We start from the raw sequence: 57,671 nt of genomic DNA on the forward strand, positions 1-57,671 counted from the left end.
TTCATCACCAGAAATCTGAATATCGATATATACAATATCACCAAGCTCGCGCTGCGCAAAATCGGTTACACCTATATACGCTTCAGCTCCCGAAATCTTTATCCATTCGTGATCATGTGTGTATTTTAATTCTTCAGGAAAAATCATGTGTTTATAGTTTTACGTTTTTATAAGGATATTTAATTAATAGAATGATTCATGAATCTCACCTAAACGAAAAGCCTCTTCAGAATAAGCTTCCAAAGGCGGGCAGGAACAAATCAACGTTCTGTCACCGTGAGTATCGTTTACCCTTCCAACAGAAGGCCAGAACTTGTGCTCGGCCACATATGCCAAAGGAAAAGCAGCAGTTTGACGGGAGTAAGGCTTATCCCAGTTATCGCTTGTAATTATAGCCGCGGTATGAGGCGCGTTTTTTAAAGTATTGCTTATCTTATCTATAGTGCCATCTTCAACCGATTGAATTTCTCTTCGAATAGCAATCATCGCATCACAAAAGCGGTCCAGTTCGTGTTTCGGCTCCGATTCTGTGGGCTCTACCATCAGGGTTCCGGCAACAGGGAAGGAAACGGTTGGAGCATGAAAACCATAATCTATTAATCGTTTGGCAATATCGGTTACCTCAATACCGAAGTTTTTAAAGGCACGGCAATCCAGAATCATTTCATGTGCACAGCGGCCTTCATTACCTGCATACAAAATGGGATAATGTTTCTCCAGTCGTGATTTAATATAATTCGCATTTAATATGGCATATTTTGTAGCGTCGGTTAATCCTTCCGCACCCATCATAGCAATGTAAGCGTGAGAAATAATGAGGATAGACGCCGAACCCCATGGTGCCGCGGAAACCGCATGAATAGACTTTTCATTCCCCATATCAACAACAGGGTGTCCGGGCAGAAAAGGAACCAAATGCATAGCTACACCTATCGGCCCCATACCGGGGCCGCCACCGCCATGAGGTATACAGAATGTTTTATGGAGGTTCAGGTGGCATACGTCAGCTCCTATAGCAGCCGGACTGGTCAATCCAACCTGAGCGTTCATGTTAGCGCCGTCCATGTATACCTGGCCTCCATTGTCATGGATTATCTTACAAATTTCTATAATAGATTCTTCAAAGACCCCATGGGTGGATGGATAAGTTACCATCAGGCAGGATAAATGAGCTTTATGCTCTTCTGCCCGAGCTTTCAAATCCGCAACATCAATATTGCCGTTTGAATCGTATTTCACAACGATGACTTTCATTCCGGCCATGGCAGCTGAAGCCGGATTAGTGCCATGTGCAGACGCCGGAATTAAGGCGATATTGCGATGCCCCTGCCCCCTGCTTTGATGATAGGCACGAATAACCATTAAACCTGCATATTCGCCCTGTGCACCCGAATTTGGTTGCAAGCTCATAGCAGCAAAACCTGTTATTTCGCTAAGCCAGGTATTCAATTCGTCAAATAGCTGCATATAGCCGGCCGTTTGATCTGATGGAGCGAAAGGATGCATTTTACTGAACTCAGGCCAGGAAACCGGGATCATTTCTGTGGTAGCATTCAGCTTCATAGTACAGGAACCCAGCGGAATCATAGAATGACACAGGGATAGATCTTTACTTTCCAGCGATTTGATATACCGCAGCATCTCATGCTCGGAATGATGGGTGTTAAATACCGGATGGGTGAGGAACTCAGAACTGCGCAGCAACTCAGGCGAGATACGGGCTTGAAGCGAAGCTTCTAAAGCATCGATGTTTACATCTTTAATTGTTTTAGCCTTTACTTTCGCGAATACTTTAATGATGTTGAGTACATCATCAGGGCTTGTAGTTTCATCGAGGGCGATGCTAATTTCAGTTCCGGAATAATGAAAGTTTAATCCATTGCTAATAGCCTCCTCATGGATGGAACTGATCAGGCCTTTTAAATCAAGGCGAATTGTATCAAAAAACGATTCATTTTCCTGCCTATAGCCAAGTATTTCAAGCGCATCGGAAAGCAGTACAGCTAATCCATGTATCCTTCCGGCAATACTTTTCAGGCCCTCCTTTCCATGGTAAGCAGCATACATACCCGCCATAATTGCCAGCAGAGCCTGGGCGGTGCAGATGTTAGAAGTTGCTTTATCGCGCCGGATATGTTGTTCACGGGTTTGAAGGGCCATGCGAAGTGCATAATTGCCGGAAGAGTCTACACTTACACCGATTATCCTTCCCGGAATATTGCGCTTGTACTCGTCTTTAGTGGCAAAATAGGCCGCATGCGGGCCTCCGAAACCCATAGGCACCCCAAAACGCTGGGTGCTTCCTACTACAATGTCTGCCCCCCATTCTCCGGGAGGAGTAAGCAGCGTGAGGCTGAGTATGTCAGCAACTACAGTAAGCTTAATGCCCTTCTCGTGAACCTTAGCAGCAAATTCTGAATAGCTATATACCGTTCCGCTTGCTGCCGGATATTGAATAATGGCCCCAAACATTGTATCCGTTAATTCCACAGTTTGGTGATTGCCGATCTGCAATTCTATCCCATAAGGACCAGAACGTGTTTTTAAAATATCGATGGTTTGAGGAAAGAGATCTTCAGATACAAAAAAGGTTTTAGCCACTGGATTTTTGCGCAGACTGTATTGCATAAACATGGCTTCGGCGGAAGCGGTTCCTTCATCGAGTAAAGATGCATTAGCAATTTCCATTCCTGTTAGGTCAATAACCATAGTTTGGAAGTTGAGCAAAGCCTGCAGACGCCCTTGTGAAATTTCGGCCTGGTAGGGTGTGTACTGAGTATACCAGCCCGGGTTTTCGAAGATGTTCCTCAGAATTACCGAGGGAACAATAGTATCGTAATACCCTTGCCCTATATAAGACTTGAAAACTTTGTTTTTGGAGGCTGTGATTTTTAAGCCCTTCAAATAGTCTGACTCGCTTTTTGCTCCTGGGAGATTAAGTGCCTGCTTTAAACGGATGCCCTCAGGAACAGTTTGATCTATAAGTTCGTCAAGTGAAGTGGCATTAACCTCACTTAACATTGCCAGGGTTCCTTCCTGAGATCGTGCAATGTGACGGTTTGAAAATTTCTCTTTAAAACTAATATCCATTATTTCTAAATAATCTCTATGGGTTTGTTAATGTACTATCTATTCATTTTAGCCGACCGATGCATTACGACTGCTCATTTCACGAGCTCTGCATCGATAATAAAAATTTCGGATCTGGAATCTCCGGTTTCATTTAAAACCAGATTTCCTCTGATCCTGATTGGTTTATCAGAATAAGGAACTCCCCTGGGACTATGCACTTCAACCATCGAAGGAATGTCACCTTGTCCGCAATAGGCACATTGATCATAGGGCACCACGGCAAGCATAAATTCCTTATTTTCGAAGCCCGCTTTAATAGGTATAATATATCCGGGAAGCTCTAAAATCCTATTGTTCATTATTTTAAGTTGCATCGGAAAGCTGGGAACCATTTTATAATGGGCATTTTTCTTATACTTCTTTTCAGCAATAAGCTTCCATACATTAGTCATTAATGGAACATGAGCAGGTGCCTGAGCCTTCACGATTAAGGAACTGCCTATTAGAAACACGAGTATGAAAGTCTTTTTTAACATATGTTAATTTTTAGAAAGAGTTCTTGAAATATCTGACCGAAAAGCCTGAATTGCAGGAATTAAAGACGCAATGATTCCGGTTGAAAATCCAATCATAATTAAATAGGTTTCCTCCGGCCGGAAATTAAATCCACTCAGCTGTGCCTGTATGGAATCCTGGTTCTGGCCAATAAGTTCTAATACACCATGGCCTAAAACCAACCCGGCCAGCGAACCAAAAAGGGTTAGAATGATTCCTTCGAGCATGATAATGCTGAATATTTCAGCTTTCGATGCGCCCAGCGATCTCATTACGGCTAAATCATACTTACGCTCTTTTAATGAATTATATAAGCTTACAAAAACACTTATCATCGCTATAAGCATGATGAGAATCGCGAACCACTTCAGCGCATCAAGCCCCACACCCAGCAAAGAAAATAATCTCGCACTTTCGCGGGCTGGTGAAGCGGCCTGCATGTTTGTACTTTCGTTAACCATCCTTGGAAATAAAACCACCGACATGGGTGAACGGTATTGAATAAGCAGAGCTGTTATTTGTGAATCGTCATGATTAGCTGCCGTGGATTCATTTCCTTCAAGTCCATGCATTTTCAAAATGCTTCCGATACTGGTTAGAATCAAATTATCAGTAACATTATTCTGCCTGCTTAGTATCCCGGTAACGGTATAAGAATGATCATTATGAACATCTCCCTTGTCAGTAAGTCCGTGAGCCCCATAAACTTTATCTCCAACTTTTAAGTTTTGCGTCTCAGCTAATACAGAACCGATAGTTATTTCGAATGGACCTTGCCAAAATTCACCATTTGCAAGTTTAAGATTATACAAATTGACAAAGCTTGTATCTGTACCAACAATGCGAAAACCGTTATAACTATCGCCAAGCGCAAGAGGAACAGCTCTTTTAACCATTGGATTTTGTGTCAGTTTATTCGCTTCGTTTAATGAGATATTTCCGGTGGGAAAATCAATATGATAGATGCTGCTGAGAATCAATTGTAAAGGGCTTCCCTTTGCTCCTACCACCAGATCAATATCTTTTGAATTGCTGCTTAATTTTTCGCCAATTTGATCAGAGGCAAGCAGGATAAGACACAAAATGCCTGTTCCAAATGCTATTAACATAATATTTAACAGCGAGGTTAAAGGATTTAAGACGAGGCTTTTCCAACTGATTTGCAGCAAATTCATACAAGGTATTGCTTAGAAAGTAAATCTTTTACTCTTTTATCATGAGTGGCTACAACCAGGGCAGAACCATTTTGTACAGACTGGCTCATTAATAATTCCATTACTGCAAACGCGTTCTTATCATCCAGACTGGAGGTTGGCTCGTCGGCGACCATTAAAGCCGGCTTATTTAACACCGCACGGGCAATAGATACTCTCTGCAGCTGACCATCACTTAACTGACTGGGATAACTATCTTTCTTTTCAGCGATGTTGAGGGAAGCCAGTACCTCCTGAATTCGTTTTTCATTTCGGGAAAGCTTTGCAAAAGATTGCGCTATCAATAAGTTTTCAGTTATTGTAAGGCTCTTTACCAGGTGAGGCCGCTGAAAAACTATTCCCATATTTTTTCCCCTGAACAGATCCCGCTCCTTTACAGACATGGTATACAAGCTGGTATTGTTTATCATTACATTACCAGAATGAGGTTTTAATATTCCGGCGATAACATGCAGCAAAGTGGTTTTTCCACTGCCCGATTCGCCTAACAACAACCATTGATCACCTTTATTAATTTTCCAGTCTTTAAAACCTAAAGATTGCTGCTCTTTATACTGATGTGATATGCTATGAATGGAAATCATAAAAAGTCAAATAAAGGATAGGAGATTAATAATGGTTTGCCTTTTAACTCAGCAAACCATTATTGTACTTTTTCAATTCGCGCTATTCACCAAGGCTGCTTGTTGGTGAACTATCTGTACGAAGAGTAGGGTATTTGATTCCCAACTGCTCCAGATAAGTTTTATACTTAGCAGGGTTGTAATAGAACTTTTTCATTTCTGGTCTGAACTCCTCCATGATTTTTTTATTGAGTGCTATGGCAGGTTTATCAGTTTTTGAAACCAATGGAATGTATTTGGTATCCTTAGTTTGAACCTCTGTAAAATAAGCTTTGGCACCTTTGAGAATTTCCGGATTGGTAAACATGTCCAGAAGAGTCATAGCTTGTGCTTTTGCTCCTGCGGTTACTCCTTTATGAGCAATTGGGGTGGCCATTGCTATAGCATTTGCCCAATGATGACCAGGCAGGCCGGGAATGTTGGCCGGAAAGCGTAATGTTATAGTGGGCACGTTCCATGATACATCAGCTATATCATCTGAACCACCGCCGCCAGATGATAAAGTAGTAGTAGGTACACTTAAAACACTTATTGCTTTGCTTAACCCTGTTTCTGCAGAACCCATTTCCTTTTGTATTCCTTTGGCAAGTTTCTGATCATCTTCGCTCCAGGCCGGTAGTCCCACTTCTTTGATATTCTCGGTCATTACTTCGGCCAATGTCTTATTGAAATGGCCGGGCCAGGCACTTCCCAGTACTTCGTAAGTCATTTTTGTATCGGTCATTTTCGCAGCGGCTTCGGCTATTTTAATACCATCCTTGTACATCTGCATAATTTTCGGATAAGACCGTTCTCTGAAATAATACCAAACTGAGGCTTTAGAAGGCACTACGTTCGGCTGATCACCGCCATCGACAATTACATAATGAGATCGTTGGGTAGTTTCCATATGTTCACGGTGATAATTCCAACCAGTGTTCATCATTTCAACGGCATCCAATGCGGATCTGCCTTTCCATGGCCCACCAGCGGCATGGGATGCTTCACCTTCAAAATCAAATTTCACCGAAATCATTCCATTTCCTCCACCATCGCCGTAGCTGGTACCCAAATTATTCCCTACATGGGTAAAGATGCAGGCGTCAACATCTTTGAAATAACCATCACGGACATAATAAGCTTTAGTTCCCAGTTGCTCTTCAGCAACACCGGGCCAGAGAATTAAGGTGCCGGATATTTTTTCACGCTCCATTATTTTTTTCAAAGCAAGCGCAGCTGTTATATTAAGAGGAACGCCGGCATTATGACCTTCTCCATGGCCGGGCGCACCATCAATAATCGGGGAGTGATAAGCGACACCTGGCTTCTGCGAAGCTTTGGGAATACAGTCTATATCACTGCCCACTGCGATATAGGGTCTTCCCGACCCCCATTTCGCTGTCCACGCGGTTGGAATACCAGCTATGCCCATTTCTATCGCAAAGCCATTATTCTTTAATATTCCGGTCAGGTATTTTGATGTCTCAACCTCCTGAAAACCAAGCTCTCCAAAACTGAAGACCATATCTACCATTTCCTGAGTAGATTTCTGTTGTTTATCAATAGTTGTCATTAATTCAGTTTTCAGAGCATCCAACTTCGCAGCTGATATTGTTTGAGCAGAAACCGAAACAGGACTTAGTGCCGCCAGGCCTAATGCGCATGTTGTTCCAAATGAGCATAAAAACCCTTTGAAAATTGAACCCATTTTTGTTTTCATTAGAACTATTTTTTTGTGATGAATGGACTTGATTATTGTCTAGCTTTTCCTTCCCAACGGCAAGTTGACCGCTTCTTATTCTCCGACCTGTGTAGAAGAAGTTCTGATAGTTGGATACTTTATTCCGAGCTGCTCCAGGTAAGTTTTATATTTAGCAGGGTTATAATAAAACTGCTTCATCTGAGGTCTGAACTCATCCATAATCTTTTTATTAAGATGAACAGCGGGCTTATCAGTGGCTGAAAGAAGCGATTTATACTTAATATCCTTTGTTTGAACCTCGTTGAAATAAGTCCAGGCTTCTTTAATGATTTCCGGTTTAACGAATAAGTCAAGTAATGTCATCGCTTGCGACTTAGCTCCGGCAGTTACTCCTTTATGTGCAATCGGAGTTGCCATGGCAACAGCATTGGCCCAATGATGTCCTGGAGTACCGGGAATATTGGCGGGATAGCTCAATGTTATAGTCGGCAGATTCCAGGAAACATCCGCAATATCATCCGAACCACCGCCACCTGCCGCCTGGGCAATAGGAACCGGAACCCTCAGCGAACTTGCTATTGTAGTGCTTAAGCCTCTTTCTTCAGAACCCATTTCTTTTTGCAATGCTTTCGCCAATGTTTGATCATCGTCTGACCATTTAGGGATACCTACTTGTTTAATATTTTCGAACATGGTTTCTGCAAGGGTTTTGTTCATATTACGCGGCCATGCGCTACCAAGTACTTTATAGCTCATTTTTGTATCAGTCATTGATGCTGCAGCTTCAGCCATTTTAATTCCATCCTGATACATTTTCATAATTTTTGGATAAGACCCTTCGCGGAAATAATACCAGACTGAGGCTTTTGAGGGCACAACATTAGGCTGATCGCCACCATCTGTAATTACATAATGAGAACGCTGGTCGGTTTCCATATGCTCACGATGCATATTCCATGAATGATTCATTAATTCTACAGCATCAAGGGCAGATCTTCCCTTCCATGGGGCTCCCGCCGCATGTGCGGCTTCACCTTCAAATGAAAATTCTACAGATACTAATCCGTTTCCGCCGCCTCCGTAACTGGTTCCTAAACCCGAACCTACATGTGTGAAGATACAGGCGTCAACATTTTTAAAATATCCATCGCGAATGAAAAAAGCCTTTGCACCAAGTTGTTCTTCGGCAACGCCGGGCCAAAGCATTATAGTTCCGGCTATTTTCTCGCGTTCCATGATTTTCTTCAAGGCGAGTACCGCTGTAATATTTAATGGCTCACCTGAATTATGTCCTTCTCCATGCCCGGGAGCTCCTTCTATAATTGGATCATGATAGGCAACGCCTGGCTTTTGAGACGCTTTTGGAATACAATCGATATCGCTTCCGATGGCAATAAAGGGCTTGCCAGAACCCCAGGTAGCAGTCCAGGCAGTTGGCATTCCGGCAATGCCCATTTCAATTTTAAATCCGTTTTTCTTTAAAATATCTGTAAGGTATTTAGATGTTTCATACTCCTGAAAGCCCAACTCGCCGAAACTAAAAACCATATCCACCATCTCCTGAGTCATTTTTTGCTGCTTATCAATTTCTGTGACCAATTCAGCTTTCAAAGCGTCAAGTTTTGCTGCAGAAATAGCCTGGGCAGAAACATTTACCGGACTTAACAGAAACAAGCTTAAGAGGCAGACTAGTCCCAATAAGGTGAATATCTGTTTAAAGTGTAACCTATGTTTTGTTGTCATTTTCTTGATTTTAATGGTGATTTTTAATAGTATAAGGCACTATTTCCCCTACCCAAAAACTTTTGGCGTTTGGTGGAATTTTCCGGGGATTAACCGGGTTTATGAACGCAGGGTATTTAAATGAGGCTAATAAACTTCATTATCGTTAAGAAAGTCCATTGCCGGCATACCAATAGGAGCTCCCGGCGGCATATCAAGCGCAGCCGGAGCTTCGAACTTATTAGGTTCGGCCCTGAAAGCTTCGATTTGTGAGAGAGCGAACATCATATTTGCTTTCTGAGCTGGCTTCGCACCTGCCATACTTGATGCCATCCATAGCTTCAATTCATCTATTTTCAGAAGCGCCTGTCCTCTTACAATTTCGGATGCACTCGAGTTTGCAGCCAGTTGCAAAAGATATTTTACGACCTGATTATTAACGGTTGTTTGCAATTCGCCTTTGTAACCGGCAGGCATCGGAGCTTTCCAGGTTCTTTCAAAAAGTTTGTCAACAATTGGCATGAATCCGGGCTGTCCGCTGTCTCTGGAACTATATTCAATCAATCTTGCTGCGCGTTCAGAGTTTAACAAATAAGATATGGTAGTGCTCGCCGCTGTTTCCGCTGCTGCAATCGGGTCAAACGTCGGACCGGTATATCCAGTAAAGGTCTCTACAGATGCAGGAAACCCAGATGGCCGTGGAGGAATTTTTGAAATTAAAGCATCCGGTAAAGCAAGTGCTTCAGGGCTTATTGTACTCATTAAAGATTCAAAAGCCTTCCATTGCTGTGCCGGGGCTACCATTCTAGTTGGCACTTGTCCGTCATTTTTAACAGCATGGGTAAAATACAGGCCTCCCACAGACTTGGCGACAGCTTCAACCTGGTAACGATGCAACAGATAAATCGGCACCAACACTTCTTCCATAGTTGCCATTGGCATACCCTGTGGGATAGATTTTTCAGAAAACTCGTCAAGTACTTTTCTGCGTACTTTCATAATATTCGTCATCTGTTCGATAGGATCTTTACCATCTTCCCATTGATTTGATGAAGGATGCGCATTTCCACCAATATCCGGAATGTATTCAAAACCAAGTTTTAAGGTTTCGTTCATAATTTTATCCAGTTCAGCATCTTCATTCGCTCCCTTTTTAAATTCAGTATAGGCCCACATAACAGAGCGCTTATCCCAGGAACCTATTCCATCAGCGTAAGAATCAGAGATATCTACAGTACCATCCGCTTTCAGGGAAAACTTAGGGTATGGATAATCCATTACGGATGCACGGTCTTTATGGCTCGCGGCAAAATTGTGGCTAAAGCCCAGGGTATGGCCAATTTCGTGTGCCGACAATTGTCTTACACGTTTCAAAGCCATTTCTTCCATTGCCTTTGTAACAGGCTTCCCATCAATATATGGTTGAAGGAGCCCCACAGCAATCAGGTAATCCTGCCTGTGTCTGTCCGATCCTAACGTTACCACACCTTTAATGATTTCGCCCGTGCGGGGATCGATATAAGAGGCCCCCGAGGAAAAGGCGCGTGCCGGGCTGCCGGAGCGTGTAATCCAGTTTACTACATTATACCGGATATCCATTGGATCGGCACCTTCCGGAAGTTCTTTTACCTGGAATGCATTTTTAAAGCCTGCTGCTTCAAAGGCCTGGTTCCACCATGCACCTCCATCAATTAATGCCTTTTTAACCGGTTCCGGAACGCCGCGGGAGATGTAATAAACAATTGGTTTTACAGCTTCGCTGAGTTCGGCGCCAGGATTCTTTTTCTCTAATCGATGGCGTCTGATCGTTCTTTTAACCATAGACTCAGTGATAGGAGCAGAAAAGTCCATATAATTAAATTGACCGGATGCTGTTCTGGGATCGAACTTGCGCATCTTAAAACCATCTTCAGGCAATTCAACGAACGACTGGTGCAGATTAATGGTGATAGCGGAGGGATCAGGAGCAATCCCTACCCCGCCAAAGCCACGACGACCACCTCCGCCGCCACCTCCTATAAAGGTCACCATTGCTTCGAATTCAGTATTTTTCGGAAAATTCTTTGTGTTTGGCATATAGACCACAGAGCGGGTTTCGTCCAAACGGTAGGCCGGACCCGCAGGCACACCGGCTCCTCTTTGACCCGACACCTGGCTCACACCAAGCCTTGACCCAACACCCTGAGTATCACGTATAATAAATGATGTAATATCTACCAATACTTTACCGCCTTCTATTGCTACCGGCACGAAACCAAAAATAACTGAGTTGGCAAAATTGCTTTCTACAGCTTTTATCTCGTCAATATTTGAAGTTATAGCACGAAAGGTAGTAACTGGTTCAACTAACAAAACCTTTGTTCCTTCTTTTACAAATTTCGCAAGTGCTGATGAAGCCTGACCACGTTCTGGGCCCCCATTTCCTACGCCAGTGGATAAGGAACTGAAATACAGGAACTCTTTACCCAGTTTATCAATTTCCAGGAATACCTTTCCTGACTTTTCATCATAATAAAAGTCGAAATATCCTTCAAACTTTTTAAATCCCTGGGTATAGGAGGAAATTGAGGCCGCCTGACGAGACTCAGATCTGCTCTGAGAGCCTTGCCCGGCAGGGATAGTTTGCGCATAAGACAACTTGCTTAAAGCAAGTAATCCTATTAATATTTTAGAATATAATTTCATCATCGAATGGTTATATTATTTAAATACATTTAGTTGAGGCTGTATCAAAAGTCCCATATACTGAATCTATTTTCAGCTTATCGGGACAATTCTTACAATCCTTTATTGGTTGAACGTTCCGAATTTGGAATCGGGAAGACATACTCAGGCTGTGAAAGTGAGATTGCCGGTGCGTTTAATCCACCACTACCCTTCGCAGGAAAGGTTAATAAACTACGCATTATATCTCTCGCTCTGAAGCCCTCGCCTATCAGTTCTATTCTTCTTTCAATCCAGATCGTACTTACTAAAGCCTCCGGTGTCGCCACCGCCTCGGCCGGGAATATGTAAGTAGCATCCGACCGGGTTCTGACAGCTGTTAATAAAGCGATAGCTTTAGGCAGGCTACCTGTTTTGGCCGCTGCTTCAGCATAATTCAACAAAACCTCTGCATATCTGATAATCGGAACATAATCCAAATTGGGACTTACTTTTTTATACTTCGTAATAAAAGGACCGGTGGTATTTCCAATTTTAGCAGTGGTAAAATTCACCTTCCTGGCATCTGTAGCTCTCCATGAAGGATCTCCATAAATACCTGAAGGATTCAGATTATATTCAAAAGTTGAGGTATACACCGTAGCCAGACCACTTTGACCGCCAACATTATTTAATTGTGTCATTGGCATAGAGAAAACAGATTCAACCGTGGTGTAATTTTCTGAAAAAATGGTCGCGATATTCGGCTGCAACTGATGGGCAACTCCTGTTAAGGCTTTGAATGGAGAAGCATCAGAAACAATCTTCCCGGCTTCAGCGATCACCTTAGCATAATTACCCATTGAAAGATACACGCGCGTTTTTAAAGCAATAGCCGTATTTCTATGGGCTCTTGTTGTATTTAAAAGCGGGGTGGAATACGTTAAAGGCAAGGCTAATTCGGCCTCATCCAGATCTTTAAGAATCTGGGTGTATACTTCAGCCACCGTACTAAGTCCCAAATCATTATTGGCCGTTGTACTTTCTCCTTTTAACCGGAGCGGCACAGCAGGTGACGCCCCATTGTCTTTTAAATACGGCTGACCATACATTGTAGTTAAATAATGGTAACAAAGGGCCCTTACAAACTTTGCTTCGCCAATATATTGAGCTGCTAAAACAGAGTTAACAGCATTTGGGTGAGCTGCCAACCCATCGATTAGCAGATTTGCCGCATTAATTGCTGTATAGGCCGCGCCCCAGGTACTAACTGCATCTGCAGAACCCGAATTAACAGTATGGAGCCAGGCATCATAGCCAGTAAACACATTCTGGGTGCGGTTTAGAAAATCCTCCCCTCTTATGTCATTAAGCATCAGATTTCTGCCGCCTAAAAAACTGCCATTTTTTACGCCCGCGTACATTCCGTTTATCTGACCCAATACCCTTTCTGGATTGGCAAAAAGGAAATCTGCACCAAGAGATGTCTCCGGGACCGGATTTAATAGTTCCTCTTCATTACATGCAGTTAACACTAAGCTTAGAGCTAAAGCAATACATGCAATTCTGAACATATATGGTTTTGTGTATATTCTATTCGTTCTTTTCATCTTTTTGTATCTAAATGCTAAAATCCTATGTTTACTCCGAAGGTCATTGTTCTTGCTTGAGGAACGGAGTTTTTGTCTACACCAGGAGTAATGTTGCTGTTTCCATTTACAGATATCTCAGGATCTAAACCCGAATATTTAGTCATTAAAAAAGCATTTAAAACTTGAGTGTAAACCCTTACAGAAGATATTCCGGACTTTCCGAATAATTTAGCAGGCACTTTGTATCCCAGAGACACAGTTTGAAGCCTGATAAAATCTCCCTTTTCAACGTTTTCTGAGATGGGGAACGATGATCCGTTTGAAAGTAAATCACCATATACTAGCCGTGGAATGTCGGTAACCTGACCAGGTGTGGTCCATCTTTCGAATACCTCTGTGGTATTATTCCAGAAACGCTGATCACGAAATGTTCCTTTCGAACCATTCATAATGTAATTGCCGCCCGCGAATGTAAAATTCAGCCCCATATCGAAGTTCCCATATTTGAAATTATTATTAAACCCTCCGTAAAATTTAGGAAGCGCGTTTCCAGCCAGATAATAATCATCCACTCCAATAGGTGCGGCGGCGGTACCGTCTAAATAAGTCCAGCGACTGGCGCCCGGAGCAACTACCTGACTATATTGAATCTGCTCACCGGCTTTGTTGATGAATATACGCTGACCGTTAGCAGGGTTTACACCATTGGTTCTGGCACCGTACAGGCTTCCTACCGACTCACCCACACGGGTAATATTAGAAGCTTCTGCAGCTGTAGCAGTTGTCCCGATTATTTCATCTCTGGCTCCTCCAAATAATTCTGTAACCTTATTTTTATTAAAGGTGATATTGTAGTTAGTGCTATAAGTAAACTTGCCTTTATTTACGACTCTTGCATTAATTGCTACTTCAAATCCTTTATTATACATCGCCCCTACATTTTGAAGTATGGCGTTGCCCGGAATACCTTTTGAAGGAGTTTGAGGAACGTTGAGAATTAAACCGTTTACATTATTATTATAATATGTTAGTTCTAATTGGAAGCGGTCGTTTAAAAACCCTAAATCTACGCCCAGGTTTGTCTGATCGCTGGTCTCCCACCCTAAGTCGGGATTTCCACCCTGATCAAATGTCCATGTTGCGGCATCCGCATATAAACCGGAGGCGTAAAGAGCCTGCGAACCGTAGGATTCTACCAGATTTCCATTTCCAACCCTGCCCCAGCTACCGCGGAATTTTACACTGTTCATTATTTTCGCCAGGGATAAACCATCATAAAATTTTTCTTCAGAAAGAGCCCAACCTGCAGAAGCACCACCGAAATTTCCATATTTTCTTCCTGCACCTAAAGCAGAGTTTCCATCACGTCTGAAATTAATTGTAAGAAAATACTTCTTACTGTAGTCATAAGTCAGACGGGAAAAGTATGATGCAAAGGCTCTCTCACTTAAAGAATTTGCTGTCGGCGCATTTGCACCCCAGCTACCCTGGATCTCATTAAAAAACTGATCCGCGATCTGGGTACGGGTAATTCCCCATCCTGAATTGTTAAATTTTTGAACGTCATAACCTAGTAACCCGGAAAAGCTATGCTTTGCCAGAGTTTTTTGGTAAGTCAGGGTATTCGTCCAGTTCCAGTTGTCTGTTAACCTGGCACTGTTTGAAGCGCTTCCATTTGGAAAACCAGATCCACTCATAGGGTGGTTAAAACTCACATTTTCAATTTTGAGGCGGTCAATACCATAATTCATCTTATAATCAAGCCCTTTCAAAAGCTTTATACCAGCCCCGAAATTACCAATGAGCCTGTCATTGCCTGAGGTATAATAATTTAAGTCCAACATTGGCAGCGGGTTATAAAAGTTACTCTGAACTTTATTATTACTCATTCCCATGGTACTGCCATTTACATTGTATGACCCATCAGCATTCATTCCCGGTACATTTGGAGCCGTTAACCAGGCTAAACGGGCAGAACCACTTAAACCAAAAGCATTACCAGTCAGAGAACCTGTATTTGGCGATGCGTTTAAAGTGTTATTATACGTCACATTCGCCGTTAAATTTAACCAGGAGGAAAGTTTATGATCTAAGTTGAACCGAGCCCCTTTACGGGTAAATTCATTAGTTTTCAGGATACCATTCTGATCACTGTAATTTGCTGAAAAATAATACTTTGTGGTTTCAGAACCTCCGGAAACGCTTAAACTATGGTTCTGAGAAACTCCTTCCTGATATATATAATCATACCAATTCGTGTTTACCATTGAACCATCTTCATTATAGCTGGGGAAGAATAAAGCTGATGCTACTGAAGGATTATTGGCATTTCCGCCCAATATTTTAGCGTTTAATACGGCTTCATTCTTAATGTCCATAAATTGTTGGGCATTCAACATTTTCGGCAGACGAACCGCATTTGACTGACCTGCCCAGGCTTCATAGGAAACTTTTGGTTTTCCTGCTTTTCCTGCTTTAGTAGTAATCAATAACACTCCTGCTGCAGCCCTCGATCCGTAAATTGAGGTAGATGCCGCATCTTTCAGTACATCAATAGACAAAATATCTGCTGGATTTATATCTCCTAAAGGATTATTTGCTACTGTAGTATTACCAGACTGACTTCCAGTGTTAATTGGAATTCCATCTACTACAATCAGTGGATACGAACTTAAAGAGATTGAGTTTATGCCGCGGACACGAATAACCGGGGCATTATTTAGTGCTCCGTTGGGCTGACCGATACTAACTCCTGCTGCTCTGCCAGCTAATCCCTGTTCAAAACTCTGTACAGGCACATCTTTAAGTGCCTCGCCGGAAACCCGCGCTGCCGATCCGGTAAACTCCTCTTTGGTTTGAGTGCCATATCCCACAACCACAACTTCACTCAAGGCCTTTACGTCGGGCATCAGCACCACCCGCAAGCTGGTGTTTTTGCCTACAGGCATCTCTTTGGGCTTAAACCCCAGATATGAAAAAACCAGTACTGCATTTTCATCTGCGATCAGCTTAAAATCACCGTTCATATCTGTTAATGCCATTTTTGAGGTACCTTTAATTGTAACAGACACACCGGGCAGAGTTTCTCCGGTATCATCAACAACCTTTCCCACAATTGAAACAGGAGGAAGTGCAGTACCAAGTTCTGCAGTTTTGAAAAAGGTCGACTCCTTTCCTTTAACCACTATGGTCTTCTCGATTATTTTATACTTTAATGGCTGATTTTTAAAGCATGCTTCAAGCGCTTGCTCGATAGAAGCATCTTTTAACTGGATCGTTATTTTCTCAGCCCTTTTTATATCCAGTTTATCATATAAAAAAGTAAATTCTGTTTGTTTTTCAATGGATTGAAAAACATTTTCGACGAAAGCATCCTTTGCATTAAGTGTAATGTGAGACGATGTTGTCGCATGAACCTGGCTAAGTAATGTCAGCAATAAAGCAATTGTAGCTTGCATGACCAGGAAAATTTTGGATTTGAAAAGGCACGAATTGCTCAGACCTTTATGGGAAGTAATAAAATACATACATTTGTAATGTTTGGGTTAATACCTATTTGCCTTTCTGTAATCTGAATGGGTTAGCCTATATTTATCCGCAGAAGTGCTCGAACACTTTTGCGGTTTTTTTTGCCAACCATCTCTTTTAAAATTTCTGCTGTCGTTTATTCTGCATGTCTTTAAGGGTTAATTGTGAGTGATTATTTATTTATGCTGTTATTTGATAATAGTAATTCTTCTTCCATCAATCTTGAATTTAATACCCGAGAAATCAAGTATTTCCAGAAACTTTGAGAGTGCTATATTATTAGGCACCTTTCCATTAAACTGCTTTAAAGGCATTTTTCCTTCATAGGCAACTTCCAGATCATACCACCTGCCTGCCTGGCGCATTACAGTTGCTATATCAGCATCTTTAAAATAGAACATGCCATTTTTCCAGGAGGTTTCTGCCTCCAAATCCGCAGAGTTTATAATACTGATGGATTTTGCGGTTTGCGACTGTTGCCCTGGTTTTAACAATACACTTTCAGCGCCTTTGTACACTTTTACACTCCCCTCAAGCAGGGTTGTTTTAACATAACTTTCATCAGCATAGGCATTTACATTAAAATGAGTACCTAATACTTCAACTATTTGATTAGCTGACACTACCCGGAAAGGAACTTTTCGGTTTTTGGCGACTTCAAAATAAACTTCCCCGCTTATTTCTACTTTACGTTCCTTTCCGCTAAAAATAGTTGGAAAACGAATAGACGAATTAGAGTTTAACCATACCGAAGTCCCGTCGGAAAGTGTTACCCGATACCGGCCTGCCTTTGGTGTTGAAATTACATTATACTCGATCTTAGCATTTTGAGAAGCCGGAGACTGACGTACATTATATATCACCTCGCCATCTTTTCCCTGACTGATAGCTATGTTCCCTTTATTAATAAGTAATTTACTATTCGCTTTATTGAGAACAATTTGAGATCCGTCTCCCATTGTAAGCATGGCTTTATTTTCTCCGGGTTGGATATCAGTGGTGTCTTGATGACTTATCTGATTAAATCCCTGTTCATCATGTATGAAAAAATAAAGACTGAATGACAATATGATCAGCAGCAATGCAGCAATCTTAAGTAACATTCCGTAAGGCTTATCTTTCTTACTAAAGCCTATTGAATGAATCTTATTAAGCACTTGCTGAGACTTATTATAGTCTATAGTATTATCTGAATGATCGCCGGCATAATACTGTTCTAAACTTATAGCCTTTAATTCAGAAAGATCAGAGTCGTTAAGATAGTCTGACAACCATCTTCGATCATCTTCTAATAATGACTTAGCATTAAACACCCTGATTAATCTTTCTTTTTCAGTTTCCACCTTGATTGTTTTAATATAAAAACGAAAACAACAATAAAATAGGGGGTATAATCAGAATATTTTTAATGATATTTTAATATTTTTAATATTATCCTAAAAAATTAGCCATAATCTTACTAAATATTTAAAATACAGTAAAATTACATAGCAAAAAGAGGTAAAATTTATAAAAATCACGCATATCTTGAAAATATTACACCTTAAACCGAACAACATTGCCAATTTTCCATACTTTTACCGTAAAAATAACAGATAGCCAAAAGAAACATCTTAAAAACAGATATAAAGATGAGCGCAGACAGAGATTTAGTTTTAAGGATTCAGGAGAACGATACGCATGCGTTTGATACGATATATTGGAAATACCACAAGGGGCTATACAAAAATGCGTTGAAGCTCACAAAAGATGAACAGGCTGCTTCCGATATCCTCCAGGAAGTCTTTACCATATTATGGGAAAAAAGACACAGTATCAAACAGGAGCAAAGTTTGAGCGGCTGGCTATTTGTGATTAGTTTTAATCAATCTGTTAACTTCCAGCGACAAAAACTTCGTGCGCTTACTCTATGTAATACTACTGAATCTGTCAATAATTCGGAAGAAGAAGAAGATTCTGAGCTCTTCGAGTGTAAATATTTGTTAATGCAGAAAGCTGTTGAAACACTGTCTCCTCAAAAACAAAAGGTATTTACCTTATGTAAAATTCAGGGTAAAAGTTATGAGGAAACGGCTGACATTTTAAATATCTCTAAACATACCGTTAAAGAGTATTTAAGCTACTCCATGATCTCCATAAAAGAGTTTGTAAAAAAACATTCTGGTGAATGGCGGACCACGAGTTTAATTGTATTGTTTTCATTTTTAGAGGTAGGTGCGGGTGTATCTATTGATGACTCAACTATATTCTTTTTAGCGTTGTTCTAATAGATGTTTAAACATTCATTATTTAGATCTGAGAAGGAGATTGAAAATAATAAAGCTATTTCTTCTTAAGCCAAAAGAATTGGTCTGCAACAAATGCTTTTTCTTTTGTTTTATAAGGATGAGCAGGGAAAATAAAAAAAATGCTGTCGAATTTTATGATTTAATGTTTAATCAAAGCCGGCCAGAAGAAGCTGTTAACCAATAAGTTGGCGATACTTATATTCAGCACAATCCGCATGTTGAAGATGGAAAGCAAGGTTTTATTGACTATTTCAATAGAATGGCAGAAGAATACCCCGGAAAGCAGGTGGAATTTAAAAAAGTAATTGCTGAAGCAAATCTGGTTGTGCTGCATTGTTTACAACACTGGCCCGGCGAACAGGATTATGCAGGAATTGATATTTTCCGCTTTAATAATAACGGAAAAATTATTGAGCACTGGGATGTACTGCAAATTGTTCCCGAAGTTTCGAAAAACGGTAATGGCATGTTTTAATTTGGATGTGCCAGCCTGGCTTAATAACCCGAAACCCTGATAACAGCCTTAAGCCGGTCAGCCTTCCCTTTTTGAATCGCTATTAAACTTACTTTGTACCTGTCGTTATTCACATTAAATAACAATTCTTTAGAACCTATAGCATTACAAGCACCTGTGCATAATTTCAAGTCCGTGATATCGGTATTTTCAGATTTCACTTTTATGATTACCGAAGCGTAACCTTCCCAGACACAAGTTACTCCTTCCGGACATCGCGAATCATTTATCTCCGTTGCTTCGAAATTTAATTTATGTTTAGCATCAAGATGCACCAGTTCATTTTGATAAAGGTCTATATCTTTATTAAGATTACTTAAATTCTCTGTTTTACACGCTTCAACAAACAAAAATAAAATGCTGGCGATCAGAAATGATTTCATACACATTCGTTTAAAGCAATACGTATATAACGGATAATTTAATACATTGTTAATCAATACCAGGTTTATGGTCCACTAATTACTTAATATACTTAAATAATTTTAGGTCAGCATTGGCGGTATCGTTAAATTTAACACCTATGGAAAACCTTCTTAAACAAATACGGGAAGAGCTAATCAATCTTGGAGATGAATCGGTCCGGAAATCTTCACAGAAGTTTTTTAAAGAACCTATAAAAGCTTACGGAGTAAAAGTCCCGGCAATAAAATCGCTCACAAAAAGCATTCTTAAAGACCTTCAAAAAGAAAGCAAGGAAAATATTTTCAAGTTTTGTGAAGTTTTATGGGCTTCGGGTTATTTTGAAGAATCTATTATTGCCTGCGATTTGGCATATTCTCAACGTAAAAAATTTGAAAAAACTGACTTTAAAATCTTTGAAAAGTGGATTTCCTGCTGTGTGGATAACTGGGCATCCTGCGATACCTTTTGCAATAATACAGTGGGCAGCTTTTTGTTAATGTACCCGGAATATGTAAGTGATCTCAAAAAATGGGGAACAGATGAGAACCGCTGGATGAGAAGAGCTGCTTCTGTTTCATTTATAGTTCCGGCCCGAAAAGGGAAATACGTAAATGAGATTATGGAAATCGCCGAATTGCAGTTGAGCGATAAAGATGACCTTGTACAAAAGGGATATGGCTGGGCTCTGAAAGTAGCGAGTAAAACTCATGAAAATACGGTTTTTAATTTTGTAATGCAGAATAAACTCCAAATGCCCCGTACAGCTTTCAGGTATGCCATTGAGAATATGTCTGCAGAATTGAAAGCAAGAGCCATGGCTAAATAAATACCCGGCATTTTAAATCTGCATTTTAAACCAGATAAATATGAGGGCTTAATCAGGCTTCTTGAAAAAAGCTTTTTCTGCTGAACTGTGGAAATCTACTTTTTCTTCGCTCTCACCTTAAGCTCACTAATTGGCATCGTAATCATTCTTCCGATAGGTTTTTTATCACGGTAGGTAATCACCTTCAGGTAAACCGCATCTTTTGGAACAACAAGGGGTGCCGAGTACTTCGGATAATATTGATCCGGAAAAGAATTATCAAAGGTGTAATGAATATCAAGTCCGGGTATTTCTGTATTTAACTGTACAACTAAGGTATTCTCAGAACCGGCAGAAGGGAGAAAACCCGGATCATACATACTCGGAGCGTATTTTATCTCCGCGACATCCATACGTTTAAAGTGATCTTCAACTTTGCCGTAAAAATTTGTCCAGTTTTTTCTGTTTACCGGAGACCATACCGATTCGGCTATGGCCAAACCGCGCGGCCATAACATATACTCTGCATGGCGCATAGTATAAATCTGTTCTGTCCACAAATTTGCCTGCCCGCCCTTTATCAATTTACTATCAGCAATCCCTTCGCCCGGATCAAATTGATAGGCTTTATTCAAACGCAAAGAAGCATAATTTTTAGGTTCAATAGCAACATCTCCCTGCATGTAATCCAGGTAAGCATAGGTCGAAGGGCTCATCACCACTTCGTGGCCCAGCTTTGCTGCCTTTATGCCCCCTTCCACTCCACGCCAGCTCATCACGGCTGTGGATTGAGATGGGGCACCCTCTAAAATCTCATCCCATCCGATAAATTTCTTTCCTTTAGCCTGCACAATAGCTTCCACCCTACGCGTAAAATATCCCTGCACTTCTTCCATCGTTTTAAGACCTTCTTTCAGCATCAGCTCTTTAATAGCAGGATTCTTTTGCCAGAAATTATGCGGTGCCTCATCTCCTCCCATATGAATATATTCAAAGGGGAACAATGCGGCCACTTCTGTAATCACACTATCCAGGAACTCATAAACTCTTTCGTTAGCAGGGCAAAGAGTATTGTCTATCAGTGCAGTCGGAGGAGCGCCCCTCGACCAGTCCATAATAGGTTCGCCCGCCCGGACATTGTATTTTTCTACACCGGGGGTACACGACAATTCGGGGTAAGAAACCACAGTAGCAAGACTATGCCCTGGTACATCTATTTCCGGCAAAATATTCACAAAACGGTCGGAAGCGTACCTGATAATTTCCCTGATATCGTCCTGGGTATAAAATCCGCCATAATCTTTGGGTTCTGTCGCCGTGGGAGGAGAAAAAGTCCCGAACTGTCCGGTTTTGTTTACCCTCCATGCTCCTACCTCAGTAAGTTTCGGAAAACTCTTTATCTGGATTCTCCAGCCTTCATCGTCAGTTAAATGGAGATGCAGCAAATTGTACTTGTACTTCACCATATTATCGATATACTTCTTTACCTCCTCCTTGGTAAAAAAATGCCTGGATACGTCGAACAGCAATCCGCGCCAAACAAATCTTGGGTAATCTGCAATATTTACACAGGGAATGCTCCAGATGCTACTCGCATTAAGCTTCTCACTTTCGATTTCCTTTGGAAGCAATTGCAATAAGGTTTGTACACCATAAAACAAGCCCGCCGGCTGGTTGGCTTTTATCAAAACAGTTTTCGGACTTACCATTAAGCGATATCCTTCTTTTCCCAAAGCCGGATCCTCTTCCCTGTTTAATTCGAACCTGATAGCTGCATTTTCGTCTTTACTGCTAATATTTACCCTTTTTCCCGTTGCTGTACTTATTTTCTTCGTGAGCAGAGTGACTGCATTCATTACCCCTGGAGATGAGGCAGATTTGATCGTTATTGCTTCCGGCAGAATAAAAAAACCTTCATTCCTTGTCAGTTCGACCGGTTCCGGAATAATAGAAATTTTGCTTTCAGATACTTGTGCAAAAACAGTAAAATTTAACAAACAGAAAAGAAAAAATATGATAAATCGTGTAGAAGTCATTTGCGTTTATATCGGACTAAAATATGCATTTTGATAATCTGATAACTATTTATGTTGATTTTTATTACTTTTTGACAGGCCGTTTCCCTGCGGGCCGGGCTTTACGCTTATACAGCACAAGGCCTTAGGCGCATGGCCGGTATCCGCTGCAATCCCTAACGGAGAAATCCGAAGCAGGTACTGACTCTGTATTATGTTTGATATAGCTCAATCAAAACTGTTTAATTTCTTTAAAAACGAAACTCACTGAAGCTTGTTCTAAACCTGAATTGAAATTCTATTAAACTCCTCAATAAATTAACGTCTTGTAAACAATAAGAAAATGAACATTTTAATTGTACTGACTTCGCATAGCGAACTAGGAAATACAGGTAAGAAAACTGGATTTTGGATCGAAGAGTTTGCAGCTCCATATTATACATTAAAGGATGCCGGGGCAGAAATTACCCTGGCTTCACCAAAAGGGGGTCAACCTCCTATTGACCCAAAAAGCGCAGAACCCGAAAGCCAGACAGACGCGACCAGAAGGTTTGATGCTGATGAGTCATTAAAACAACTGCTCGCAAATACAAAACAACTCAGCGAAATAAACTCCGATGATTTTGACGCAGTATTTTTTCCTGGTGGACATGGTCCATTATGGGATTTAAGCAATGATCCCATCTCCATTAAACTTATTCAGGAATTTTTGGCTGCCGGGAAACCTGTAGCTGCCGTTTGCCATGCTCCGGCCGTTTTACTGAATGTGAAAAGCAGAGATGGAGAAGCTCTTGTTAATGGAAAAAATGTAACAGGCTTTACCAATACTGAGGAAGAAGCAGTACAATTAAGCAGAATTGTTCCATTCCTGTTAGAAGATGAATTAAAAAACAAAGGGGGAAACTATTCTAAAAAAGAAGATTGGGCCTCTTATGTAGTAACAGATGGATTATTAATTACAGGTCAGAATCCGGCATCATCTGAGAAGGCAGCCAAAGAGCTTTTAAGTTTACTTGAAAAATAATCATCGCTTACTTGGAGATTCCTATCGGGTGATCCCTGGTTTACAAAAGTAAAATCAAACCTTTGCTGGAAGTAAAAAAAAACCGTGCTCTGCATGTTCCCCCTGCAAATTTGGATAAAAGGCCTGGAGTTTCGTTGCATTCGCTTTTATGAAGTTTATTATAACCGGTTTGCTCCGGGCCAAAAGAATGCACTAAAATGTACAAGTATATTGCTTGTATCCTTTCTTAAAAGTTGCATTACCCAATAGTACCAGTACCTTGAAACAGGTGGGTCTGGCGATGATCAACAGCCTCATTAAAGGTGGCGATAAACAAGTTTTGGACGTAAAGGATATTAATGAATTGGGAACTAATTAAACGCCTTGATTTTCTGGCATAATTATACACTGAACCCCTTACATTCAACCTTAGATTCGTAATATGCTAGTCTGTACTATTTGTACCAATTGTATTATTAGATCTGATCCTCAGTATGTGGGTCTTTCCCTCTCGTGTAATTTGAAACGCAGCATTCCTACCATACTGAGTTAATGGCCCGCTTTCCCAAATAACGTTTTTACTTTTTTCATCATATCGATAAGTTCCTTTACCTATAGATGTTTTGCCGGCGTTAAAACTGGTATATTTTCGATTGTTCAGATCAAAATAGCCTAAAATAAGCGGAGCATTTTTTACGATCCCATAAGAAAGAATGGTATATCTTCCGTTCCGGGGCCCAGCTGTATAGTTTAACTCTTTAGCGGCTTTTATTACACGAATGTTCGATGCGGACAGATATTGATGAGACGCATAATCATCATAATCAACTTTGAAATATCCGGCATAAGTACCTGTACCAATCTCGATAATTGTGGCCTTATACCAGCCTACGTTATAGGCCTCCACTCTCTGTCCTACTTGATAATCGGCACTCTGAGAATAACAATCAAGCATCAACAATAGACTTATAAGAACAATACCATATTTTTTATACATACTAAATTTGTTTATAATTCTTGTGGTGACTTTTAATTAAAAGATTAGTTAAAGATCCTGGCTTTTTACAAGGTCGTGTATTTAAAATCGATTAAGACACAAAAGCGATCTTTTTACAGACTATTTTTTGGCGGGAAACAAATGCTGCCTAAACTAATGGTTGAAAGCCGGTTCTTTAACATTCAGACATTGTATCTAACTACCAATTCAAGGACCTGGTGATATTTCGAGGCATTATTATTTTATGAAATTGCTTACTATTGCCACTTTTTGATAATAGAATGAAGTTTCGTTTTGGCGAACTTTGGTTAAAATTTTGAATCAAATTTAAAGTAAAACTATGTTTGCCGATTTTTAACAACTGATAACATCCTCGCTGTGCACGTGCCGGGAGGATATATAATTTATGGAAAAAATTAAACAACCATTAACTCTCATAGGAATTAGTATTGCTTTCGTAGGTGCTATTTTATTTTCCACAAAGGCTATTATGGTCAAGCTTGCCTTTGCTCAAATTAAAGTCGATGCACTTTCATTACTTACGCTACGCATGATATTTTCACTACCATTTTATCTGATCGCAGCATTTATGATTAGCAATAAAGAGAGCAATGTAAAGATGTCGGGAAAGCAATGGTTATCTATAATTTTTTTAGGAATTTTCGGGTATTATTTAAGCAGTCTATTTGACTTCATCGGACTGCAATATATTTCTGCCGGACTTGAAAGACTCATACTATTTCTGTATCCCACTTTCGTTGTATTAATCAATGCCATTATTTATAAGCAAAAGATCAATCGCAAGCAGCAAATAGCTTTATTACTAACTTATTCAGGTATTGGCTTGGCGTACTTAGGTGAATTAAATGTCGACACTTCTAATCCCGATTTTTTCCTGGGCAGTTTTCTGATTTTTATCTGTGCGATAACTTACTCCATTTATATAGTAGGCAGCGGCAGATTAATTCCTCAAATTGGTCCGGCCAAGTTTACAGCTTATGCGATGCTTTCAGCAACTGCAGGCATATTCCTCCACTTCATCTTTCGTGGTGAATTTAACATGCTTTTGCACAGTAAAGACTTATGGTGGTATGGTTTGTTGCTGGCTATTGTAGCCACGGTTATTCCAACATTTATGTTATCCTCAGCACTGAAGAAGATAGGTTCAAACAATGTAGCAATCATCTCAAGTATTGGTCCTGTATCCACTATTGTCCAGGCGCATTACTTTTTAGGAGAAGAAATTTTTACAGAACAAATTTTTGGAACTGTATTGGTAGTAGCCGGGGTGTTGTTATTGAGTATAAAGCCGAGAAAAACAGTAACTGAGTCTCCTGAATCTTTTGAATAACTTTTCAGCAGAGATCTAATGTTAGGACTTCGGTAAAATGGTAGCAACTGGTTTTTCAGGCGAAGGGCTGTTATTTTCATCCAACAAAGAGCCAGAAATCAAGGTCTTTAATAAGTTGGAAGTCTTAGAAGTCATGATTTTAAAACTTTCTAAACTTAAAATTATTTTTCATCTATATCTCCCAGTAGATGTAACAGATAAATTTAGGTAAAGATGCAATAAAATTCAATGTAAACTATTTTCCAATAGTATACATTATTGGTAATTATTTTGTATTATTCTTTTTTTCAATAAAAAACACATGAGACTCCCTATAGAGCGAAAACCTATCAAAGTATATCCTGATCCAAAACGTGTAATTGCGAGATTCTTTTATAATGGAGATGAACGTGGCAAAGAAGTGATTACCAGGGTGATGACCTTGAGTGATGAACAGGTATTCAGCATTATATCGCCCCTTTTACAGGAATATTCAAAACGGCACCGAAATATCACAAAACTTCTGGAAAAGCATTGCAGTAAGCTTAAATTTTTATTTGATACGATGGGAATCGATCATGATAGTATTCAACCCTATCGAAAATTGCTTATCGGTTCCTACTTTACCCATGAGTATTCCATTGAATCGGCGGCATTCTTCAATCCATCGATTATTGAAGACCCCAATCAAACAGAACTTGAAGAGGGCGAAAGACGCTTAATCATTAGTTTCAGAGCAGTTGGCGAAGGGCACATTTCATCAATCGTATTCAGACGAGCATTAATAGACAAGCATAATAATATTAATGTTATTCCGGTTGGAAATTACATCGATGAAGCAGAGATTATACGGAATGCAAGCTACAATAAAAAGCTTTTCCTGGAAAAGGCTTTAGTATCAAGGGTTGGTATTAACGTATTAAAAGAGCTGGAGACCAAACTTGATGAAAACTTTGATTATGTCACTTTAAGAAACACGATTCTCGAATCACAAAAAATTGAACCCGACCCTGTTAGAGATGTGGAGCTCGAAAAAGTTTTATGGCTGTCTGATTCATTCTATGAAATCATTTTTTCTATGGATACAGACATCTCAGACAGGGTAATATTTCCAATTTCAGAATTTGAACGAAAAGGCATTGAAGACCCACGTTTTGTTAAATTTATTGAAGATGATGGCCAAATAACTTATTATGCCACCTATACCGCTTTTGACGGCGCTATAATAATGCCTAAGCTGTTAAAAACCAAAGATTTTTATGATTTCAAAATAGGACCATTATTTGGTGCGGGCGCACAAAATAAAAACCTGGCATTATTCCCTCGTAAAATAAACGGCAAATATGCCATGCTATCGCGTATTGATGGTTGGAATAATTATATTATGTATTCAGAAAAGATCAATGTCTGGGAAAATCCTGTTAAACTTCAGCAACCAAAATACAGCTGGGAATTTGTGCAAATCGGTAATTGCGGTTCGCCTATTGAAACCGAGGAAGGATGGTTGGTAATCACTCATGCAGTTGGCCCTATGCGCAAATATTGTTTGAGTGCCTGCTTGTTAAAGCTCGATGATCCATCGGTGGAAATTGGCAGGTTAGAAGAACCCTTATTAATGCCAAATCCTGATGAACGTGAAGGATACGTTCCTAATGTGGTTTATTCTTGCGGGTCTATCATCAATAATGGAAAACTAATTATTCCTTACGGATTATCAGACTATTCATCCTCTTTTGCCACAGTAGATTTGAAAGCTTTACTGGATAGATTAAAAGCCACTCATAGCTAACAAATGGTTTTATAGCAACGAATATAATCGGCCGCCATCTTTTCCTGAGAGAAACGGGAAGCCGCCCATTCATTACAAGAGTACCGGTTTAATTTTGATGTAGAAGGCACAAAGTCAACTGCTTCATCAACATTATTTACAAGGAAGCCGGTTTTTTCATGCCCGATAAGTTCGGGCATTGATCCTTTATTGAAGGCGATTACTGGCGTGCCGCAAAGCATTGCTTCAGCCACACTCATCCCGAAAGGTTCATTAAAATGAATAGGATGAAGTAACGCCATCGCATTTCCTAGTAGCTTGTTACGCATTTCAGGGCCAGCATGACCCAGGAATTGAATTTCATCCCCCAGAAAGGGTTTTACTTTCTCATCAAAATAAGCCTGATCCTGGATAATTCCGGCAATAAGTAATTTCTTTTTAGAGCGGCGGGCAATCTCAATAGCTTCTGCTGTTCCCTTATCAGGATGTATCCTTCCCAAAAACAACAGATAATTCCCCGGCTCCGGGTTGAAAATGAAATCTGAGATCCGTAAACCATTATACACTGTTGCCAGGTAGTCTAAGTCAGGGCTCCGGTCAGAATTACTTATCGATACATAATGCGATGAGCCATTATATTTTTTATAAACAGAAATTATTTTCTGAGACGAAAAACCATGTATGGTAGTTAAAACCGGTGTGTTGATTAATCGTGAATAACTAAGCGGCAGAAAATCAAAATGATTATGAATTAAATCAAACTCCCCCGCCTTTTCCATCAGGTTACTGATATGCAGACATTCAACACTCTTGGCATCCACCTTCAGATCTTCTGCATAACCTTTAGCTATAACAGCATCCAATTTTCCGTCAGTAAGAGAATCCTGGGTAGCAAATAAAGTAACATCCATTCCTGCGGCAACAAGTCCTTCAGCGACATTAGAAGCCACTTGTTCCCATGGACCATAATGCCTGGGTGGTGTTCTCCATGCAACAGGGGCTAAAATGGCAATTTTCATTTTGAATATGTTAGGTACAGGCCATGAAGCTCTCCTGTGCCGCAGTTTTTATCCATGACTTTACTTTCCGAGCCCGGCACATCATGGCATCATTTAAAAAATATCTTTTTCTGTTTTTCTATATTCTCGTTATCCTGATATTCATGTTTAAAGGCATCAAGCACCGTTAAATGAGAAATAAGATAGGCCAGAGTACTTTCTGCTCCCTGGTTACGGTTAATTCCCGACGGCTGTAAGCCATCGCAGCACCCTTTAACTTCAGCATCATATAAAGGTATCCGAAGAGAATTTTCTCCAAGAAACCATAAATAGCTCGAAAACACTTTCTTTAGATACTTCGTTTCGCCGGTTACCTTATATACCTGGAAATACATTAATACCATAGCCATTACTTCGATAGCCTGCTGATCATGCAGAGGCATTTGTCCGTCTCTGAGGTACCATCCATTATTTCCTACGGGGTTAAGATAATCCGTGCCTACAGTAAGTTTCTCAATAAATTGCAATGACTCCAATGCTACCTGTTTTACCTGATCATTTCTTGTTACTTCGGCAGAATGAAATAAAGCCAATGGGAATATAGCATTGTCATAAGTGAGATGATTTTCAAACCAATGCCAATCATGCCCTTTTGTGGTGTTATATGCACCAAGCAATTTATGGGTAAGCGATTTAAGTTCCTGCAATATTTTTTCATCGTAAGGATGGGTTCTTAAATAATAGCTTATACCGGTAATAGTATTGCATATTCCTCGCAGATGTGTCAGTTTTTTGAAATGAGGAACAGATTTAAGAAATAATTCATGCCCTAATTCTCCGAATGAATTATTAGGGGCGGTATGTATCAGATAACCCAGGGCCCAGATGGTACGACCAAAGGAATCATCAGAACCTTCTTCATCGAGATATTGCCTGCTAAAGCTTAAAAAATTACGAAAATTTCCGTCTTCAAGCTGCATATCGTGAATAAAACTTAGGTAAACCGGAAGTAGATCAAGCGCTTCTCTACTCCTGGTAGTTTGATAAGCCATTAATGCCATAATCAGAGCACGGGCATTATCATCCAGACAATAACCCTCTTTTCGGTTGGGAACGCCATATTTGGCATGCTGGAAAATACCGGTATCGTCTGTTAACCGCCTTATATATGCCAGGTCAAATTCCGGCATCAACCCCGGGTCAATAATCTGGCTTAAAATTTTCTCACTGTAGTCAGGGTGATTTACTGCATTTTCAATCTGCTCAATATATTCAAGACCTATCTTAGGCCAGCGAAGTTTGAGTCCATATTGGTAAGCATTCTTTTTTAATGTGTTTAATTTTTCCGGACTTTCAAGAAGCTGGTTAACAATATCTGCAAGCCCAAACTCATCTTTAAAATTAAATAAACGCCCCCGATTATTATCCAGAAGTTCCTGAGCATGCCAATAAGGGGTAGATACTACAGCCGCCCCGGCACCAACTGCATACGAAAGTGTGCCGCTGGTAATTTGAGCTACATTAAAATAAGGGGTAATATAAATATCAGCAGCTGTCAGATAATTGATCAGCTCTTCCTCTGTTACAAATTTATTAATAAACGTAATATGCTGATCAACCTTTAATTCAACGGCCAGCTGCTGCAACGAGTCCCGGTATTCTTCCCCGGAATTTTTCACTATTCCGGGATGTGTATTTCCTAAGATAACGTACATCACCTCCGGATGCTGTTTTACAATTTTAGGCAATGCATGAATCACTGTTTCCAGTCCCTTATTCCTGCTGAGTAATCCAAAAGTGAGTAACAGACGCTTATTTTTCAATTCAGCAAGCTCACGAACGGGATTAACAGCCGGAGCTTCCAGGTCTGGCACACCATGCTCGATAAGCTGAATTTTTCCTTCTGGTACCTGATAAATCTCCTCCAGGAATTTAACGGCACGTTTACTCATCACAACCACTTTTGCAGAGCGCTTCGCAATTTCGCGGATAATAACTTTCTGCAGGAATGTGGGCGACTTTAATATGGTGTGCATAATAGAAATCAGAGGCTTATCCAGCTTGTTGAGAAAGGGAAGAAGATATATTCCATTTTCTCCCCCATAGATACCAAATTCATGTTGAAGAATACAGGCATCGGCATCGCTTGAATTTATAAAAGCAGCAGCAACGGCATAATCATCCTGATAATTTTGCCTGATAACACATTTAACTTCTTCAGGGTAATCATACTCCTGCAAATTTTCGGAATTATTTAGCGCAACAACAAAGCCAGTTTCGGATGGGTTTTCAGTTAAAAAATTAGAGTTAATTGCTCTTCTGAGATTATGATTAAAAGTCGCCAATCCACATTCCCGTGGCGGATAGGTTGAAATATATGCTATTTTCATGTCTTGTAAATTTCACCTGCTTTAATATTAACTATTTAGCAAGTGTTTAATTTTTTATAATCAGGGTTTTGGTTCGTTACCCGGGAGATTACGTTTGCTGATTTCAGCTTCTTTTTGATGTATGGATAGTTTTTCTATATTCGAGTCATCCGGAGAAGTTTCCGGATTTTTCGGAATCTCCATGGTATTCTTCTGGTTTCCTGACAAAGGATTTATTGCTTCGCCTATGGCTTTTAAAAAATCCGGTTCAATCGTTTCGTTGTGCCTGGCTTCCCACTCCCCCTCCACAAGGGTAATAAAGACAGAATTACCAGCTGGTAATATCACAGACCATCCCGGTTCTTTATCATTTTCCGCGGGGTTTGCCTCAAGTTCTAAAATTTCCCTCGATTGAGGATCTTTCACGTTAATTTTCATAGCTGGTATTGTTTAAGCAATAGTCATGAATGCAACGAATACAGGTTCCATCCAGGTAGAACATTATAATCTTATATATTGTTATGCATTTCTTAAAAAACCTGCGCAACTAAATCTCCGGATAGCACCTATATCTCCTCCCTTAATAGTAATAGTGGTATTGTTGTATGGAAAGCTAATTTTTTAGTTAAGCTGCGATGAAACAGACTTTCAAAAAAATGGTAGGTTTGAGGTACTGTAATTACAAGTTGTATGTCATGCCCGAGCGCGAACTGCATAATTCCATCTGCGATATCATCGTGTTCAATATAATGGTATTCCGGTTTTTCATCATCCCATTGTCTATGCAACAAGGTTTGTTGAGAAACGGTATCCGGATTAAAATGATCCCGTCCATCCTGGTCTCTATATAAAATCATAAGATCAGCATTCAAAGCATGAATAAATGTTTTTATAGCATGTACGGGGGTTGTACTTGAAATCCTTCTAAGATCGCAGGCAAACACTACGCGCTTTATTTCCTCAAATTTTGCTCCCTTGGGCACTATTAGTAATGGGGCCGAACATTCTCTTGCGACCTTGATTGCATTGCTGCCTACCAGTATTTGTTCGAGATTGCTTTTACCGGTTATACCCATCACCACCAGTCCGGCATTCTGCTGCTCAGAAATTAATTGTTCAGCATCAACAAGTGGACGCTCATCTGTCCGTATTTCTATAATTGTTTGCTTATTTACCAGCGGTTGTAGTTTGTGTTTTAAATCCTCAAGATCTTTAACAGACTTTGCACGAATATCTATAGGCTCAGCCGGCATGGATGCGGGAAGCCACTTATCCCCGGAGATAATCTGGTAAGAATGATATAATATCATATCAGATGTACCTAACTGATGAGTTAAAGCCGCGGCATACCGCGCCGCATTAAATGCAGCATCAGAGAAATCCGTTAGTATAACAACAGTTTTCATACTATACACCCTATCTAAATATGCATCAATAGTTTGTCCGAGTTGTTGAAATTCCGCATCTGAAACATTAAGAGTTCCTTTATTCTCAATTGTCCAACTGTCATTATCTGAACGTTTCAGGACAACAGGGTTAGGGTCACCCGTAACCATCTCAACTTTGAATTTTCTGTTGTTCTCAGATGGTGTTATTATCACTCCACAATCCAGGTTCCCAGTTCGGAATTTCGCAGTAAACAGTTTCATAAAATCCCTCCTAATTATTAATAATTATCTATTATATTTTCACCTGGATTTTTCTAATACCTTATTCATTTGATCTACAAACCCTTAACTATATAATTGCGGGAAATAGGAATAGTTTTCGATTTGTTTGGATAAAAAGCCATTTAAATTTCAGTATTTGCCAGATGTGTTGCTTTCTGAAAAAAACACGCGATCTAAATGCGAATATTTCACAATCACCTACTGATCAAATACATAAGGCAAGATAAAACCAATATACATTCAGTCACTGACCTTTCATTTGACCCTTTCCGCACATTTATTTTAAATCAAACAGTTTGTTAACCCTTAACGATAACAGATTTTTGGTAATTGGTTTTCGCAGGTATTCAACTGCACCTTGTTCCAGACCTTTAATTTCATCTTCCTCGCTGATATGGCTTGTAAGAAAAACAACCGGAATTTTTATATTCTTAGTCTTTAAATATTCCAACAACTGGTATCCTGTTATATTAGGCATTGAAATATCCGTTAAAATCAAGTCAAAGTGCTGTTTACTTAATTCCATTAAAGCATCCATTCCGTCAACGGCAAGTACTACATTGTATCCTTCATCCGTCAGTATTTTGGCAGTTATCAGACGGGATAATTCATTATCTTCCGCTAATAAAATATTACGACTTTGCTTAGCAATCCGCTTCGTTTCACTTTCGCTTCTTTCAAAAAGCATATTTTCAAATAGTTCATCCATAGAAACACTGGCAAATCCCGAACTATAATCAGACATTGCATAGGGTATAATCAATGCATTATTATAAATTATTGCACCGCATGAATAAACGACATTGGGTACATAACCTTCACGCTCATCTTCATTTGCCATTAGCAACGGAATTGGAAGTTGCCCTATTACCTTAGTTGGATCATCCTGATGAAGTAAAATTGCTCCCATACAATACCGGCGCATGGCTCCCACGCCATGGGTTATTACTAACCATCCTTTGTCAGTTTCAACCGGTGATCCGGAATTACCCAATTGTATAAACTCCCATGGAAAACGGGGTTCTTGGAGTAATACAGGTTCATTGTCCCAGTTATTAATCTGGTCGGAAAACATAATATAATTATTCTCCCCGTCATTGCGTGAAAGCATAGAATATAAACCATTAACCTTTTTAGGAAAAAGAGCCATGCCTTTATTCTGGGCGTGTTTACCATAAATCGGCATTATATTAAATGTATAGAAATCCGTCGTCTCAATTAGTTGAGGCAAAATAACAAAACCATTATAGGCAGTGTAAGTAGCATAGTACCTGACAGTGCCGTCATCTTCGGTAAAACGCACGAATCTGGCATCCTCGATTCCATTACTCTCCGAATCACTTATTGGAAATATAACCCGCTCAGCTATAGCTGTATCCAAAGAAAATGTTATTTGATATTGTGCGTTAGCAATCCATTTAATAGATTGTAATACCTTCTCATCGGTGATTTTTATTTCGTTGTTTTTTTGATACTCTGCAATGCTGTTTCTCAGTTCGTTAAAAACAAAGGTGTCGCCCAGTTGAGAAAAAATTTTATCAACAATATCATAATCTTCCAGCTGCATATCGTGAAGCTTATGCAGGAAATTAGATTTTTCATAAACATGGACCTGAATAGTTTCAGCTTCATCCACCAGTCTGCCGGCCGGATTAAACTCAATATTATTATCAGCACCCAGCACTCCTCCGCGAAAAACGACGGATGACACATGCCCCTCGCCGGTTGCTCTGAAACTCACGATGATCCGCTTTTGATTTTTCTGAAGATGTGATTGATCCGGATCTTCTACCACAGAAGGATTAAAAAAAGCTGCCGATTCAATAGAGTATTCATGTGTAAAATACGCCCCAACCAAAAGCTTCCTCTCTTTTTGTATTTTTTCCGGATCATAACCCAATTCTGTCAACAGGTTTGTAACCCGATCAAAATGCTTGAAGAAAATGCGGGTTATATTTCGATGTCTGTTAGAAAAATCGCGAAGGGTTTGGTTGAGAACCTGAAGAGCATCACTTTCAGACAGCCCCATAACACGGGAAATAATCTTTTTTGCCCTTACTGGTCCACCGGGCATAAAAAAACGAACTATAACACGTTTTGGATCAGGATCAAAATGAACAGGCATTCGTTTAACATTCAAGGCCATAATCACAATCTCTAAAGTAAAACAGTATTTCTTCTGACAGGCTCAGACTATTACCCAATTTTCATTGGATCTTTTTGATTCTTAGCAGGACACTGAAAAGATTTCGTTCTTAAGTCGCTCAAAATTAATACTTTAAAAGAACATGTCTAACGAAGTCTTGTTCTTAAATTTTAGTCTGATGGTCTAAAAAAATAATTATACACTTGCAATAGCCGGACTTATAAGACTGCGATTTTCTTAAATACAAAATCCTGAAGAGTTCGATAAAACATCCGGCGCAGCAATTTCTTTATATAATCGATATAAAAACATGAATATGAGAAAACCAGCAATCGGAATAATAGGCCTTGGCAAAATGGGCGGAAATATGGCATTGCAAGCTATGGATAAAGGATACAAAGTCTTTGGCTATGATCTGCATCAAAACAAAGAGATTCAAAAACAGGGGATTAAGCAAGTGGGAAGTTTAGAAGATCTGATCACAAATCTTCCTGAACCCAAAACTATTTTTATCTACGTGCCTGCAGGAGCGGTAATAGATAGAATTTTAGAACAACTGTCAACCATTTTATCCAAAGGCGACATCATACTTGATGGAGGAAATTCATATTGGGGAGACTCTATACGGCGATCGCTTAAATTAAAAGACCATGGCTTGTATTTTATTGATTGCGGCACCAGTGGAGGCGTTGATGGCGCAAGAAATGGCGCATGTTTTATGGCAGGCGGTGAACCCGAAGCGATGAAACACGCTGCACCAATTTTAAAGGACCTGGCTGTTGAAAATGGCTTTGTCCACACCGGAGCGCCGGGCTCGGGTCATTTTGTCAAGCTTGTTCATAATGGAATTGAGTTTGGTATGTTACAGGCAATCGGAGAAGGTTTGGCTTTACTTTCGAATTACCGGGAAGAATTAAATTTCCCTGCTATATTAAAAACCTGGAACCATGGGTCGGTCATCCGGTCATGGTTAATTGAGCTTATGGCTAAAGTATATAATGAAACACAGGGATTTGATTCAGTGCCTTCTTATATTGAAGACACCGGTGAAGTAAACTGGCTGGTAGCAGATGCCATGAGAATGGAGGTTCCGGTGCCTGTTATCGCTCAATCAGTAATGCAGTTATTCGCATCCCGGAATAGCCAATGCATTTCTGATAAAGCTATTGCGATGATGCGAAAAGGATTTGGGGGACACCCCTTTGGGTCAGATGCAGGAATTCAATATGAACGAAAATTTGGTAAAACTGAAAATATTGAAAGTGATTATTTATATAAGAAAAGATCAGAATAATTGATCTTGCATTTTTATATCCTCAAAAATTAACCCGCAAAAATCCTTATCCGTTATCTACAAAACCCGGATATAAAGTCATACCCCCATCCACATAAATTGTTGTGCCCGTTATATAATCGCTTTCATCAGAGGCCAGCCAAACAGCTACCTTCGCAATATCTTCGGGCAAGCCTATTCGTTTATAGGGAATAAGCCTCATCAGTTCTTTTTTCTTTTCCTCATCTTTCCAAACATCATCATTAATATCTGTTGCGATAGCGCCGGGAGAAATACCATTTACCCTTATTTTTTTTGGAGCCACTTCCAGGGCAAGAGATTTCATCAACATTAAAATACCTCCTTTTGATGAGGCATAGTTAACATGTCCTGCCCAGGGAATAATATCATGCACCGAACTAATAAAAATGATATTTCCAATTGCTTTGCCCTCAGGGATGCTTTGTTTTTTCTTACCGAACTGTTTTATTGCTTCCCTCGCACATAAAAATTGCCCGGATAGGTTAGTGCTTAGAACCTTGTTCCATTGCTCAAAAGTCATATCTACAAAAGAGCTATCTTTTTGAATGCCAGCATTATTAATTAATACATCGAGTGCCTGATATTCCTCTTCAACTCTCTCAAACATAGCAATAACTTCAGCTTCGCTCCCCACATCGGCTTTGTAAATTAACCCTTTACCTCCCTCCTTCACAATCTGGTCTAATGTAAAATTAGCCCCTTCTTCGTCGCTATGGTAATTAATGATAACATTTGCACCTTGCTGGCCGAATCCTATCGCAATTCCCTGTCCAATACCCGAACTTGCGCCTGTTACCAGAACTGTTCTTCTTGTTCCTTTTGCCATAATTTAGATTGTTGTCATTTTTTAGCTGAAATATTTTACCGGAGATTTTTTACTTATTAAGCAGTTTAACAACAAAGGCTAAATAGTGTTGAAATTTAATTGATTAATCAATAAAGACTGTGTGAATACTCAATAAAAAAAACCTAAGTTTATTTAAGTTGTTCCACTTTTAAATAGTGCATCATGAGAAAGTTTAAATTCGGTGACAAAGTAAAAATTGATGATGGCCGCGACGCTGTTGTACAAGAGGATCAGGAAGAGGGATCTGAAGACGTTAAGATAATGATCGAGGACGATGATTATGCACATGTAGTAAATGAGGTAAGGCTTCAAAAAACAGGAGAAAGATAATTTTTTGTTTCTTGTACCCTCAGTTAGAAAATTATCGAAAAAGTTTAATTCTAAAAGGAGAAATTTTCGTGCATCCTAACCTGTAAACTCGTCTGATGACTGGCATAAGTAACAGGTGGTCCAGAAGTAAAACCAGTCAAAATTTGCATTAAAAAATCAAACAAACAGTCGCGTTTTTTTATGAGGATTTTCCATTATTATCGATAATATCCTCATTTTTTTTGAACGTAAAAAAACAATAACCCCAGAACATAAACTCCATATTTTCATGTGTTTAAACACGTAAAAAAAGCTTTATCAGCTTGGGTATAAATACCTGTTTATCCCATTAAATCTCTTAGAAATGGTTTCATTTTCTAATAAGAGAGATTAACAAAAACAAATCACCTTCTATCATTCAAACTGTCCTGTTTCAGAATAGGTATTTACATCTAGCAAAACAGGTATCTGCCACCTTTTATGGTAAAATCCGCCATTGTACATTTGTAATGCCAATGAAACAGTAAGAGATTTTACTTTATCTATTAGAAAAACATTTTAATAAAATACTATAAATCATACTATCCATCCATCGTTCGGAAACAGGATAGGCGAAACTGAAATTTGAGAAATAGCATTAAAATCCTTAAACTTTTAATGCTCGATTAGAGAGAATTTAGTAACAAATTTTTATTTTATAATAACCAATAAACATCCATCTATTATGCAAAACCAGAAAAACGTAAATGCGGCTATGAATGATTTTTTAAAACAATTGCCCGATCCGAAATTCAATAATGTTCCGGCTGTTATTGCGGAGTATACGATTAAAGGAGAGAAAATTAATTTTATGGCTCAAAAAGCAAAAGGCTTAACGGGACTGACCTGGAAAGTTTCTCAATCCATGTCACAACGATCTAAAAGATATTCAAGTTAATACTTAGTATAAAATATTATAACAACCTAAACCTTATTAAAGGAGGAGGCCAAAAGCTTCTTCCTTTAATTTTATAACTCTTATTATAAGGGTTAATCCTATTTTCTTCAATCTCAACTTCCATTGTATGCATTCCGGCAATTAAACAATTTAGAGTCGAGCTTTAATTATCCCATTTCCAGCCGTTAAAGAACATTCCCAAATTACATTCCACCCTGTTTGATTGCTTTAAATCCTCAATTATAAAACTCTGTAATGGCGCTTTATAACCAAGCTGTCTTCCCCTCAGTTTTATTAATAATATACCTGCCAGCAGAGTTTAAAACTTTAAACAAACTTTTTGATAAGCCGGCATATTATAACCTTGTTAATTACCAATATATCATAATCAAAAATGAAAACGAAAATCTTATGCACCGTAACAATTTCATTCTTGCTCTGCCTATCTGCTTGTCAAAACAGGACATCCAAAAATGAGGATCAAACAATGGAGATGAGCGATAGCAGTATGAATGCGGATTTGCATGCCGAAAGCAGTGAGATGATGGGAGCTAAGGATAAAATGATGAATGAGATGCATAAGATGGCTATGACTGGCAATGTTGATGTAGATTTTGCCCTGATGATGAAAAGCCATCACCAGGCTGCTTTGGATATGGCCAGGGTGGAGCTTAGTTCCGGATCCGATGAGCAATTAAAATCAATGGCCAGGGAAATTATTGAGGCTCAGAAGAAAGAAATTGATCAATTGGAACACTTTCTTGATACTAATGAAGATGAATCCAAAAACTATGATCCTGCGAATAAAAAAGAAGGTTTTGGTAAAGTGCTGGACAAAAACATGATGATGATGATGGATATGCCAAAATCGGGTAAAGAGTCTATAGACATGCAATTTGCAACCTTGATGATTCCCCATCACCAAAGTGCCGTTTACATGGCCGAAGGCCTTCTTAATTCAGGCAAAGATGCTACGCTTATTTCTATGTCGAAAAAAATGATAAGCGGGCAGAATAAAGAAATTGAAGAATTTAGAATGTGGAAAGACAAGCACAAATAAATATTCCTTTATTTATAAAACCGTAGCTTAAATCAGAGTTCCAAAAATAAATGACGAGGGGATATTTCAGGATGTAAAGATGCAGATCTTCAGTTACTTTTATTTGCAGTGATTGATGAGGAATGAACAAGGTAATCCAGAATTTGCTCAGTAAATGGCTTTGAGAAAAAGCCTTTTACGCATTTATAAGTTAATGCTTTTATTTTGTCGTGAGGATTTATAGAAGAGGTTAGTATAATAATATCGGTTTTATAAAAGCGGGAATTAAACGTCTCAAACAACTCTAAAAAGTCCCAACCCGATATAATAGCCATGTTTAGGTCTAACAAGATCAAATCAGGAAGAGAATTTATGTTCTCATCATCAACAAGATATGAAAAAGCATCCGCAGCTTGATTAAACGATGTATAGTCTATTGGATAACCTGAATACTTTATTACAAGCTCTACTAATTTATGATGAATAGGTTCATCATCTATTATGAATAGTTTTTTGATCATAGCTATAAAGTAGGAGATGTAGTAACAATAGAACGTACAAATCACCCGAATGTTCTTTCTGCTATATTTCATTTTATTTTTTCTTCATCCATTCGGAAACCTATTATCCCGGGAGGATATTTATTCAATTGTATACAGAATTTCTCACCCTTCGCGATTTTGGAACACATAAGTAATTGATTTATTTATATATAACACAAATCCATAAATCCAATTGTTATTAATATCCTGTGAGTATCCTAGACACAGCCTTATCATGGTGCTTAAAAACATTTTGTTAATAAGTGGCTTTATATGCACTCAATCCTTAGCCTATGGCCAGATTGTAACAGAATGCCCTCAAAACATTGGATTTGAAAATGGCACTCTAAATAACTGGGAGTGCTATACAGGATATATTACAGAAACCGGGCGAAATGTTCCTGGAGTACAGCGTCCAGCAGTAGTAAATGTTGCTCCATCATCGCCTCTGAATGGTACTCATACATTGATTTCCAAAGGACATACAGATCCCTTCGGGGGATTTTCTCTTGATGCACCCAATGGGAGTGATTATGTAATAAAATTAGGGAATGAAATCAATGGCCGCGGTGCAGAGGCAATAAGCTTTACTATAAATGTCCCATCAAATGTACCGGCCTATTCTGTAATTTTTAATTATGCAGTAGTTTTCGAAAATCCTGATCATGAGTTTGATGAGCAACCGAAATTTATGGTCAGAGTAATCGATGAAAGCACAAACACATTTACAGAATGCGGCTCTTTTGAATTTACCGCACCAGGCCTTGGTGGAGGCATACCTGGTTTCGAAACAGCACCCATTTCATTTGGTGATTCCATTTTATATAAACCATGGTCGCCGGTAATGGTTAATTTGTCCAATTATCTTGGCCGAACCATCCGTTTAGAGTTTACTACAAATGATTGCAGCCGCGGCAGGCATTTTGGATACGCTTATATTGATTTTAATGAAAATTGCTCTATTCCAATTCTGGGAAATATTACCTGCCCTGACACGGATGCAATAACCCTTACAACAATACCGGGTTTCTCTCAATATAACTGGTTTAACGCAGCTACATCAGAATCACTTGGCTCGGGAGATCAGCTGAAACTTTCTCCGGCACCTCAGCCAGGAACTGTAATAGGTGTAAATCTAACGCCTTTTGCGGGATTGGGTTGCTCCCAAACCTTATACACCACAATAACCGGCATGTACATGACTGTTAATAATCCACCCGAAAAATGTAAGTCAATTGACATTACTTCAACCTCTGTAACGGTGGGTAATAGTTCCGACCTGACTTACACCTACTGGAAGGATCCGAAAGCCAGTGTGCCCCTACCCGATCCCAAACATATACTGGTTGATGGAACGTATTATATCAAAGGGCAAAGCTCCTCAGGTTGTACCATGATATCGCCCGTTGTTGTTACGTTAACTAAATTGAAACCCATTAGTATCATTCAGCCACCAACCCTCTCATTTCCAGAGTCCTTTGATCTAACCAAAACTTTTATTGCAGAACAAGGCATAAATTATTCATATTGGTCAAACCCTGAAGCTACAGTCGGGTTAAAGGAACCGTCAAAAATCCGTCGCGGAGGAACATTTTACATTAAAGGGGAGAATAGTGAAGGTTGCGCGAGTATTGCACAGGTTAACGTTAGCATAACTCTGCCCGATTTTTTTATTCCCAATGCATTTACACCTAATGGAGATGGTATAAATGATGTATTTACTATTGTAGTAAAGAATAAGATTGCAATAAAGAATCTAAAAATTTTTAATCGCTGGGGACAGGTAATTTACCAAACATCTGATATCGATGACTATTGGGATGGCCTCAAAGAAAATATAAACGTACCTTCCGGGGTTTATTACTGGATAATTGAAGGCGATGAAAAACTACAGTTCTTTAAAAAATCCGGTTATGTAACTGTGTTGAGATAAAGCTTTTATGTCTCTCTTTTATGAATTTTCGCAGACTACCAAAAAGGTAAAAAAGCTTTCCCTGCTCCCTTTGCATTTCTTAAATCTTTTGTCAAGAATCAGACCATGAGTTCAATCATATTATCAAAAAGAGAATGTATGCTAATACGCTTATGAATATTGCACAGAACCCCCAAAAAGCTATTTTACGCAATTCCAAACTTCCCAGTATTAATACAATTATGAATTTTACAAGGGTGTTCGACAAAGCGGCGATAAGGATAGTGTTAATCGCTAAATTAGAAGCCTCCTGAGTATTTGCCATCTTTGCCATAGACAAAGTAATTGCATCTACGTCTGTAATACCTGAAATGGCTCCTGCCAGATAAGTTCCATTGTCGCCAAAGTTCTCCCCGCAATATTTCACCAGCCATTGTATAAGTGCGTAAAACATGGCAAATTTAATTGCGGTACTTAGATCAAGAGGATTTTTAAGGCTGATCCCGCCTGCCTGCGATTTACCTTTATTTAATCTATAAATTAAATATGCCGCTCCAAATCCTGCCAGGGATATTACAGCTACAGGTATCCATAATTGCTGTGCCAAAGTTTTGTTAACAACATAAACTTCAAAAAGAATACGCGGAAACATAATCGTACAGGCACTGATTATACCCATTGCATAATAAAAAGCGCTGGCTCCCGATTTATTCTCTTTGCTCTTGCGAGAAAAGGCTAATGCCACAGATGTACTCGAAACCAAACCTCCAACAATTCCTGCAAGCATAGTCCCTTTATTTCCCAGAATCTTTGCTATCATATATCCGAAAAGACTGGTTCCGGATACAAGAACTACCATTTTCCAGATTTCTTTTAGGTTCCAAAGTTTATAGGGCCCAAAGTTACTATCCGGTAAAAAAGGAATTACCAGAGCCGACATCACGACAAAGAGAATGATAGCCAGAAGTTCTTCCCTATTTAGTTTTTGCACAAACCCATGCAATGAAGGTTTAAATGCAAGCAGCAACAAAACGACCACCGTAATAACAAGGGCAAACAGGATGAATTTTAAAAACACCATGGCACCCAGTAAAAAAGTAATAATCGTAGCAATTTCTGACGTTCCGCCTTTATTCCCCGGACTGCTGGCAATTTTAAAATAGGATACAATTACAAATACGAATACGCAAAACAATGCTACTCCAAATAACCATTGCCCAAAATGTGCAGAAAGGAAGGCAGTAATATAGCCGAAGATAGAAACCATAGTGAAAGTTCGCACGCCGGCGAACTGCTCTTCGTCCTCTTTTACCTCTTTAGAAAATTGTCTCTCCATTCCGATCAAAAAACCGATCCCAAGGCTAATAGCAAACCCTGTTAGTTGATCGATAGTTAAACTTGTTACTTTTGAGAATTCTTCATCCATGGAATTTTAAACCTGGTTTCTAAAAGGCAGCTTATTAATTAAACAAATGGGATAAGTTTTGTTTCGGGAGTCCAGAACTGGCACACCACAATCATTTGAGGATAAACAGCGAAAATTAAACGCAGCCTACCCGGGGATCAATTAATTAAATACGAACTTCTAAAAACCTGAATAAGGCCTTTAATTCAACTTGTACTATTCTTCTCTGGCAAAAACTCTATGTTAATGAAGTATTATCCTTCAATGCCTTTACCATATCATTGGTTATTTCATCACTGGAAATTCCATAGCCGTCGACCAAAATACCTTTTACATTGTGTTTAGCGGAAGAAATAGCATAAACCACAGCCTCATCAGCCGGATCAGATTCTCCTTCAAACCGGTAATGTTTATCAACTACAAATTCGTCGGGATGAATTTGTAAGGAACTGCCCTTGCATTTCAGAGAATTTTCGCCCACGTTAAAATCTACGGTATAGCCGTCTTTTTTGAGTTTATCTAGTACTTCCGAAAGAGTGGTCATGGTATCCATACTATCAAATTTAGTTGTAAACAAATTTAACCTTTAAAAATCGCTTATACATCTAAAGATTAAATTTTCAAGGATTTAAACCTCTGATTTGTTTTACTCTGCGGAGGATAAATTCTGTTTATTTCATTTATATCTAATACAATGACCCAGAGATTCTAAAAATGCAACATTTTTTGCTCCAAATACGTAAAACGCTAATTTTAACGACCAGATTTTCTTTAAAAAACTTTAGATTTCAATACCTATTTATGATAAGATCCTTTACATTTTTAATCTTTATTGTATTTCTTATAAATTCCTGTACATCAGGAAAAAAAGCAATGCAACAGGGAAACTACGACGACGCTGTATTCAAAGCAGTTAAAAGATTACGCAATAATACAGACCACAAAAAGACACTTGAAATATTAAAACAAACTTATCCATTAGCTCAACAATGGCATTTGAACAGGATAAAAAACATGGAAATTTCCTACGACCGTTTTAAATGGGAACCCATAGCCCGTGAGTACGCCAGTCTTATAAATCTATATGAGGAAATATCCCGATGCCCTGCTTGTTTAGCCGCTGTTCCCGCTCCTGAAAGTTACAGTTTCGAATATGAACGTGCCCGGCTAGGTGCTGCTTCAGAAAGATTTGATGCCGGTTCAATCGCACTTGAAAAAGGAAAAAATGGTGACCGGAATCAGGCAAGAGATGCTTTTATCCATTTTACAGAGGCGAATAATTGGGTAAGAAATTATAAAGATTCCGAACAAAAAATTAAAGACGCGGAATATTATGCGACCATCAGAGTGGTTGTAGAACCTATTCCGATGCATAGTCAGGCCTTAAAAATCAGCAACGAATTTTTCGACAATAAGATTAATGAATTTTTGCTCCAGGCACCTGTTAATCGTTTTGTTAAGTTTTACACAACGAAGGAGGCAAAGCGTTTAGGCATAACTAAGCCGGATCAGATTCTTCAATTGGAGTTTGATGATTTTGTAGTTGGACAAACCTACATGCATGAAAAAGAAACTCAGCTTATTAAAGACAGTATTGTACTGGCAACGTATGAAGTTGAAGTTCCTCAAACAAATACTTCCGGACAAACTACAGGGAATAGTTCCGGAAATGGAGGGTCAAATGAAACTAAAGTAACGATTTGTCATACCGCTCCGGGATCTGGTAACTCTCAAACCATTACAGTTGCAGAAAGTGGATTGAAAGCACATATGGATCATGGCGATAAAATTGGCTCTTGCCAAGGATCTGACAACTCCCCCTCGCAAAATACTGCACAAGGTGTAAAAAAAGAGGTTCGTAAAGTTTATGGCCAGGCCAAAGCAACCGTGCACATATTTACCAGATCTGTTGAATCAAAGGGGCTGCTTGACCTCAGAATTATTGACGCAAATACTCGTAGGGTAATAAGCCAGGAAAAATTACCGGGAGCTTTTGTCTGGCAATCGCAATGGGGATATTATAATGGTGATCAGCGCGCTTTAGAAAAACAGCATCAACAAATTATTAAAAATAAAGATGTGCCTCCGCCTTCACCTCAGGACTTGTTTATTCAATTCACCCAACCCATTTATCAGCAAATAACCGCTAAGATCAGTGATTTTTATAGAAATTACTAAAATTGACGCTCTCTCCTAGAGTTGAATTGACAAAGTGCATTTGGTGTAGAAGTTTGACGGACGATGCTAAAGCGCTTTGTCATTTTGAGCCATGCCTTCGAAGCAAGCATGAATCTAAGACGAGATGCTCAGGAGGTTCTCCTATTGTCGGATAACAAAGCGTATTTGGTGTAGTTTAATGGGCTATGCTAAAGCGCTTGGCAGCGAAAAATCTAATCATTATAATTCAAAAACATAATTACCCAAGGATCACAAACTACCCTTATCAAAAAATGATGAGCGTTTCCACCCATCATCTTTAAACAACAAAACTTAAATATTAAATTCGATTATTCAACAATCAACTTTCCTCTCATTGTAGTGTAATGACCCGGGAAACTGCAAATAAAATCATACTCACCTTTTTCAAGAGTGAATGTAATAGTATCAGACTCATTAGGTCCCAATAATTTGGTATGTGCTATTATTGAAGTTTTCATAGATTCAGGAATATAATCCGTTTCCTTACTATTCATGGATGCTTTACCGAACTCCTCTACATTAGTTCCATTCTTCAACAAAACGAAATTATGCCCCATGGCTTCTTTAACTATGGTTCCGGCATTTCTCAATGTTAACTTTACCGGCTCACCGGCTTTCACTCTGATTTCTGAAACATTGAATTTCATCTGATCATTTCCAGTGAGTTCAACAGAATTAGGATTTGCCTCAACGCTCTCCTCCAATGTTGTTTCAGTCTCTGTTTCTGTATCCTGGGTGTCCTTAACTTTTTGGTCTCCTCCGCACGATGCCAGAATTGCTGTTACGGTAAAAAGTGTTAATAATTGCTTTTTCATAATTTTAGTTTTTGGTTATTTTTCTTTTAAAATTTTCTTCATAAAAGGCAGCAAAATTCTCATGCTTGATTTCTCTACATCTCAATACTAAGCAAATTTAAAGGACCATCTTTCATAATCTAATACTATAATTCTATAAAAGTTTTACTTTCAAAAATTTACTCCGTTTAAATTAAACAGCAGGTTTTACAACCTTAATTTTTAAACCATTCACCATCTCGTTTACCAATATCTGACATGATAAGCGAACGTTTTTATTTGTAATTCCAGCTTTATTAATTGTAGTTTCTTCATTTCTATCATAAGATGATAATGATAGTGGCATTTCAATAATTTCAATTAAACAGGTACCGCATTTACCCATACCCAAACACTCGCCAAACTCTTCAACATAGATTTTGTCGAAAATCAGCACCATCAGATTTCGGTATTCATTAGGAAAGGTTGTAATAGTGTAGGTCTTCCCGTCGCAAAGTACTGTAATCGTTACCGTCTGCATTTGATATATTGATATTTCTTTTTAATGCTTCATAACAATACCTTATCGGAGCCGCCCTTCATATTCCCCAGCCTCTTTAAAAACATTGCAGCCATTAATTCCGCTCTATACTTAGCTTCATTAGCCATATCACCTTCAAAATTCAAATCAATGGTTTCTTTAAACAAAAGCAGCCACTTCTCGAAATGAATGACATTAATAGGTAAAGGCGCATGCTTGGCAAAAGGATTCCCTGTAAAACCAGGTACACCAAGCAAAGCGGCGTTCCAAAATTTATACATCCTTTCAAGGTGGTGCGACCACTCGTCTATTACATCATTAAACACAGGACCAATTAATGGATCCTCTTTTACCTTATTATAAAAATCATTTACGAATAAAATTATATCGTCAAGATTTGAAATATCCGGTTTTAGCATTATTCGTCTTATTTTTGTATTCGGGCATTACAAAATATTAATACCTTTTTATCTTTTTATATGGAAAAATTTTTATTTTTTGAGTGCTGTAATTCCTAAATTCAAATCACCATTAAACGCTTCGATGCTTGTATGCTGAAGCATGTCATGAATCTGATTTCGAATATCCTTAAACTGATGATGTATCGGGCATGGATTTTCCTCAGAACAGTACTCCAAACCCAGGCCGCATCCTACAAATATCCCATCTCCGTCAATAGCTTCAACAACATCAGAAAGAGGTCTTTTTAAGGATGGTGCATCCATATAGAATCCTCCATTGGGTCCTTTAGTCGATAAAACAATGCCTCTCCTGCTCAGATCCTGTAAAATTTTCGCCAGAAAATGTTCAGGTGAACTGATTCCAAGCGCAATCTCTTTTATGCCCACTTTGCCGCCTGAAGCAGTTCTGTGAGCTATAAAAAAAACAGCCCTCATAGCATATTCACAAGTTTTTGAAAAAATACTCATCGATAGTTCAAAGATAGGCACTTTGAATTAAAATAAAAGACTGTTTTGTCTTTATACAAAAAAGACTGTTTTTTGTGATAGGCTTCCTAACAGATAAAAACCAACTCATTTACCATATGCTTTTCTTTCTGGTTCTTCCGCCTAAGCCTAAAGCGCCCAGTAAGCTCCTGGTAATTATGTTTGCAGCTGTTCTACCGGCACTTCGGACAATGGGGTTATCAAAAAAACTCTCTTCTTTCTCTTCAGATTTTATTTTTTCTTCCTTCATTTCTGAAGTTCTGACAGCCGCTTCTTCGAGTTTCGCATTTAAAATCTCATATGCACTTTCAGAATCAATCAATTGATTATACTTACTAGCCAAACGGCTTTGATTCACGATCAAATCAATCTCAGAACTTGTCAACACATCCATCCTGCTCCTTGGAGGCGCCAGCATTACATGCGCAAGCGGTGTCGGAATGCCTTTTTCATTTAGCATCGTAACCAGGGCCTCTCCTATTCCAAGCTCAGTTATAAGTTGATCGGTTTGATAAAACTCAGTATCCGGATAATTTTCAGCAGTTTGTTTAATCACTTTTCTATCTACAGCTGTAAATGCCCGAAGTGCATGCTGTACCTTCATCCCCAGCTGGCCTAAAACCCTTGGAGGCACATCCATTGGGTTTTGAGTGATAAAAAAAATGCCAATCCCTTTAGACCGGATCAATTTGATGACCGTTTCAATTTGTTGCAGCAGTGCGTCACTGGCCTCCTGAAAAATAAGATGTGCTTCGTCGATAAACATCACAAGCTTAGGCTTTTCTAAGTCTCCCTCTTCAGGATTAGTGGCATATAATTCTGCCAGGAGCTGAAGCATGAAAGTAGAAAATAGTTTAGGCCTGTCTTGTAAATCGGTTACCCTCAGTATATTGATCATGCCTTTACCTTCCTGATTAATACGCATTAAATCATCAACCTCAAAACTTTTTTCGCCAAAAAATGCATCTGCTCCCTGTTGTTCCAACTCTATTACTTTTCTTAAAATAGTTCCTGTTGAAGTTGTCGAGATGCGTCCATAAGACTTTTCCAGTTCATCCTTACCTTCGCCTGCAACAAATTGAAGTATTCTAATAAAATCTTTAAGATTTAATAATGGCAGCTTGTTATCATCACAGTATTTGAAAATCATTGCCAGAACACCACCCTGAGTATCATTTAAGCCCAAAATCTTAGAGAGTAAAACCGGGCCAAACTCACTTACCGTTGCTCTCAGCCTGACTCCCTTCTCATCGCTTAAACTGAGCAACTCAACCGGAAAACCCAGGGGTTCATATTTCAACCCCAATAACTGACATCGCTCTTCAATCTTAGAATTACTGCTTCCCGGCATGGCAATACCACTTAAATCCCCTTTAACATCAAGAAGTAAAACGGGTACACTCGCATCACTTAAGCCTTCGCTTAACAGCTGCAATGTTTTGGTTTTTCCTGTACCCGTCGCTCCGGCAATTAAACCGTGTCGGTTCATTGTTTTAAGAGGTAAAAACACATCGGCCCCGGCAATCACCCCGGTATTTAACATAGCGGTGCCTATCTTCAAACTCTCTCCTTTAAAAGTATACCCTAACTTAATAGATTCCAGAAAAGCTTGTTCAGTATTCATTTGATAATGGCTTAAGATTGAATTATACAATTAGCAAATTACATATATTTTGTATTTGGATTACTATCCAAATCTACTTTATCCAAAACCATCAGAAAAGCATTATAAATGGGTCGAAGTTTTTCAGGATCTGTTATACCATCATCTATTCTAAGCTCTAAAAAAGCCGACTCAACTTCTGTATTGGAGGAATTGTGGTGTCCGATATGAAAATTAAAATCCGGTAGAGTTTGTATAGTCTCCCGAACTTCTGAGAGCGATAAAATATCTTTTATTCGCTCCTCATCATTTGATTTAACTACAATTTCTTTATCAAAATCCGGATAACCGATAAGGATATCTTCCATTCCAAATAATTTTCCGATGCTGTCAACAAAATCCTGCCGATGTAAATTAAATCGAAAATCATCAAAGCGTTTTAAATTGGAAGTAAACCGCGTAAGGGTGTACCCCCCTTCAAAACCACCGCCTAAATCAATATCAATATCAAAAGTGACCGAATGACCCAGGTGTTCAATAATAACACTATACTCTATCAGGTTAGGATCGACTTCCAGATCTTTCCCGATATTTTGCCATACCTCGTCAGGAGTATTTCCTGATATAACTTTTAATTCTTCCATAACGGTTATATTGTAAGATTAGAACCATTATTCATTCAATCTGTTTTCAATAGCACTAGAAGCTCTCCGAAGAAAAATGGACCGATGTCAATTCAACCAGCCCCCTTTAAAAGCTCCAATTTTATGCATGTGATTCCCTTTCGGGGATTCTTAAAAAATAGTACCTTTGCCGCTCAATGAAGAGTGCACAAAATATTCAGCTTTTGTTTTTCTAGCAAAGCTTCATTCTTCCATCACAAGACATTTATGAGTAATCCAGAAATAGAAAAAAGAAAAACCTTCGCCATTATTAGCCACCCGGATGCTGGTAAAACCACATTAACAGAAAAGTTTTTGCTTTTTGGAGGTGCCATAAATACTGCCGGGGCTGTAAAGCGAAATAAGGCCAATCAGAATACTACTTCAGATTTCATGGAAATTGAAAAGCAAAGGGGAATTTCCGTGGCTACTTCTGTTATGGGGTTTGAATATAAGGGCAAGCGAATAAATATTCTGGATACGCCTGGTCACAAAGATTTTGCTGAGGATACGTACAGAACTTTATCCGCAGTGGACAGTGTAATTCTGGTTGTCGACAGTGTGAAGGGAGTTGAAGAGCAAACCCAGAAATTGATGGAAGTATGCCGGATGCGTAATACGCCGGTAATTATTTTCATCAACAAAATGGACCGGGAAGGAAAGGATGCTTTCGACCTTTTGGATGATCTCGAAAACACTCTAAAAATAAGTGTCTGCCCTCAATCCTGGCCTATCGGACAAGGATATACGTTTAAGGGGGTGTATAATATTTATGCAAATCAGCTAAACCTATTTGAACCCGATAAAGCTAAAGTAACGGAACCGGTAATAAAGGTTAAGGACTTGAAAGATACTTTATTACAAAGATATCTTAAGGATAAAGAGCTAACAAAGCTATCGGAAGATTTAGAATTGATTGAAGGAATATACGGTCCTCTTGATACCGAAATGTATCTGGAAGGATTACTGGCACCCGTTTTCTTTGGAAGTGCTATCAACAACTTCGGAATCCGGGAGATTCTGGATACGTTCATCAATATTGCGCCAAGTCCTACTGTTCGGGAAGCTGAAGAGAGAATTGTTTCTGCCAATGAAAAAAACTTTAGCGGCTTTGTATTTAAGATACACGCCAACCTTGATCCGAATCACCGGGACAGAATAGCCTTTTTAAGAATCTGCTCCGGGAAGTTTGAACGGAATAAGTTTTTCTACCATACCCGTTTAGAAAAAAAGTTAAAGTTTTCTAATCCTATGGACTTTATGGCCAATGAAAAAAGTTTGGTTGAAGAAGCCTGGCCCGGAGATGTAGTGGGTTTATATGACAGCGGTAACTTTAAAATCGGCGATACGCTGACGGAAGGTGAAAAATTACAGTTTAAAGGAATTCCAAGATTTTCTCCCGAAATTTTTAAAGAGGTAGAAAACCGCGACCCAATGAAAACCAAGCAATTGGAAAAGGGTATCCAGCAGTTAACTGAAGAAGGTGTAGCGCAGCTTTTTGTTCAGCAGCCTGGCAACCGTAAGATAATCGGAACTGTAGGTGAACTTCAGTTTGAAGTAATCAGTTTCCGCTTAGAAAACGAGTATGGCGCTAAATGTGCTTTCCGCCCGCTTACATTTAAGAAATCAAGCTGGATAACCTGTTCAGACAAAAAAGGGTTACAGGATATTGTTTACCGCAGAGCATCCAACATTGCCTACGATAAAGATTCAAATCCTGTATTCCTTGCTGATAACGACTGGGCAATTAACCTTGCAAAACGCGATTTCCCGGACGTAGAGTTTCATACTACTTCGGAATTTAAGAGCGCTGAGTAAGCAGAGTTAGCATTGTTGATCGATTGATTTATAATCATTTAATATTCAGTGCTTTAAGCCAATGCTTTGAAACCTTCATGCCTTGTCACTAATCAACTGAATACTAATTTATTCAAGAACCCTATTTTTGCAATGGCTCGCCGATTACCTTTAAATCTAACTCCTCCTGCTCTTTTTTAAGATTTTTATCTAAAATAAACGTGGCAAGGGGCACTAAAGACGCTGCCAAAAATAAAGCGGTTCTCTTTAAGTTCCATCTTAAGCTCCATGCGGCGCGCAAAACTGCAAACACGTAGGCTATAAACAAAACTCCGTGTGCCCAGCCTGTATATTTCACGGGCAAAGGGTTTCCTAAAATGTATTTAATAGGCATAGCGATCAGCAGAAGCACTAAAAAACTAATACCTTCTGCAATACCTATTATTCTTAAATCTCTGATAACTTTTGACTTATTTTCCAATTTTTTAAAATATCGTTTAATATATTTTTCATTTATATACGCTGGCAACAGGCTAAATTATATCTTCTGCCTCGATATGACAAACGCCTTACATATTGTATAGTAATGTGCCCACCATACATTACTGTATTTATTTCCGCTGTATCATTTCGCACAAAGGGAGAAATCTCACACAAATTGCTGAAGATATCTCCCTTATCGAATTTGACAAATGCCGTCTAATAAGCCCGGGCAAATAAAACCCTTTGCACTGAAGGTTTACCACTATAAATACAAACCCCTGCTTCCTGCTTGTTATTTAATGGTATGCAACGTATAGTAGCTTTTGTCTCTTCTTTAATTTTTTGCTCAGTTTCTGGTGTACCATCCCAATGTGCGGCAACAAATCCTGCTTTCGTGTCTAAAATAGTTTTAAACTCTTCATAAGAATTTACTTCTGTAGTATTTTCTTCACGGAAGCTAAACGCCTTCTGGTAAATATTCTTTTGAATATCTTCAAGTAATTTTTCAATTCTTTCTGCTAAGCCTTCCCTGTTTACGGTTTCTTTTTCCTTAGTATCACGTCTTGCTACTTCAGCCGTTCCGTTCTCTAAATCCCGTCCACCTAAAGCTACCCTTACAGGTACCCCCTTTAGTTCATATTCGGCAAATTTGAAACCAGGTCGCTGAGTATCTCTGTTATCATATTTCACTGAGATGTTTTTCGCTTTAAGCTCCTTGGATAAATTATCCGCTACTTCAGAAATCGCTTTAAATTCATCGTCACCTTTATAAATTGGCACTATTACAACCTGGATGGGTGCAAGCATTGGAGGCAATACCAATCCGGCATCATCAGAGTGAGCCATAATTAAAGCACCCATTAATCGTGTAGAAACACCCCACGAAGTTGCCCACACATAATCAAGTTTACCTTCCTTACTGGTAAATTTAACATCAAAGGCCTTAGCAAAATTTTGGCCGAGAAAGTGTGAAGTTCCTGCCTGCAAAGCTTTTCCATCCTGCATCAGGGCCTCAATACAATAAGTCTCCAGGGCTCCGGCGAAGCGTTCATTAGCTGTTTTAATACCTTTTATAACGGGAACTGCCATCCAGTTTTCAGCAAAATCAGCATACACATCAAGCATTTTTTCAGCCTCTTCAATCGCTTCCTGCTGAGTAGCGTGAGCAGTATGCCCTTCCTGCCATAAAAACTCGGCGGTACGAAGAAACAAACGGGTACGCATTTCCCAACGTACTACGTTAGCCCATTGATTAACCAAAATTGGCAAATCCCGATAGGATTGAATCCAGCCTTTGTATGTATTCCAGATAATGGTTTCGGATGTAGGACGAACAATCAGCTCTTCTTCAAGTTTCGCATCTTCATCAACTATAATATTTCCGTTACCATCATTTTTTAATCGATAATGGGTAACAACAGCGCATTCTGTGGCAAAGCCTTCTACATGCGAGGCTTCTTTGGAAAAGAACGATTTTGGAATAAAAAGCGGAAAATACGCATTGGAGTGGCCGGTATCTTTAAACATCTTATCCAAAGCAGCCTGCATTTTCTCCCAAATGGAATATCCATAAGGTTTTATAACCATACAGCCCCGTACGGCCGAATGTTCTGCCAGATCAGCCTTTGTAACAAGTTCATTATACCATTGAGAATAATCCTCTTTTCGGCTTGTAATACCCTTACTCATAGTGTTTTTTTAAAGATTTATTTGTAATTTAGTCACACAAATACTTATGCGGCAAAGTTATAAAAGTAGTCGGGGTATTTTATTTATTGATGCAACCAATTTCATATTGATTTCGTCATTAGTTATAAGCGCACACACACTTTATAAACTAACATCATAACGCAATGAAAAAATTACTACTACCGGTTTTTGCAGTTTCAGCATTTTTGCTGAGTTCCTGCTCAACTACTCAGCTTGCGCGGCAAACTGATAGTAATGACGACGTTTATTATACTGAAGCTCAGGCCAAAGAAATTGCACCTGTAGTAGTAAAAACTCAAACTGATAAACAGGATAAAACTTATCGTACCGACGAACAGCTTTATGGAGATAACAGTTATTCGCAGGAAAGATATTATGACGACTATACATATTCATCAAGGTTAAATCGTTTTTATTACAATTCTCCTTACAGACCATATTATGATTACCGTTATTCCTACGGCTATAACCCATGGTACACTTATTCATATGATCCTTTTTTCTATGACCCATGGTTATTTAGGCCGGGAGTATCCTTATGGATAGGAACTTCAAGGTATAATAACTATTACAGCAATAATTATTACGGATATTACGGTTCTGGTTATAATAATGGTTTTTGGGGACCATATTCTTACTACAATACCTATCCGGGATATGGTTATGGATCCGGAGGATATTACAGAGGCACTAACAGGAATTACGACAATCCTAATTACAGACCAAGACCCAACCGCGGCGGAAATGATACCTACCAACCCTCTACAGGCGGAACAGTTATAACCGGTGGTGGACGGAGAGGTTCTGCACCAGTTGGAACAGACAGAATTAGCAGAGACAATAACAATAATAAACCTTCTGATACTCAAAGTAACACCCGGCCCAGGCCAACTGCTCCGGCCACTACACAAAGAGAAAGAGAAGCCAGTACTAACTCCGCTCCGACGAGAACTCCTCCCGCCCGTGCAGAGCGTCCGGCCCCGGCAGAACGGTATACACCACCCCCAACTACCAGGGAAAGCACCCCTCCACCAAGTAATAGCGGCGGCAGTAGCAGCGGCAGCGGCAGTAGCGGTTCAGGAAGTGGTCGTCCATCAAGAGGAGGAAACTAAATGAGATATACATATTTACTTTTGTTAATTGCAGCATTCGCAGTTAATCAGGACACTTACGCTCAGGGATATTATGCTGACGCACTACGATTTTCTCAATATCAATTTGGTTCTACAGCCCGGCTAAAAGGGCTCGCCAGTGCACAAACTGCTGTTGGTGGTGATATAAGCTCTATTGGCGGAAATCCTGCCGGCCTTGGTTTATTTACCCGTTCAGAATTCTCTCTGACAACAGAAATAATGCAATACTCTTCAAAAGGTTCTTATTTCGGCGAAAGCATGAATGCGAGCCGGGGAAAAGTTAATCTGAATAATCTGGGGGCTGTTTTTTTTGTTCGTATGGGAAAACCCAGGGGACAGGATCTTAAAACAGGTGTAATAAGTTTAAACTTCGGAATTGGCTATAACAAAACCAATGATTTTGGAAACAAGCTCATGTTCACGGCACCCAATACCCAAAGCTCTGTAGCAAATTTTTATGCAGATCTTGCTAACGGATATTCAGGCGCGCTTGTCGATGGCAGCCTGGAAGATGCGGCGGACAAAGCGAATCTAATCATTCCAAGCGGAGGCAATTATGTCTCAGCAACAAATGCTGACAGAGTACAGGATGAGGTAATCATTAGAAATGGCTCTCAATCAGAACTCAATCTTTCAGCAGGCATAAATATTAGTAATAAATTTTATATAGGCACCAGCATTGGCTTATTGGGACTAAAGTATTCTTCTGATAATACTTTTACGGAAAACGGCACACTCTCCTATACTGATGCTAACGGTAATTATTCGGAAAATTATAACAATAATTATTACCAGAGATTTGAAGCGAAAGGTTCGGGTTTCAACATGAAACTGGGAGTCATCTTCCGTCCGAATCAATATTTCAGAATAGGAGCTACAGCTCAGTCACCGAACTGGTATACTATTGATGATTCGTATAGTGAAAGTACTTCTACTAATTTAACTGATAATCCCCGTTTCCAGGATCAGAGAGTTACCTCTGAAACTGCCGACTACGATTTAACATACGGGCTCAGAACTCCTGCAAAATTCAGCCTGGGAGCATCTCTGTTTCAAAATAAAATAGGTTTTTTAACCGGCGAAATTGAACTTGTCGACTACAGCTCTATTGAACTGGAAAGTAAAGACTACACACCAAATCAATTTAATGACGATAATCGTTTTATTGTTAATAATTATAAAAACGCTACCAATTATAAAATTGGAGCTGAAGTCAAAGCAACTCCCACTTTATTTGTCAGAGCAGGATATTCATTAACCGATTCACCTATTGAAAATTCCAATCAGGATTTGGACATCCAAACCTATTCAATTGGCGGAGGCTACAGGTTTGGAAATATCAATATCGACCTTGCTTATCAATCAAGTTCTGCTAACTCTCAAATCAGTCCCTATACGCTTAATACTGGCATATCTCCGGTCGCCAGTTTTAAAACCACACGCAGTGGAGTATTTTTAACGGTAGGCACACGATTCTAAATAAGCTTTAAATAAATGGAGAAAGTCGATTTCTCCATTTATTTAAAAAAAGCCGTTTTTATTTCTTTAATGATCAAAGTGTTACTCTGTAACAATGTCTTCAACCATCGAATCCAAAACTAAATGGATTGAAGTCTGTTGTTCAGAAATTATTAAATACACACAATATGATTATTTATCACACTTTTTATTCTAGGAGAAAATGAACTGTATTTTACTCATAGAAGACGACGACGCAATAAGAAATGTTATTCAGGAAGCTCTAAACAATTATAAAGTAATAGCTATAGACAATACAGACAATATTTCAGGGTTGATTAGAGAACACAAGCCTGACCTGGTTCTAATGGATTATATTCTTCCAAAAATAAATGGCGGCGAACTTTGTCACCAAATAAAATCGAATCCGGAAACAGCCGGCATCCCCGTTATTATTATTTCAGGTTATCCTCAAATTTTATATTCTTTAGGATCTTACGGTTGCGATGCGATTCTGGAAAAACCTTTTGACCTATCAACATTAATTGAAATAGTCGCAAAGTTTGACCCGATAAATAATTAGGTTTTTAAATTGATGAAGGAATCTTGCCTCCCTTTATTTTTAAGGGACCATAGAAACGACAAGTACCTTATGAAATTGTCATCCTCCGCAGAAAAAACCTTCAAGAAAAGCTCAGGGTTTTTTCTGCGTCGAATAACAAGAGTGAAAAGGATATGTCCAGCGGCTATTTGCTTTTGTCCTTTATGTACTTTTCGATCACCTTACGATCATTAGAACCTGTGGCTCTTTTTGCGCCCCCAATTGCCTGGCTGCTCACTCCAAGTTTTTCTGCCAGATATTTCACTTCGTATTCCTGAGAAGAATTCACTTCCCCCCTCTCAGACTTTGATCCTCTTGTTGCCATAATGTAGATGTTTAGTAATAGAATAATGTTTTAACATCGCATTATGGAAGATGGTTTTAACAGAATGAGCTTGAGGTGGTTAAATTTAAAAAAGAAAAAAACCGGAAATTATTATAGAAAAATACGATCTGAGTAACTGTTTATAAGTAGAATATGATGCATTATGTTGATCCTGAATAACTCAGAAAAAAAAGT

At 39.1% G+C, this 57,671-nt stretch carries 48 protein-coding genes (1 of these 48 running past the window's edge); 16 read left to right on the top strand and 32 right to left on the bottom strand.

What is annotated here, in order from left to right:
• The 11 genes from gcvH to WG906_RS06620 form a co-directional block, all read right to left on the bottom strand.
• Positions 1 to 147 carry the start of a glycine cleavage system protein GcvH gene (gene gcvH, locus WG906_RS06570; protein ID WP_339991752.1) on the bottom strand. 234 nt of this gene lie to the left of the window's left edge, so 147 of the gene's 381 nt are visible here — the first part of the coding sequence; the start codon lies at positions 145 to 147; its stop codon lies beyond the left edge, outside the window.
• Between the two features lie 36 nt (positions 148 to 183).
• Positions 184 to 3,090, bottom strand: a complete 2,907-nt coding sequence (gcvP, locus tag WG906_RS06575) for an aminomethyl-transferring glycine dehydrogenase (protein WP_339991753.1) — start codon at positions 3,088 to 3,090, stop codon at positions 184 to 186.
• A gap of 74 nt (positions 3,091 to 3,164) precedes the next feature.
• A complete protein-coding gene (locus WG906_RS06580; RefSeq protein WP_339991754.1) occupies positions 3,165 to 3,608 on the bottom strand; it encodes a hypothetical protein in 444 nt (147 codons plus the stop codon).
• A gap of 3 nt (positions 3,609 to 3,611) precedes the next feature.
• The gene (locus WG906_RS06585) at positions 3,612 to 4,802 is read right to left on the bottom strand and encodes an ABC transporter permease (protein ID WP_339991755.1); all 1,191 of its coding nucleotides are present in this window, start codon (positions 4,800 to 4,802) and stop codon (positions 3,612 to 3,614) included.
• Positions 4,799 to 5,425: an ABC transporter ATP-binding protein gene (locus WG906_RS06590; RefSeq protein WP_339991756.1), complete on the bottom strand. Its 627-nt coding sequence runs from the start codon at positions 5,423 to 5,425 to the stop codon at positions 4,799 to 4,801. The genes WG906_RS06585 and WG906_RS06590 overlap by 4 nt, the downstream gene beginning before the upstream one ends.
• Before the next feature lie 82 nt (positions 5,426 to 5,507).
• The gene (locus tag WG906_RS06595; RefSeq protein WP_339991757.1) at positions 5,508 to 7,163 is read right to left on the bottom strand and encodes an amidohydrolase; all 1,656 of its coding nucleotides are present in this window, start codon (positions 7,161 to 7,163) and stop codon (positions 5,508 to 5,510) included.
• A gap of 75 nt (positions 7,164 to 7,238) precedes the next feature.
• Positions 7,239 to 8,888, bottom strand: a complete 1,650-nt coding sequence (locus WG906_RS06600) for an amidohydrolase (protein WP_339991758.1) — start codon at positions 8,886 to 8,888, stop codon at positions 7,239 to 7,241.
• Positions 8,889 to 9,014: 126 nt separating this feature from the next.
• Complete coding sequence (locus tag WG906_RS06605) at positions 9,015 to 11,555, bottom strand: zinc-dependent metalloprotease (protein WP_339991759.1); 2,541 nt, start codon at positions 11,553 to 11,555, stop codon at positions 9,015 to 9,017.
• Positions 11,556 to 11,644: 89 nt separating this feature from the next.
• Positions 11,645 to 13,120, bottom strand: coding sequence for a RagB/SusD family nutrient uptake outer membrane protein (locus WG906_RS06610; RefSeq protein ID WP_339991760.1), 1,476 nt, complete (start codon positions 13,118 to 13,120; stop codon positions 11,645 to 11,647).
• Positions 13,121 to 13,137: 17 nt separating this feature from the next.
• On the bottom strand, positions 13,138 to 16,560 hold the full coding sequence (locus WG906_RS06615; protein ID WP_339991762.1) for a TonB-dependent receptor: 3,423 nt from the start codon (positions 16,558 to 16,560) through the stop codon (positions 13,138 to 13,140).
• Positions 16,561 to 16,818: 258 nt separating this feature from the next.
• Positions 16,819 to 17,973 (bottom strand): FecR family protein, encoded by a 1,155-nt coding sequence (locus WG906_RS06620; protein ID WP_339991763.1) that lies wholly within the window; start codon positions 17,971 to 17,973, stop codon positions 16,819 to 16,821.
• Positions 17,974 to 18,261: 288 nt separating this feature from the next.
• Here WG906_RS06620 and WG906_RS06625 point away from each other — a divergent pair, with 288 nt between their 5' ends.
• Positions 18,262 to 18,897, top strand: coding sequence for an RNA polymerase sigma factor (locus WG906_RS06625; protein WP_339991764.1), 636 nt, complete (start codon positions 18,262 to 18,264; stop codon positions 18,895 to 18,897).
• Positions 18,898 to 19,117: 220 nt separating this feature from the next.
• The gene (locus tag WG906_RS06630; protein ID WP_339992257.1) at positions 19,118 to 19,393 is read left to right on the top strand and encodes a nuclear transport factor 2 family protein; all 276 of its coding nucleotides are present in this window, start codon (positions 19,118 to 19,120) and stop codon (positions 19,391 to 19,393) included.
• A 20-nt stretch (positions 19,394 to 19,413) separates the two neighbouring features.
• Here WG906_RS06630 and WG906_RS06635 read toward each other — a convergent pair whose 3' ends face one another.
• The gene (locus WG906_RS06635; RefSeq protein ID WP_339991765.1) at positions 19,414 to 19,815 is read right to left on the bottom strand and encodes a hypothetical protein; all 402 of its coding nucleotides are present in this window, start codon (positions 19,813 to 19,815) and stop codon (positions 19,414 to 19,416) included.
• A gap of 140 nt (positions 19,816 to 19,955) precedes the next feature.
• On the opposite strand from WG906_RS06635, the gene WG906_RS06640 reads away from it, so the two are divergent.
• Positions 19,956 to 20,663: a DNA alkylation repair protein gene (locus WG906_RS06640; RefSeq protein ID WP_339991766.1), complete on the top strand. Its 708-nt coding sequence runs from the start codon at positions 19,956 to 19,958 to the stop codon at positions 20,661 to 20,663.
• Between the two features lie 95 nt (positions 20,664 to 20,758).
• On the opposite strand, the gene WG906_RS06645 is transcribed toward WG906_RS06640, so the two are convergent.
• Positions 20,759 to 22,678 (bottom strand): beta-N-acetylhexosaminidase, encoded by a 1,920-nt coding sequence (locus tag WG906_RS06645; protein WP_339991767.1) that lies wholly within the window; start codon positions 22,676 to 22,678, stop codon positions 20,759 to 20,761.
• Between the two features lie 322 nt (positions 22,679 to 23,000).
• Between WG906_RS06645 and WG906_RS06650 the strand changes: the two genes are divergently transcribed.
• Positions 23,001 to 23,681: a type 1 glutamine amidotransferase domain-containing protein gene (locus WG906_RS06650; protein ID WP_339991768.1), complete on the top strand. Its 681-nt coding sequence runs from the start codon at positions 23,001 to 23,003 to the stop codon at positions 23,679 to 23,681.
• A gap of 424 nt (positions 23,682 to 24,105) precedes the next feature.
• On the opposite strand, the gene WG906_RS06655 is transcribed toward WG906_RS06650, so the two are convergent.
• Positions 24,106 to 24,657 carry a hypothetical protein gene (locus WG906_RS06655; RefSeq protein ID WP_339991769.1) on the bottom strand — a complete coding sequence of 184 codons (552 nt, stop codon included), beginning with the start codon at positions 24,655 to 24,657 and terminating at the stop codon, positions 24,106 to 24,108.
• Positions 24,658 to 25,063: 406 nt separating this feature from the next.
• Here WG906_RS06655 and WG906_RS06660 point away from each other — a divergent pair, with 406 nt between their 5' ends.
• Positions 25,064 to 26,008 (top strand): DMT family transporter, encoded by a 945-nt coding sequence (locus WG906_RS06660; RefSeq protein WP_339991770.1) that lies wholly within the window; start codon positions 25,064 to 25,066, stop codon positions 26,006 to 26,008.
• A 301-nt stretch (positions 26,009 to 26,309) separates the two neighbouring features.
• Entirely contained in the window at positions 26,310 to 27,776 is a 1,467-nt protein-coding gene (locus tag WG906_RS06665; RefSeq protein WP_339991771.1) for a glycoside hydrolase family 130 protein, read from the top strand.
• Here WG906_RS06665 and WG906_RS06670 read toward each other — a convergent pair.
• From WG906_RS06670 to WG906_RS06690, 5 genes are all read right to left on the bottom strand, one after another.
• Positions 27,773 to 28,774 carry a glycosyltransferase family 4 protein gene (locus tag WG906_RS06670; protein ID WP_339991772.1) on the bottom strand — a complete coding sequence of 334 codons (1,002 nt, stop codon included), beginning with the start codon at positions 28,772 to 28,774 and terminating at the stop codon, positions 27,773 to 27,775. The two genes, WG906_RS06665 and WG906_RS06670, sit on opposite strands and share 4 nt — an antisense overlap.
• 89 nt (positions 28,775 to 28,863) lie before the next feature.
• Entirely contained in the window at positions 28,864 to 31,143 is a 2,280-nt protein-coding gene (locus tag WG906_RS06675) for a glycosyltransferase family 4 protein (protein ID WP_339991773.1), read from the bottom strand.
• Positions 31,144 to 31,203: 60 nt separating this feature from the next.
• Positions 31,204 to 31,560, bottom strand: coding sequence for a hypothetical protein (locus WG906_RS06680; RefSeq protein WP_339991774.1), 357 nt, complete (start codon positions 31,558 to 31,560; stop codon positions 31,204 to 31,206).
• Positions 31,561 to 31,688: 128 nt separating this feature from the next.
• Entirely contained in the window at positions 31,689 to 32,771 is a 1,083-nt protein-coding gene (locus tag WG906_RS06685; protein ID WP_339991775.1) for a universal stress protein, read from the bottom strand.
• 298 nt (positions 32,772 to 33,069) lie between these two features.
• A complete protein-coding gene (locus WG906_RS06690; protein ID WP_339991776.1) occupies positions 33,070 to 34,917 on the bottom strand; it encodes a response regulator in 1,848 nt (615 codons plus the stop codon).
• Between the two features lie 337 nt (positions 34,918 to 35,254).
• Between WG906_RS06690 and gnd the strand changes: the two genes are divergently transcribed.
• Positions 35,255 to 36,232: a phosphogluconate dehydrogenase (NAD(+)-dependent, decarboxylating) gene (gene gnd / locus WG906_RS06695; protein WP_339991777.1), complete on the top strand. Its 978-nt coding sequence runs from the start codon at positions 35,255 to 35,257 to the stop codon at positions 36,230 to 36,232.
• 46 nt (positions 36,233 to 36,278) lie between these two features.
• Here the strand turns inward: gnd and WG906_RS06700 are convergent, their stop codons facing one another.
• Positions 36,279 to 37,079 carry an SDR family oxidoreductase gene (locus WG906_RS06700; protein ID WP_339991778.1) on the bottom strand — a complete coding sequence of 267 codons (801 nt, stop codon included), beginning with the start codon at positions 37,077 to 37,079 and terminating at the stop codon, positions 36,279 to 36,281.
• 183 nt (positions 37,080 to 37,262) lie between these two features.
• Between WG906_RS06700 and WG906_RS06705 the strand changes: the two genes are divergently transcribed.
• The 3 genes from WG906_RS06705 to WG906_RS06715 all read left to right on the top strand — a co-directional run bounded on the left by WG906_RS06705 (position 37,263) and on the right by WG906_RS06715 (position 39,406).
• Positions 37,263 to 37,430, top strand: a complete 168-nt coding sequence (locus WG906_RS06705; RefSeq protein ID WP_339991779.1) for a hypothetical protein — start codon at positions 37,263 to 37,265, stop codon at positions 37,428 to 37,430.
• Between the two features lie 703 nt (positions 37,431 to 38,133).
• Positions 38,134 to 38,346, top strand: a complete 213-nt coding sequence (locus tag WG906_RS06710; RefSeq protein WP_339991780.1) for a hypothetical protein — start codon at positions 38,134 to 38,136, stop codon at positions 38,344 to 38,346.
• A gap of 394 nt (positions 38,347 to 38,740) precedes the next feature.
• Positions 38,741 to 39,406 (top strand): DUF305 domain-containing protein, encoded by a 666-nt coding sequence (locus WG906_RS06715; protein WP_339991781.1) that lies wholly within the window; start codon positions 38,741 to 38,743, stop codon positions 39,404 to 39,406.
• 89 nt (positions 39,407 to 39,495) lie between these two features.
• On the opposite strand, the gene WG906_RS06720 is transcribed toward WG906_RS06715, so the two are convergent.
• Entirely contained in the window at positions 39,496 to 39,906 is a 411-nt protein-coding gene (locus tag WG906_RS06720; protein ID WP_339991782.1) for a response regulator, read from the bottom strand.
• A gap of 256 nt (positions 39,907 to 40,162) precedes the next feature.
• Here WG906_RS06720 and WG906_RS06725 point away from each other — a divergent pair, with 256 nt between their 5' ends.
• Positions 40,163 to 41,860 (top strand): T9SS type B sorting domain-containing protein, encoded by a 1,698-nt coding sequence (locus tag WG906_RS06725; RefSeq protein ID WP_339991783.1) that lies wholly within the window; start codon positions 40,163 to 40,165, stop codon positions 41,858 to 41,860.
• A gap of 115 nt (positions 41,861 to 41,975) precedes the next feature.
• Here WG906_RS06725 and WG906_RS06730 read toward each other — a convergent pair whose 3' ends face one another.
• Together WG906_RS06730 and WG906_RS06735 are read right to left on the bottom strand one after the other, a co-directional pair.
• Complete coding sequence (locus tag WG906_RS06730; protein WP_339991784.1) at positions 41,976 to 43,265, bottom strand: MgtC/SapB family protein; 1,290 nt, start codon at positions 43,263 to 43,265, stop codon at positions 41,976 to 41,978.
• A 217-nt stretch (positions 43,266 to 43,482) separates the two neighbouring features.
• Entirely contained in the window at positions 43,483 to 43,821 is a 339-nt protein-coding gene (locus WG906_RS06735) for a phosphoribosylpyrophosphate synthetase (protein WP_339991785.1), read from the bottom strand.
• Between the two features lie 224 nt (positions 43,822 to 44,045).
• Here WG906_RS06735 and WG906_RS06740 point away from each other — a divergent pair, with 224 nt between their 5' ends.
• Positions 44,046 to 45,422: a hypothetical protein gene (locus WG906_RS06740; RefSeq protein ID WP_339991786.1), complete on the top strand. Its 1,377-nt coding sequence runs from the start codon at positions 44,046 to 44,048 to the stop codon at positions 45,420 to 45,422.
• A 329-nt stretch (positions 45,423 to 45,751) separates the two neighbouring features.
• Here WG906_RS06740 and WG906_RS06745 read toward each other — a convergent pair whose 3' ends face one another.
• From WG906_RS06745 to WG906_RS06770, 6 genes are all read right to left on the bottom strand, one after another.
• On the bottom strand, positions 45,752 to 46,258 hold the full coding sequence (locus WG906_RS06745; RefSeq protein ID WP_339991787.1) for a plastocyanin/azurin family copper-binding protein: 507 nt from the start codon (positions 46,256 to 46,258) through the stop codon (positions 45,752 to 45,754).
• A gap of 172 nt (positions 46,259 to 46,430) precedes the next feature.
• Entirely contained in the window at positions 46,431 to 46,757 is a 327-nt protein-coding gene (locus tag WG906_RS06750; RefSeq protein ID WP_339991788.1) for a ferredoxin, read from the bottom strand.
• A 29-nt stretch (positions 46,758 to 46,786) separates the two neighbouring features.
• Positions 46,787 to 47,176 (bottom strand): group III truncated hemoglobin, encoded by a 390-nt coding sequence (locus tag WG906_RS06755; RefSeq protein ID WP_339991789.1) that lies wholly within the window; start codon positions 47,174 to 47,176, stop codon positions 46,787 to 46,789.
• A 72-nt stretch (positions 47,177 to 47,248) separates the two neighbouring features.
• Positions 47,249 to 47,686 carry an RrF2 family transcriptional regulator gene (locus tag WG906_RS06760; protein WP_339991790.1) on the bottom strand — a complete coding sequence of 146 codons (438 nt, stop codon included), beginning with the start codon at positions 47,684 to 47,686 and terminating at the stop codon, positions 47,249 to 47,251.
• A gap of 109 nt (positions 47,687 to 47,795) precedes the next feature.
• A complete protein-coding gene (locus WG906_RS06765; RefSeq protein WP_339991791.1) occupies positions 47,796 to 49,328 on the bottom strand; it encodes a helicase HerA-like domain-containing protein in 1,533 nt (510 codons plus the stop codon).
• A 38-nt stretch (positions 49,329 to 49,366) separates the two neighbouring features.
• On the bottom strand, positions 49,367 to 49,951 hold the full coding sequence (locus WG906_RS06770) for a hypothetical protein (RefSeq protein WP_339991792.1): 585 nt from the start codon (positions 49,949 to 49,951) through the stop codon (positions 49,367 to 49,369).
• Between the two features lie 246 nt (positions 49,952 to 50,197).
• Here WG906_RS06770 and WG906_RS06775 point away from each other — a divergent pair, with 246 nt between their 5' ends.
• Positions 50,198 to 51,787 carry a peptide chain release factor 3 gene (locus WG906_RS06775; protein ID WP_339991793.1) on the top strand — a complete coding sequence of 530 codons (1,590 nt, stop codon included), beginning with the start codon at positions 50,198 to 50,200 and terminating at the stop codon, positions 51,785 to 51,787.
• 121 nt (positions 51,788 to 51,908) lie between these two features.
• Here WG906_RS06775 and WG906_RS06780 read toward each other — a convergent pair whose 3' ends face one another.
• Both WG906_RS06780 and proS read right to left on the bottom strand, forming a co-directional pair.
• The gene (locus WG906_RS06780) at positions 51,909 to 52,247 is read right to left on the bottom strand and encodes a DUF3817 domain-containing protein (RefSeq protein ID WP_339991794.1); all 339 of its coding nucleotides are present in this window, start codon (positions 52,245 to 52,247) and stop codon (positions 51,909 to 51,911) included.
• Between the two features lie 218 nt (positions 52,248 to 52,465).
• The gene (gene proS / locus WG906_RS06785; protein WP_339991795.1) at positions 52,466 to 53,938 is read right to left on the bottom strand and encodes a proline--tRNA ligase; all 1,473 of its coding nucleotides are present in this window, start codon (positions 53,936 to 53,938) and stop codon (positions 52,466 to 52,468) included.
• Positions 53,939 to 54,102: 164 nt separating this feature from the next.
• On the opposite strand from proS, the gene WG906_RS06790 reads away from it, so the two are divergent.
• The 3 genes from WG906_RS06790 (at position 54,103) to WG906_RS06800 (ending at position 57,133) form a co-directional block, all read left to right on the top strand.
• Positions 54,103 to 55,071, top strand: coding sequence for a hypothetical protein (locus tag WG906_RS06790; RefSeq protein ID WP_339991796.1), 969 nt, complete (start codon positions 54,103 to 54,105; stop codon positions 55,069 to 55,071).
• Positions 55,072 to 56,571, top strand: a complete 1,500-nt coding sequence (locus WG906_RS06795; RefSeq protein ID WP_339991797.1) for an OmpP1/FadL family transporter — start codon at positions 55,072 to 55,074, stop codon at positions 56,569 to 56,571.
• Positions 56,572 to 56,773: 202 nt separating this feature from the next.
• The gene (locus tag WG906_RS06800) at positions 56,774 to 57,133 is read left to right on the top strand and encodes a response regulator (RefSeq protein WP_339991798.1); all 360 of its coding nucleotides are present in this window, start codon (positions 56,774 to 56,776) and stop codon (positions 57,131 to 57,133) included.
• A 163-nt stretch (positions 57,134 to 57,296) separates the two neighbouring features.
• Here the strand turns inward: WG906_RS06800 and WG906_RS06805 are convergent, their stop codons facing one another.
• On the bottom strand, positions 57,297 to 57,476 hold the full coding sequence (locus tag WG906_RS06805) for a DUF3606 domain-containing protein (RefSeq protein ID WP_339991799.1): 180 nt from the start codon (positions 57,474 to 57,476) through the stop codon (positions 57,297 to 57,299).
• Positions 57,477 to 57,671: the final 195 nt, after the last annotated feature.

Source organism: Pedobacter superstes (genome assembly GCF_037622515.1).
Lineage (GTDB): Bacteria > Bacteroidota > Bacteroidia > Sphingobacteriales > Sphingobacteriaceae > Paradesertivirga > Paradesertivirga superstes.

Excerpts from the sequence above, each read along its gene's own strand:
- gcvP (WP_339991753.1), bottom strand. The coding sequence starts at position 3,090 with ATGGATATTAGTTTTAAAGAGAAATTTTCAAACCGTCACATTGCACGA.
- WG906_RS06580 (WP_339991754.1), bottom strand. The coding sequence starts at position 3,608 with ATGTTAAAAAAGACTTTCATACTCGTGTTTCTAATAGGCAGTTCCTTA.
- WG906_RS06585 (WP_339991755.1), bottom strand. The coding sequence starts at position 4,802 with ATGAATTTGCTGCAAATCAGTTGGAAAAGCCTCGTCTTAAATCCTTTA.
- WG906_RS06590 (WP_339991756.1), bottom strand. The coding sequence starts at position 5,425 with ATGATTTCCATTCATAGCATATCACATCAGTATAAAGAGCAGCAATCT.
- WG906_RS06595 (WP_339991757.1), bottom strand. The coding sequence starts at position 7,163 with ATGAAAACAAAAATGGGTTCAATTTTCAAAGGGTTTTTATGCTCATTT.
- WG906_RS06600 (WP_339991758.1), bottom strand. The coding sequence starts at position 8,888 with ATGACAACAAAACATAGGTTACACTTTAAACAGATATTCACCTTATTG.
- WG906_RS06605 (WP_339991759.1), bottom strand. The coding sequence starts at position 11,555 with ATGATGAAATTATATTCTAAAATATTAATAGGATTACTTGCTTTAAGC.
- WG906_RS06610 (WP_339991760.1), bottom strand. The coding sequence starts at position 13,120 with ATGAAAAGAACGAATAGAATATACACAAAACCATATATGTTCAGAATT.
- WG906_RS06615 (WP_339991762.1), bottom strand. The coding sequence starts at position 16,560 with ATGCAAGCTACAATTGCTTTATTGCTGACATTACTTAGCCAGGTTCAT.
- WG906_RS06625 (WP_339991764.1), top strand. The coding sequence starts at position 18,262 with ATGAGCGCAGACAGAGATTTAGTTTTAAGGATTCAGGAGAACGATACG.
- WG906_RS06635 (WP_339991765.1), bottom strand. The coding sequence starts at position 19,815 with ATGAAATCATTTCTGATCGCCAGCATTTTATTTTTGTTTGTTGAAGCG.
- WG906_RS06640 (WP_339991766.1), top strand. The coding sequence starts at position 19,956 with ATGGAAAACCTTCTTAAACAAATACGGGAAGAGCTAATCAATCTTGGA.
- WG906_RS06645 (WP_339991767.1), bottom strand. The coding sequence starts at position 22,678 with ATGACTTCTACACGATTTATCATATTTTTTCTTTTCTGTTTGTTAAAT.
- WG906_RS06650 (WP_339991768.1), top strand. The coding sequence starts at position 23,001 with ATGAACATTTTAATTGTACTGACTTCGCATAGCGAACTAGGAAATACA.
- WG906_RS06655 (WP_339991769.1), bottom strand. The coding sequence starts at position 24,657 with ATGTATAAAAAATATGGTATTGTTCTTATAAGTCTATTGTTGATGCTT.
- WG906_RS06660 (WP_339991770.1), top strand. The coding sequence starts at position 25,064 with ATGGAAAAAATTAAACAACCATTAACTCTCATAGGAATTAGTATTGCT.
- WG906_RS06665 (WP_339991771.1), top strand. The coding sequence starts at position 26,310 with ATGAGACTCCCTATAGAGCGAAAACCTATCAAAGTATATCCTGATCCA.
- WG906_RS06670 (WP_339991772.1), bottom strand. The coding sequence starts at position 28,774 with ATGAAAATTGCCATTTTAGCCCCTGTTGCATGGAGAACACCACCCAGG.
- WG906_RS06675 (WP_339991773.1), bottom strand. The coding sequence starts at position 31,143 with ATGAAAATAGCATATATTTCAACCTATCCGCCACGGGAATGTGGATTG.
- WG906_RS06680 (WP_339991774.1), bottom strand. The coding sequence starts at position 31,560 with ATGAAAATTAACGTGAAAGATCCTCAATCGAGGGAAATTTTAGAACTT.
- WG906_RS06685 (WP_339991775.1), bottom strand. The coding sequence starts at position 32,771 with ATGAAACTGTTTACTGCGAAATTCCGAACTGGGAACCTGGATTGTGGA.
- WG906_RS06690 (WP_339991776.1), bottom strand. The coding sequence starts at position 34,917 with ATGCCTGTTCATTTTGATCCTGATCCAAAACGTGTTATAGTTCGTTTT.
- gnd (WP_339991777.1), top strand. The coding sequence starts at position 35,255 with ATGAGAAAACCAGCAATCGGAATAATAGGCCTTGGCAAAATGGGCGGA.
- WG906_RS06700 (WP_339991778.1), bottom strand. The coding sequence starts at position 37,079 with ATGGCAAAAGGAACAAGAAGAACAGTTCTGGTAACAGGCGCAAGTTCG.
- WG906_RS06705 (WP_339991779.1), top strand. The coding sequence starts at position 37,263 with ATGAGAAAGTTTAAATTCGGTGACAAAGTAAAAATTGATGATGGCCGC.
- WG906_RS06710 (WP_339991780.1), top strand. The coding sequence starts at position 38,134 with ATGCAAAACCAGAAAAACGTAAATGCGGCTATGAATGATTTTTTAAAA.
- WG906_RS06715 (WP_339991781.1), top strand. The coding sequence starts at position 38,741 with ATGAAAACGAAAATCTTATGCACCGTAACAATTTCATTCTTGCTCTGC.
- WG906_RS06720 (WP_339991782.1), bottom strand. The coding sequence starts at position 39,906 with ATGATCAAAAAACTATTCATAATAGATGATGAACCTATTCATCATAAA.
- WG906_RS06725 (WP_339991783.1), top strand. The coding sequence starts at position 40,163 with ATGGTGCTTAAAAACATTTTGTTAATAAGTGGCTTTATATGCACTCAA.
- WG906_RS06730 (WP_339991784.1), bottom strand. The coding sequence starts at position 43,265 with ATGGATGAAGAATTCTCAAAAGTAACAAGTTTAACTATCGATCAACTA.
- WG906_RS06740 (WP_339991786.1), top strand. The coding sequence starts at position 44,046 with ATGATAAGATCCTTTACATTTTTAATCTTTATTGTATTTCTTATAAAT.
- WG906_RS06745 (WP_339991787.1), bottom strand. The coding sequence starts at position 46,258 with ATGAAAAAGCAATTATTAACACTTTTTACCGTAACAGCAATTCTGGCA.
- WG906_RS06750 (WP_339991788.1), bottom strand. The coding sequence starts at position 46,757 with ATGCAGACGGTAACGATTACAGTACTTTGCGACGGGAAGACCTACACT.
- WG906_RS06755 (WP_339991789.1), bottom strand. The coding sequence starts at position 47,176 with ATGCTAAAACCGGATATTTCAAATCTTGACGATATAATTTTATTCGTA.
- WG906_RS06760 (WP_339991790.1), bottom strand. The coding sequence starts at position 47,686 with ATGAGTATTTTTTCAAAAACTTGTGAATATGCTATGAGGGCTGTTTTT.
- WG906_RS06765 (WP_339991791.1), bottom strand. The coding sequence starts at position 49,328 with ATGAATACTGAACAAGCTTTTCTGGAATCTATTAAGTTAGGGTATACT.
- WG906_RS06770 (WP_339991792.1), bottom strand. The coding sequence starts at position 49,951 with ATGGAAGAATTAAAAGTTATATCAGGAAATACTCCTGACGAGGTATGG.
- WG906_RS06775 (WP_339991793.1), top strand. The coding sequence starts at position 50,198 with ATGAGTAATCCAGAAATAGAAAAAAGAAAAACCTTCGCCATTATTAGC.
- proS (WP_339991795.1), bottom strand. The coding sequence starts at position 53,938 with ATGAGTAAGGGTATTACAAGCCGAAAAGAGGATTATTCTCAATGGTAT.
- WG906_RS06790 (WP_339991796.1), top strand. The coding sequence starts at position 54,103 with ATGAAAAAATTACTACTACCGGTTTTTGCAGTTTCAGCATTTTTGCTG.
- WG906_RS06795 (WP_339991797.1), top strand. The coding sequence starts at position 55,072 with ATGAGATATACATATTTACTTTTGTTAATTGCAGCATTCGCAGTTAAT.
- WG906_RS06800 (WP_339991798.1), top strand. The coding sequence starts at position 56,774 with ATGAACTGTATTTTACTCATAGAAGACGACGACGCAATAAGAAATGTT.
- WG906_RS06805 (WP_339991799.1), bottom strand. The coding sequence starts at position 57,476 with ATGGCAACAAGAGGATCAAAGTCTGAGAGGGGGGAAGTGAATTCTTCT.